This is a genomic window from Gemmobacter caeruleus, from assembly GCF_008271655.1.
GTDB classification, from domain to species: domain Bacteria; phylum Pseudomonadota; class Alphaproteobacteria; order Rhodobacterales; family Rhodobacteraceae; genus Gemmobacter; species Gemmobacter caeruleus.
Window position 1 is genome coordinate 1 of record NZ_VKKX01000055.1, and the last position, 53,632, is coordinate 53,632.

Below are 53,632 nucleotides of genomic sequence, written 5' to 3' on the forward strand. Positions count from 1 at the left end.
TGGAAAATGGCAGGTGCGGTCATGTTGCACGGCGAGCACCGTTATGTGTCCGACTTCGGTCCACAAGCCATTGAAAGACCAACCCATCTTGACGGTAGGAGACATAAGAAAACGGGGCACAAAAGGTCCATTATGTGGCGCGCCACATAATGGATCAGGATCAAGGCGCTGGCGTTCAGCATCAGCGCCCGCTTGATCACCTCACGCGGATAGACCGGGACATGGTCGACCGTGCCGGTCGAGAGAAGCTCATCGGAGATGATGCGGTTCTTGCGGTCGAGGTAGAGCACGTGGAATCGCTCGATCGGACCGCGGACGCTGAACGCGCAATAGTCCATCAGCGCCTGCCAGCTGCCGATGACCGGGTTCTGGCTGAGGTAGCGGCCGAGGATGTCGCGGGCCTCAAGGATGATGGTTTCTTCCTGGGGAGTCATAGGGGTCTCGCTGAATTGCACGCACCGGACCCCCCTGCCCTCTCGGGGCGGGGCGAGTGGGATGCATGTGGAAGGGGAGTGCGCGACCGCCGCGGATGCAGGCGGTCGCCGTGTCGGGGCCTGCGTCAGGCGACCCGGTCGAGGAGCTTCTTGGCGCGCCCCTCCATATCGAGGCGGGCATCTTGCTGGGTCTTGTCGCGCGCCAGCCGCGTGATGCCCTGCACGAAGTCGAAGATGCTTTCGGGCGGGCGGCCCTCTTCCATCAGCACCTTCTCGATGATCTTGCCGGATTCGGCTTTCGAGAAGCCGCGTTTGCGCAGGAAGTCATCCCTGTCCTCGTCCGACCTCGCGACGATCTGCTGCCGCGCCGCCTTGATGCCGTTCACGAAGCCCTGTGGCGAGGAATTGGCAAACCGCGTCAGCGCCGGGGCCGCCTCATGGGCGAAGCGCGACGCGGCGTACTTGGAATGACGGATCGTGATCTCCTGAAAATCCTCGACGCCCCAGAGGTTGCGGTTCTGGCACACCGCCCGCAGGTAGAAGCTCGCCATGCCGAGGGTTTTGGCGCCCACCTCGGAGTTCCAGCAGTAGAAACCCCGGAAGTAGAGATCGGGGGAGCCGTCGGGCAGACGGCCCGCCTCGATCGGGTTGTGATCGTCGACAAGGAACAGAAAGACATCGCGGTCAGAGGCATAGAGCGTGGTCGTGTCGCGGCTGATCTCGACATCGGGGTTGTAGACCCCGGTCGGCCAGTCGAGCACGCCCGGCACCTTCCAGCGCGTGTCGCCCGTGCCATTACCCGCGATGCGCTGCACCGCTTCGACGAGTTCATGGTCATGGATGCGGCCATAGTCGGGGCCGGTCACCGCACGCAGTTCGGTGCGACCGTCTTCCGTCTCGAAGGTCTTGACCTGCTCGGCGCGGTGATTGGTCAGGCCGTATTGCAGGTTGATCCCGGCCAGCGGCGCAGGCAGCTGCCTCAGGTAGGAGGCCGGGGCCCCAACGATGCTGGCAAGCTGGCCGAAGGCCCAATGCGTCGGCGCGACCGGCTCATGTGCCTTCGGCAGCATCAGGTGCAGCCGCTCGGGGTTGTTGCGCGCGGCTTCGACGCGGATGTCCGCCGTCTGCACGACCCGGCTGCGGCTGCGCTCGGAGCGGCCCTTCACATTGGCCCAGAGATCGTCGAGCGACAGATACCGCTCATCATCGGGCCGGTTGAACCATTCGGACGACACTCGCCCGTTCCGCTCACCCCGGCTCACATCCACTTTCCAGCCACCCGCCCGCGCCGGTGCGACTGGATCCAGAACTTCCACAACGCCCATCGGCTATCTCCCGTGACAGGCGCCGGGAGCCACTCTCCCAGCCATCAACCCGTCACCGGGAAACCGGCACAACTCAGACTCTTGGCAGTTTGGGCGGAACTCAGTCTGAGGTAGGGCACCGCGTCCGCCAACATGGATGCAAGCGGTCGTTCGCTCGTCGCGCAGGCATTGGTCCCGAAGTGACTTGTATGCGCATTGCAAAATGCTGATCGGTAACCAGCAGTTGTCCAGTCAGTATCCATACTTGTTTTGTCTGTCCTTGAATGCCCGCTCGCCGCCCTCCATGGTCCCAGTTATGACCTTGCGGATTTCCGGGTCATCAATCGCGCCGACACATTCGAACTGACGGGCTCCGGTGTCCGTGACTTCAAGATGCCCTACCAGCTCCGACGATCCATTGACGACGATGTTCGCGTTGTGGCTGGCGAAAATTATCTGGCGCTTGCCCTTCGCCGTGTGCAGCTTGTCTGTAAGCTCAGCAATGATGCGGTTGTCGAGGTCGCCCTCCGGCTGGTCGATGATAAGCGGACCGCCGGGCTGCTCAAGCAGCATAAACAAGAGGGCCGCAGCGCGCTGCCCTTCCGATGCTTTCTCGAACGATATCTTTCGGGTTTTGTCGATGTAGCTGAGGGTGATCGCGGGCACCGGTACCGCCGCAGAAATCGCGACCAGGCGCGCTGTGTCCATCCTTTCCGTGATCGCATCACGCAACTTGTCGCTCGCGCCCAGAACCTTCAGCAAATCCAAACAGGCCGGAGGCTCCGCCCCCGTCGCTGAGCCGAGGAGCCGCCAGTACAACAGAGAAAAACAGTCCGCCCGCAGGCGGTCGAGGAACGTCCAAAGCCCGTGCGCGCGGAGGCCTTCGTCCAGTTCGCGGATGCGCGTGGCCTCCTGTGATCCCGTCTTGGCGGCGACGATATCGATCGCCTCCCTGATGGCAGTGATGTCGCCTTGAGGATCGACGACAGCCTCTATCTTTCCGGCCGACAGGGTTTCGATTTCTTTGGCCCAAGCCTGCGTGCGGGTGGCCCGGGCAGCCACAGCCTCCTTCAATGCAATCAGCGCCGCCGTCAGCGCGGTGCCCGGATCGCCCTGCGCTAACAGGAGCGCTTCCAGGTCGTTGATCTCGTTTGTCAGCTGGGCGATCTGCTCTCTCAGCTTGACGATCTGCGCCGTTACGGTGGAATGTTCCCCCAACTTTTCAAGAACAGCGTCACGCGCAACGCGCGCCTTCTCGAAAAGGGTCTTCCACGCGGTTTCAGCTTCAGTCAGCACCGCCCGGTCAGTTTTCAGTGCTGCAACAAGAGCCGACAGGCCCGTTGCAAACTGTGTGTGGAGCGCGGCATAGCTTTCGGCGATGGCCTTCGTTTCGGATACAAGCGCGGACGAAAGGTCCCGCTTCTTATCCAGGGCGGCAGCGGTAGCGACAAGATCGCCGACAATCTGATCCGCGTGCTTGGACGCCTGAATGCGCTTTGCCTCAAACTCGGCGGCTTCATCAAAGAAGGCAACCGTCGCCTGATCTTCCGCCGACAGCTTCGGCAAAGTCTTTTCCAGGGCGGCGACCCGCTGCCGCAGTGAATCGCGTGAGGTCATCAGCCGGTGCAGGTTCGCCTGCTGACTCCAAAACTCCTCCTGCTTCTGGACAGCGCTGGTGACGCTGCCCTTCGTGGAAGCGATGGCGGCCAGAAGGCGGTCATCCTCGCGCTTATAGTCCGCATCAACAAACTGAAGGAGGTCGCTGAGTTCAGCCTTGGTCCCCGCCTGTTTGCCAATCTCCGCTAGCTCGCCCTGGCTGTAGACAACAGCCGGAAACAGAGCGCGCAACTCCTTTGTCGAGATAGTCTGGGACGTGCCGTTGGGGTAGGTGATCTTCGGCTGGTACGACGTGGCCGGGCTGCGCACAATCGTGAACACAGCCCCGTCCTGCAACAGGTCCATCGTAACGGTGGCTGACTTGGCGGTCAGTGTGTCGGTGATGAGGTCCCGCATGCGAGCGGTTTCAGAATAATGATCACGCTGCGCATCACTGCTGCTGCGTCCCAAAGCAAACGCAAGGTATTCCAGAAGCGAGCTCTTTCCGCTGCCGCGTCCGCCGATGAAGGAATTCAGTTCAGGGCTCAATGAAATTTCGGTGGGCGCAAGGATCGCAGAGCCCTCAATCTTGAGCTTTGCGACGGCCAGCGATGCCAGCCGGGGCGGACCAATCGAAATCCGGGACTGAAACCCGAGAAACGCCTGCCGTACCGCCTCAGCGGTGGGAGCCGCCACCTTGATCCAAGTGTTATTTGTCCCGAGATGCGCGCGGTCGGCAGAACGGCAATCAGAGGTCGGCAACGGGTAGATACGCCGCACAGACCACTGCTCCAGCTCACCGGACAGGCGCTGGCGATTCTTGGCCAGGAGGGTATCGAGGGTTTGGCCGCGATCCAAATAGCCGCCCACATAGGGCATCCGCCGGAAATCAGCATGGCTGCCCTCCGTCAGGACAGTGTGGCCACCGCCCTGCGAAACATTCGGCAGTATAATGTATCGTCCCTTCAACCCCGGAAGTGTGTCGAGCGCGGCGCCGATATCAGGGTAAACACTCTCCAGCTGCGTGAGCGGCGGTCCTTTGGCCTGGTTAGGATCAAGCACCGTGTAGTCGATACCGAGTTTGCCCTGAGCCAGCTGCCAACTGTTCTCTGGAAGGTCCGTGTCGAACAGGATGATGCACTGAACACCGCCACGACAGGTCAGCTCCATGCCGGGGAACAGCCACAGACTGAAGCCGGGGTCGGCCTTCATTCGGCTCGAGATGGCCCTCATAACATAAGGAATCATGATCATTTCATGGTGATCGGTCAGGGCGACGGCCTGCAGTCCGCGGTCAGCGCATTGCCCCACGAATTCATCCGCCCATTGCGCGCGGGCCGCTTCTATCTGTGCGGGCAGCACCGGCTGCCCTGTCGCGGGGTCAACCTCGCCTGAGCCGACAGGACGCGCGCCTACCCAGTTCGGGTCCCGCGGCGAGTGAACCTGGAAGTCGCATTTTTTCCAGCTGGCGTAGGTCATTCTGTTGCTCGGTAACTGTGGTCGGTTAATGGTCACTGCCGTTTTCGCCCATCCGCCAACATTGTAGGTATCTGGCCAATGCGAGAAGCAAATGTGCACTTGCTGCAGCATGCATGAACGGCCGCTGCAGACAAGTTTCGCTAGTGTCGATCCACAACCCTAGTGGCAGTTCCGGACTGGAACGTCCGAACCCGGCGGGTTTCCCCGCCGGGTCCTGTCGGGGGAGATCCCGTTCCTCAGAACGGGATCTCGTCGTCGCGATCGACCAGCTCGGGGTTTTCGTTCTCGGCCGATTTCGGGCGGCTCAGGAAGTCGACCCTCTCTGCGATGATCTCGCAGCCGTAGCGGTCAGTGCCGGTGGCGTCGGTCCACTTGGTGTAGTGGATGCGGCCGTGGACGAGGACCTTCATGCCCTTCTCGCAGTGCTCCGCGACCGTCTTGCCGAGACCGTTGAAGCAGGTGATGCGGTGCCATTCGGTGTCCATGACCCGGTAGCCGTTCTCGTCGCGCATCACGCGACCTTCCGAGAGGCGCGGCCGCGAGGTGGCCAGGGTAAAGTTGGTGATCTTCGTGCCGCTTTGGGTCGAGCGCACTTCGGGCTTTTGACCGATGTTGCCGGCGAGGATGACGATGTTCTGCATGCTAAGCTCCTGTGTTTCCTGTCCCTGGGACCGTCCCTTCGACAAGACCCGGAAAAAGCCTGTCGGCTGAGGCGTGCACGGGAGACGGAACGTCGACCGGAAACCTCCAGAGGGCCGGGGTGGAGCGGGCAGGTGACGCGATCCTTCAGGATCGCTAGCCAACACGGCCCGGACTGACGCGGGGTTGCGCGCCAGAGGCCGAACAGGCTTAGGGGATTGTCAGTCGAAGGGATGGCACCGGGGATAGGAGCGGCCTGGGGCTCTCGCAGAACTCGGCCTTCCTGGCCAAGGCAACGGGGTTGAAGCATCTTCGAGAGCATCGACCCGGCGGCTCAAGCCAACCTCATCCCCCTGCCCTATCGCGGCGTCCTCCGTGGGAGTTGCGATGTTGCAGCCTGACGGCTATCCCGGACGCATCATTCAGGACACGAGGGCCCAATGGCTGATTTCAATCTCGAGGCGATGTCGCTCAAGGAACTGCGTCAAATGCAGAAGGACCTCGCCAAGGCGATTTCCACGTACGAGGACCGGCACAAGGCCGAGGCCCGCGCCAAGCTGGAAGCCATCGCCAAGGAGATGGGCTATTCCCTCGCCGATCTGATCGGCGTCGAGGTGAAGAAGACCCGTGCGCCAGCCGTGGCGAAGTACCGGCACCCTGAGAACCCGGCACTCACCTGGTCGGGTCGTGGGCGCAAGCCGCAGTGGTTCGTGGAGGCGGTGGAGGCAGGGAAGACGGCAGGCGAGTTGGCGGTCGGTTGAGCGAAAGCGGCGACGCACCCGGCCCAAAGCCTCCTTTCCCATCGGGCAAGCCTACAGACTGCTATCGGTCAGGGATACTAGCGCCAGTCTAAATGTAGATTGGACGACAGGAGGAGGGGGAGGGAATGCGGTTCAACCTCCTCCACATGAAATCACTAAGTTGCAATGGCTTGTTGGTTGGGCTTGCCCATGCCTGCTCTTCGGCACTGAAAGTTCGCGACATCGCCGGTGAACGAAGGTGATCATTGCTCGCCGGAACCCGCTGCGTCGCATCAGTTTCCGGTTGCCCTCGGTGCAAAGAGGACGATTGCCGCTCCGAGCAAACAGAGCATGGCACCGCTCAGGTCCCACGCGTCCGGTCGTTGCTTCTCCACTGCCCACAGCCAGACCAGCGAGGCGGCGATGTAGATGCCACCGTAGGCCGCGTAGGCGCGCCCGGCGAAATCCGAAGGGGCAAGAGTCAGGAGCCACGCAAAGGCCGCAAGGCTCAGGATCCCCGGGACCAGCCAGAGCATGCTTGCCCCTTGCCGCATCCAGGCCCAGACCGCAAAACAGCCTGCGATTTCGGCGAGTGCGGCACAGATGTAGATGGCGAGTGTGCCAGGGGCGGTCACGAGGACAACTCGGGTTCCGGGTGGCTGTGATCGGTCGCGCAGAGGGAATGGTCGCCCAGAACCTCGATCACCCGACAGTCTGCGATCCGACCGCCCGCGCATTGCAGGACCATGCGTTCGAGTTCAGCTTTAAGCGCCGTGAGGCGGGCAAGGCGGCTCTCGACCTCGGCCAACTGCGCTTTGGCTATGGCATCGGCGGCGGCGCAGGACTGGTCGGGCCTGTCCGACAGGCTGAGGAGGTCGCGTATCGCCTCGAGTGTGAAGCCAAGGTCGCGCGCATGTCGGATGAAAGCCAGCCGTTCGAGCGACTTCCGGCTGTAGAGGCGTTGGTTTCCGGCACTGCGCTCGGCCTCCGGAAGAAGGCCGATCTGCTCGTAGTATCGGATTGTCGGCACCTTGACCCCGGCCTGCTGCCCGAGTTTCCCGATGGTCAGCACTAGATTCCCCTTGAAGCTATAGTTGCTAGAGACATTAGGTTCCTGATTCGATGAAGGCAACTGTCCGCATTCGGACAGAGGGGACGACGATGACAGACGCTACACGCGAAGCCACCTGCGACTGGACAGTTTCGGGCATGGACTGCGGATCTTGTGCCACCAAGATCAAAGATGCTGTGGCGCGGCTGCCAGGGGTCAGCGGCGTCGAGGTCGGCATCATGTCCGAACGCCTGCGCCTGACGCTGGACGAGGACCGGACCAGCCGCGAGAAGATTGAGTCCACGGTCAAGTCGCTAGGCTACGGGATCGCGCCGCGCGCGGCCGGGGCGAAGAAGGACTTCGTTCTGCCGGGGGCGCCCCCCGCGACCAACCCGCGCGGCGAGGATAGCGGAGACGACCACACAAGTCACGACTACGCCACGCAGGCGGAACGGATAGTAAGGTCTGACGACAGCGGCCACGACAGCCTCGGCCATGTGCATGACGAACCCGCCGATCGGGGCAAGCACTGGTATCAGACCGCCAAGGGGCGCTTGGTGATCGTGACCGGCCTGCTCCTTGGGGCAGCCTGGGTTGTGGAAACCCTCGCGCCCGAGATCGGTCGCTGGGCCTTCATTGCTGCCTGCCTGATCGGTGTCGCCCCCGTGGCGCATCGTGCCTTCGCCGCGCTACGGATGGGCCAACCCTTCACCATCGAAAGCCTGATGACCATCGCGGCCATCGGTGCCTTGATCATCGACGCGGCCGAGGAGGCAGCGCTGGTCGTGTTCCTGTTCGCCGTGGGCGAGGTGCTGGAAGGTGTGGCCGCGGGCAAGGCGCGGGACGGAATCCGGGCGCTGGCAAATCTCGTGCCCAAAACGGCCCTTCTGGAGGTTGGGGGCACGACCCGCGAGGTTCCGGCGTCCAGCCTTGCCATCGGCCAGATGATCCTCGTGCGCCCCGGTGACCGGATTCCTGCCGATGGCGAGATCACCGAGGGCACCTCGGGCATCGACGAAAGCCCGGTGACGGGGGAAAGCGTGCCGAAGTCGCGCGGACCGGGGGACTCGGTCTTTGCGGGGGCGATCAATACCGAGGCGGCCTTGCGCGTACGCGTCACCAAGGGTCCCGAGGACAACACCATCGCCCGCATCATCCGCCTGGTCGAAGAAGCTGAAGAGGCCCGCGCGCCAACCGAACGCTTCATCGACCGCTTCAGCCGCTGGTACATGCCCGCCATCGTGGCGGTGGCGGCACTGGTGATCGTGGTGCCGCCGCTGGTCTTTGGTCAGCCATGGGATACCTGGATCTATCGCGGGCTGGCTCTGCTCTTGATCGGTTGCCCCTGCGCGCTCGTCATCTCGGTCCCGGCCTCCATCGCCTCAGCCATGTCGACGGGTGCGAAACGCGGGCTGCTGATGAAGGGCGGCGCCGTGATCGAGGCTGCGGCCAAGGTTGGCTGGGTCGCCTTCGACAAGACCGGCACCCTGACACATGGTCGACCGCAGGTCACCGATGTCGTGCCCTTCGGCAGCATCACCGAGGCGGACCTGCTGGCGGTGGCGGCAGCGGTCGAGACGGGGTCGAGCCATCCACTGGCCATCGCCATCCTCAACAAGGCGAAAGAGGCCGGTGTTGCTGCTCTGCCGTCGCGGGATGCCAAGGCTCTGATGGGCAAAGGCGTGGTTGCTACCGTTGGCGAGGCCTCCGCGTGGGTTGCTTCGCCGCGCTATGCGATGGAGCACGATGGCCTCGATGGTCTTGGCCTGCGGCGGGCCACGGTGTTCGAGGATGCAGGTAAGACCGCTGTCGCTGTCTTCCGCAAAAAGACTCCGCTCGGCCTGATCGCCATGCGGGACGAGCCGCGCGCGGATGCAAAGGAAGCCGTGCGGCAGCTAACGGCGATGGGTGTCTCTTCTGTCATCCTGACCGGGGACAATCCGCGCACCGCAGCGGCCATTGCCGGGGATCTGGGCCTGAAGTTCGAGGCCGACATGATGCCGGAGGACAAACTCGCTTACATTCGCGAGATCGGCACGCGGGACGGCGTGATGATGATCGGCGACGGCATCAACGACGCGCCCGCGCTGAAACAGGCGAGTGTCGGCGTGGCTATGGGGTCGGGCACCGATGTGGCGCTGGAAACCGCGGATGCGGCGATCTTGCGCGACCGGGTGACGGACATTCCCGCCACGATCCGGCTGTCGCGGGCTGCGATGGCCAACATCCGCCAGAACGTGACCATCGCGCTTGGGCTGAAGGCAGTGTTTCTGGTGACCTCGGTTTTCGGTCTGACCGGCCTATGGATCGCGATCCTTGCCGATACCGGGGCAACTGTCCTGGTCACTCTGAACGCGCTGCGCCTGTTGCGGTTCAACCCGGAACGCGAGGCGTGATGCGATGATCTCCGGTTTTAGCTGGGCCGCGCTGGCTCTTCTCTTCGGCTATCTCGCGCTGTTCTTCTGGGGCAGCGCCATGGCGGCACAGGCTGCGGGTAAACCCGTCTGGCTTTTCTCTCGAGCCACGGGGCGCGACCGACTGGCCGCCATTGGGTTCCGTGCGGCCTATGCACTCGCCTTCTTCGGGCCACTCCTCTGGCTCGCCGTGCCCATGCTCCACAAGATCGATCCGCTCTGGACCGAGGGCCGTGCCGTCCTTATCGGCCTAATCGGGGTCTTTGTCGCAGGGCTCGGTGCGATGGTGGCCTTTGCCGCCCAGATGTCGATGGGGTCGTCTTGGCGCGTTGGAGTGGTCGGCGGCGAGACAGGTGAACTGGTTACGGGCGGGCTCTACCGATTTAGTCGCAATCCAACCTTTGTTGGGCAGGCGGCACTTTTGGCCGGGGTCGCTCTTGCTGTGCCATCCACTCCGAGCATCATTGCGCTGCTACTGTTTCTCTGGTCGGCCGTGACACAAGTCTGGTCGGAAGAGGCTGCCCTTCGGCGCTCAGTCGGGTTGGAGTATGACCGATATGCCGCGTTGGTCCCGCGCTGGATCGGCTTGAATTGGAGCAAAGCCGAATGACCGCATGACTGACTTGGATTCAAAACACCGCTATGGCCGACCGGGCTTTGCGCACTGATCGCAATCATGATCGTCGTGTTGAACTTGAGCCGTATGCGGGCAGTCCTGTTCGGCTGAGGCTTCACCGTTGCGTGACGTCGAGAATTGAGCCTTGAACCTCAAGTAGCTGGAGGGTCTAGCCATGATGCCGAATGAGGAGTTGGAGACGGATGCGACTGACAGGGATGCAGAAAGCCTTGTGGGCGGCGGCGGGGATCGCTGTCCTTGCCTACGCAACCCTGCTGCGTGATACGGACCCGTCACCCGGAATTGTGGCCGACGCCCCGTTCCGCCCGACCTTTTCCCTTCCGGACGAGACCGGTCGCCTGCTTTCGCCGTCAGACTTCGGAGGCAAGCACCTTCTAGTCTTCTTCGGCTTCACGAACTGTCCGGATGTCTGTCCGACCACGCTCGCCGAAGTCGCCCAGGTGATGGACGATCTCGGCCCGGACGCTGGCAACGTACAGCCTCTGTTCATCTCCATCGATCCGGAGCGCGACCGCCGGCTGGGATTGGCCGACTTCACCGCCGCCTTCCACCCGGCGATCATCGGATTGGCCGGAGACGCGGCGCAGACGCGCGCCGCAGCGGACAGTTTCCGCATCCACTTCGCGCGTGAGGACGATGCGGCCGCATCCGATGGCTACACGATGTCCCACAGCCCCGCGCTCTACCTCATCGGGCCCAAAGGCGATTGGCTGCGCCAATTCACCTACGGCACGCCTGCTTCCGAAATCCTTGCCGACCTTCGTTCCAGATTGTGAGATCCATGAAAGCCCTTGCCTTCTCCGCCATATTGACCCTGACCGCCTCTGCCTCCTTCGCCTGCGAGACGGTCACACTGGGTGATTTGACCATCCAGAACGCCTGGTCGCGCGCCACTATCGGTGCGGGTCGGCCTGGCGTGCTCTATCTCGAGATCACCAACAACGGTGGCACGGACGACGCTCTGGTAGGGATCGCCACCCCGGCGGCGGGGATGCCAATGCTGCATGAAACCGTGGTCAGCGATGGCGTCGCCTCGATGCCGCATGCCATGGCTGTGCCGGTCCCGGCAGGTCAGACAGTGGCACTGGCGCCCGGCGGATACCACGGGATGCTGATGGATCTGACCGCGGCCCTGAAGGAAGGCGAGACCTTCCCGGTCACGCTGATGTTCCAGGCGGCAGGTGAGGTGACCGTGACCGTCGATGTCCTTTCGATGCGCGCGGAGGGACCGGATTGCGCGGACGCCGGACAGTAATCCTCGGCCTCGGCGGAGTTGCGGGCGCCACGGCCTACATGCTCGGTCTCGGCTGGTGGCAAAGCCGTAGCCGCGAAGGGGCAGGCCCGGCGCTGCTGCCGTTGCCGGTCGCCGAGATGGCTTTCAGCCTCACCGACCACCGCGGTAACCGTGTGACGCCCGCTGACTGGGTCGGCCAACCGACGCTGGCCTTCTTCGGCTTCACCTGGTGCCCTGATGTCTGCCCGACCACTTTGAGCGACATCTCGCTTTGGTTGGACGAGCTTGGTGCCGACGCCGACCGATTGAACGTGGTGTTCATCACCGTGGATCCCGAACGCGACACTGGACCGGTCTTGTCTGACTATCTGGCGAGCTTTGATCCCCGCATCACAGGGATTGCAGGACCGGTGGCAGAAGTCGAACGCGCCGTCGCAGGATTTCGCGCGCGGTTCGAAAAGGTTCCTCGCGACGGTGGCGATTACACAATGAACCACACCGCCGGCGTGTTCCTGTTCGACGCGGACGGGCGATTTGCCAGCATCATCGACTATCACGAGGATCGACGCTTTGCCCTGCCCAAGATCCGGCGAGTCCTTGGGTAGAACAGGACGTCCATGGTCGACCCTGTTCACAATGAAACTCGGATCGGCGTCTGCCGATCAAGGTTTGCCATTGCACTCAGACACTCGCCGATTGCCCGCAAGTTGCTATCTTTCTCCCAAGACGAAAAGGATGACTGACATGCTGATCGACCGACGCACGCTTCTTCTCGCAATTCCCTCTCTTGCCGGTCTTGCTGCCGTGCCCCTGCATGCGGAAGGCGATCCGGGGATTCATGTCGTCAAGGACCCCGGTTGCCCGTGCTGCAACAGCTGGATCGGCCACCTGCGCGACAACGGTTTCTCGGTCAGCTTCGAGGAACGCAGCATCGGGGATCTGGCAGCGTTCAAGCGCGAACGTGGTATCTCGGACGCGCTTGCCTCCTGCCACACCGCAACGACGGCCGACTATACCCTCGAGGGCCACGTCCCGGCTGCCGACATCCGTAGACTGCTGTCCGAACGTCCTGATGCGGTCGGGCTGGCAGTCCCGGGCATGCCCTACGGCTCGCCCGGGATGGGACCGGAAAGCGAAAGGGACGCCTATGACGTGATCCTGATCCGCCGGGATGGGACGACCGAGGTCTTCACGAGCTATCCTGCTGCCTGATCACTGATGCGGCGCGGCCCCGGTTGCGATGGCCCAGTGATGGGCCTGGTGGTGCATGCCGACCGTCATGGCACCGATGAAGCCGAGCGCACGGATTTGCGCCGCGTCGCCCGTCACGGTCAGGTCCGCGCCTGTTGCCGTGGCGACCGCGCCGTAGCGCCACCCGGACGGATCGTCCATCGTAGCCGCGTGCGCTGTGACCATCCGCTGGATAGAGGCGACCACGTTGGCATCGTCCGAGGTGACCGAAAAGACGGCACCCTCCGGCACCTCCGCCGCCGCAACTTCGCTGCGTAGCGTCACGTTGTCCATGTCGATCAGGTGCTGACGCAGGGCCTCGATATCGACGCGGGTCCAGTCAGTCGCAGGGTCGGCGCGCAACAGGCCAACGATCTCGCCAATTGCGGCGAAGGTGCCCGCCGAAGCCTCTGCCTATGCCGCACGCACCCACTGCTGGGCCGTGGCCGTGGGCAGCACCGAGGCGCGAGCGCTGCCGCTGGTCTCTTTCCACGCCCGAATTCGGCAGGACTCCATTCTTGCGGCGGGATGGGCCGCGCATCTGGCGCGTGCCGTGCAGGAGGCCCGTTTCCGCGTCGAGGTGCGGTCCTTCCCGACCGTCAGCGCACGGCTCGACGCCTGGCTGAGCGACGGGAATGCCCTTCCCGGAAAGGGCCAACTGCAAGGCGTTGCTGCCGAGATCGGCGTGTCACGCGAGGCGCTTTACCGTGAACTGGCCCGCCGCCGGGCCGTGATGCCGCCGCAAAGCCGTGACATCACGCCGCCCTCGGCCAGCGGCGGTGCAGGTCGTCGATGACGATGGGATGGGCGTGATGCGGCGCGTGTTCGGCCAGATGCGGGTGATCGGGCGGAAGGTCCGGGTGATCGTGAGCCAAGACAGCCTGATCGTCGGAGGGCCAGAGGCGCAGCACGGCCGCCACCCCGACCGCGCCGATGATGGCGAGGACAATCGCCGCCACCGAAAGCCCCGCGCCGGCACCAATCCAGCCTGCAAGCGGGTAGGTCACCAGCCAGCAGGCGTGGGACAGGGCGAACTGCGCAGCAAACACGGCGCCGCGGTCGGCTTCGCGCGCAGAGCGGTTGACGATTCGACCGATGGGCGTCTGTGTCAGCGAGAAGCCAAAGCCGATTGCGGCCCAGAGCGCGATCAACGCTGAAAGGCTGGCAACGAATGGAACCAGGGCCACGCCTGCGACCATCAGGGTCGCACCGCCGATCATCACCGGCCTGTCGGTAAGCCGCTCGAGGATGCGCGGCAGAAGGAAGGCCGCCAGCATCGAGCCCGCGCCGAAGCCTGCGAATGCCAGCGCCACGGCCTCCTCGCCCAAGCCGAGGCGGGCTTGCACCAGCACCACGGTGTTCACATAGATCATTGCGCCTGCGGCGGCGACCGACGCCTCCATCACCATCAGTCCGCGCAGACGCGGGGTGCGGGTGTAGATTCGGATTCCCTTGGTCACATCGGCCCAGAAATGGCCGGGCTCCCTCGCCGCCCGACCGGGCAGCCGCGTAGTCACGACCAGCAGCGCCGAGCCAACAAAGCCGATAGTCGTGCCCGCAAAGAGCACCGGGAAGCTGACGACCGTCAACAGCAGCGCCGCCAGCATGGGCGAGGCCAACTGCTCCAGATCCTCGGCCAGCCTTAGGAGCGACAAAGCGTTGGTATAGTCATCCTCGTCTTTCAGCACGTCGGGGATCACGGCCTGGAAGGAAGGGGTGAAGCCGGCCGAGGCGGCCTGCAGGAAAAAGATCAGCACATAGACCTGCCAGACCTCGGTGACGAAGGGCAGAAAGGCGATCACGCCCGCCCGGATCAGGTCCAGCGCCACCAGAAACGCCCGGCGCGGCAGGCGTTCGGCAATCGCCGCCGCCACAGGGGCCAGCGTCACATAAGCCACCATCTTGATTGCCAGCGCCGTGCCCAGCACCGCACCCGCGTTGTCGCCCGCGAGCTGCCAGGCCAGAAGACCAAGCGCTACCGTGGCCAGTCCCGTGCCCAGCAGTGCCACGAGTTGCGCGGCAAAGAGGTGGCGGAAGGTCGGGTTGCGGAGGGTGGACAGCATCTCAGAGCAGCTTCGTCAGGGCCTTGATCTCGGCCAGGTCGTGATCGCCCCCTGCCGTGAGGCAATGGTCGATATGGTCATGGATCAGCGCCCGCTTCGCCTCGGCCACCGCGCGCTCGACAGCGTGAAGTTGTGTCGCAAGATCGACGCAGGGCCGCCCTTCCTCAATCATCCCGATCACGCGGCGCAGGTGCCCCTCGGCGCGCTTCAGCCGGGTGGCGATAGCAGTGTGGCTTGCGTGTGTATGATCTTCTGGCATATATCCAGCCTATCCCCCTAGGGGGGATGAGGCAAGAAGCTAAGCGGGGTCAACCCCGAAGGACAACGATGCAGGCACGGCAACCGACATGGCGGGGGATCAGGACGCTTTGGGCGGCCCTGTGTTTTGCCATTTCGCTGGCAGTCGCACCCGCCATCGAAGCGGTCAAGCATGGTCCCGGAGCCGTGTCTGCCGAAGCCGATCACCGGGCCTATCACGCCGAGCATGGCCATTCGCACGACATTGCCGGGTCGGATCATCACGACTCGAGCGACCACGATCATGTAGGCGCGGCGCTGCTCGCATCACCAGGGGCGGAAGTGCCGCCGCCACCCTTGCGGACGCTGCGCCCCGGTTCCCTTGCTGCGGATGGCACGATCCGCGACGGGCCGCGACGGCCACCCCGCCTGACGTTGATCTGAGCCGCCGCCCCAAGCGGGCGGTCCGACAGTTCCATCAGTCAGGATAATCCAAAGATGACATCCTCCCCACGGGCGCGATGGCGCCCCTTCACGCCATGGCAGGCACTTGTTGCGCTGGCCACGACCCTTGCCGCCTTTCTGCTTGCAGACGCGGCCTTTGCCCACAACGTCACCGAAGGCGACGCGGGCTATGTGCAGGAGGTTACTGGCTTCCGCCCGATCGCCTTCATCTACCTCGGTGCCAAGCACATGGTGACGGGCTACGACCACCTCCTGTTCCTCGCAGGGGTAATCTTCTTCCTCTACCGGTCGAAAGACATCGCGACCTACGTCAGCATCTTCGCCATCGGCCATTCAGTCACGATGATCGCGGGCGTCTGGTGGTCCATCTCGATCAACGCCTACATCATCGATGCGATCATCGCATTTTCGGTGGTCTATAAGGCACTCGACAACCTTGGCGCATTCCGCCTCTGGTTCGGGGTGCAGCCGAACACCAAGGCCGCGACACTGATCTTCGGCCTGCTGCACGGCTTTGGTCTGGCCACGAAGATCCAGAGCTATGAGATTTCGCCAGATGGCCTGCTGGGAAATCTTATTGCCTTCAACGTGGGTGTGGAGCTTGGCCAGCTGATGGCGCTCGCCCTGATCCTGACAGCGATGACCCAGTGGCGGGGGCGGCCTGCCTTCGCGCGGCAGGCCTATGCCGCGAATGTTCTGATGATGGTGGCCGGCTTTGCCCTGATGGGCCTGCAGATCACCGGCTATTTTGTCGCCTGAAAGGAGGGCTGACCCATGACCAACCGTTTTGAAGCACCCAAAGCCCCCCTGCGGGCAGAACCGCGGGTCTTCGCCGCCACACAGAACGTCCAACCCGTTCCTGCCACCTCCGGCGGCCTGATCCGTTCCACCCTTCTTGCGGCCGGGGCAGCCGGCGCGATCCTCGTCCTGTTCTGGCTACCTGCTGAATATGGGATCGACCCGACGGGTGTCGGAGCCCTGACCGGGCTGACCGAGATGGGCGAGATCAAGCAGCAACTTGCGGCTGAAGCGGAGGCTGATGCTCGTGCCGCCACGCCAGCTGCCGTAGCGCCCCAAACAGAAGTCGCCGCCCCGGAAATCCTCGCGCGGCTAGACCGGATCGACGCCCAGCTTGCCACCATCGCCGCCGTAATCGGCACGCCCCCCGGCCTGTCCGATCCTGGTGCCGCCGCACCAGCCGCCGCCGACCCGGCACCCGAGGGGGTCGCCGCAGTAGCGCCCGAACCCGTCGAGGTGGCTGTTGCCGAGGCCGACGCTTCGGAGTGGCGAGACGAGGTCAGCTATACGCTGCCCTCCGGCGAAGGCGTCGAGGTGAAGCTTGTCATGGAGCAAGGCCAGGTCGCGCGCTATGCGTGGACCGCGAATGGTGGCGTGGTGAACTTCGACCAGCACGGCGACGGTAGCGGTGAGGAAATCAGCTATGAACAGGGCCGCGCTGTGCCCGAAAAGACAGGCGAGCTCGTCGCAGCCTTCACCGGCAACCATGGCTGGTTCTGGCGCAACCGCACCGACGAGCCAGTAACCGTGACCCTGCGGACAGGCGGAGAGTACCAGGAACTCCGCGCACCCTGACGCAGCGATCTGTGCTTGAAAATGCCCGCGGCGGACAGTCAGAACACCAGAACCTTGTCCGCCGCGATCGTAGCCTGCGCGAGTCCGTCCATGGTGGAGCGGGTCGCCCCCTCCACCATGTCTTTTTCGTTCAGGCCACGCGCGTCCATGCAGGTGCCGCACATCAGGACGCGCCCTTTGGCAGACAGGACCAGACCGATCATGCGTTCGATATTGTAGTATCCATCGGGCGTCTTCTGGCCAGCCTTGGCGCAAAGTACGGCGTCCGCCATCAGGAAGACGGTGATCTCTGCATCGGGATCGTTCTTGGCGAGCGCGTGCGCCATCCGCAAACCGTTAAAGCTGCGCTCGGTGCCATATGGCGGATCATTCAGGAGGATAAGGTATTTCAAAGCTGGCCTCCTTTGCGGGCCGGATTAAGCCGCGGATGGGTTTCCTCGCCGAGCCAGAAGAGAACGGCGCCAGAGACGAACATGGAAATCGCGACGAACCAGAAGGCAGATTCAGCCGCGCCTGTCAGGCTGGCAGCAAGACCGAGGCCGAGCGCACCAATGGCGTAGCCGAGGTCGCGCCAGAAGCGGTAGATGCCGATGGCCGACCCACGCCAAGCGGGCGGTGTGATGTCCGCAACCGCCGCCGAAAGGTTCGGATAAAGGAGCGCCATTCCAAAGCCCGCCACACCTGCCGAGACCGACCACCAGAGCGCGCCGCTGCCCATGACCACCATCGCAACACCTGCACCGCAGATCCACATGCCCAGCACGTTCGGCCAGAACCGGCCCACATGGTCCGACAGCCGCCCGGTGATAAGCTGCGAGCCGCCCCAGACAAAGCCGTACGTGCCGACGATCCAGCCGACCTCTGTCAGGCTTGCACCTCGGCTAACCAGGAAAACAGGGAACAGCGCCCAGACCAGGGCGTCGACAAACTTCTCGACAAGCCCAGCCTGGGAGATCGCGAAGAGGCGTCGGTCGCGCCAGCTCATCAGGGCGAAGACCTCGCCCGTTGTGGGGTGATCAGAGACGCCTTCGGGATAGCGCGGCAAGGATTTCGGCGGTGCTGCCTTGTGCGCGGCGGTCTCTGCCCTGGCCCAGGGGAGCGTGTCCTTGACCCAGACCACCGAGAGCAGCAGTGCCAGCAGAACCACGGCCATGCCAAAGACCAGAAGTCCGGTCCGTGCGCCCAAGGCTTCGGCGATGTAGGCGGTCAAGATGCCCGCGGACGCCACGCCGACATAGCCCGAAAACTCATTGAGCCCCATGACGAGGCCACGTTCTTCGGCGTTGGTGATGTCAAGCTTCGCGGTCTGCGTCATCGACCAGCAGAGACCCTGGTTGACCCCAAGCAGCAGGGTCGCGGCCACGATCCAGTTCCAGTCGGGCGCATACCAGATCATCACCGGGATCGGCAGCGCTGCAACCCAGCCCCAGAATTGCACGCGCTTGCGGCCGATCCGTTCCGACCAGCGGCCGGCGACAAAGTTCATCACCGCCTTCACCGTGCCAAAGGCCACGACGAAAGAGGTGAGCAGAAGGAAAGCGCCACGTTCCAGCCCGAACTCGCTTTCGGCCAAAGCCGGGACTACCGTGCGCGTCATCCCGATGGCGAAACCCACCAGCATCACCTGGATCAGCTGATGGGCGACCTGAACCTGGTTTTCCCGGATGCCTCGCGTGAAGTCGCTTGCGGTCATTTGGCGGGCTCCTTTTTCGTGTTACGGGGATCGAGCGCATGGCCCGATGCCGGGCCGCGGACGGGCTGGATCAACATCCGGTCAAGCCACAGGTCGCGACGTGTGCGGAATTGCTCGATCCCGATCTCCATCCCTTGGTGCCCCTTAGCGGGCTGCGCGATGTAAGTGCCGAGCAGCCAGTCCCACCACGGCAGATTGAAGCCGTAGTTCGAGTTGGTCTCGCGCGGATCGATCGAATGATGGACACGGTGCATGTCGGGGGTAACGACGAACAGCCGCAGCACACGGTCCACCGGGCGCGGAAGGTCTATGTTGGCGTGGTTGAAGATCGCGGTGGCGTTCAGGATCACCTCGAACAGCAGCACCGCGATGGCGGGCGGTCCGAGCGCCGCGACCACCGCTAGCTTGATCCCCATGGAGATCAGGATCTCGACGGGATGAAAGCGCAGGCCGGTCGTGGCGTCAAAATCAAGATCGGCGTGGTGCATCCGGTGCAACCGCCACAAGCCCGGGATCGCGTGGAACATCACGTGCTGGAGATAGATCGCCAGATCGAGCAGAAGCATCGAGACGACGATGGCCACCCACACGGGCGCGTCGATATTGTTGAACAGCCCCCAGCCACGGTCCTCAGCCATGACAGAAAGCCCGACCGCAAGGATCGGGAACGACAGCCGCAGGATGATCGTATCGACAACGACAAGAGCGAGATTGTTGGTCCAGCGGATGACGCGCGGGATCTCCAGCCTGCGCCGGGGGGCTGCCACTTCCCAAAGCGCCATCGCCGCCAGAACACCCAGAAAGATGGAAAGTCGGATGGACGCCTCAGTCGCAAGGATGGTCTCGGACATGGGTGCTGGCCTTGGGGCTTGTGGAGCGCGATGGAATCGCTATTATTCAAGTCATCGCTTGAATGATGTAGCGTCAGGAGACACGCCTTGTCAATCAGCCCGAAGCTCGCCCTGCTGGAGGAATACGCCCTCGTCGCGCGCGCCTTGTCGGCACCGGCGCGTCTGATGCTGCTGGAACAACTGGCGCAAGGCGAACGCGGCGTAGAGGCGCTGGCCGACAAGACAGGCCTCACCATCGCCAACTGCTCGCAGCACCTGCAACAGTTGCGCCGGGCCGCTCTCGTCACCAGCCGCCGCGACGGCAAGGCGGTGATCTACCGGCTGACCGACGCAAAAACGCTCGCGCTGATGGACCTTCTGCGCATCGTTGCGGAGCGGAATCTCGCGCAGGTCGAGCGTATCTTGCGAGGGCTTTCAAGCGGCAAGGATGCCCCCGAGCCGGTGAGCAGGGAAGACCTGGCAGTCCGGATCGCCGAGGGTTCTGTGACCGTGCTCGATGTCCGCCCCGCAGACGAATACGCTGCAGGTCACATTTCGGGCGCGCTCAACATGCCGCTGATTGAGATCGAGCGGATCATTCCGACGCTCGATCTGGCCGCCGAAATCGTAGCATATTGCAGAGGCCCCTATTGCATCTACGCCCATCAGGCTGTGGCCGCCCTGCGCAAACACGGCATCAATGCGCGCCGCCTTGACGGCGGTTTGCCGGAATGGCGCGAGGATGGCCTGCCAGTGATGTCAGGCGCGCAATAGTCCGATGACCGTGCATTTCATCGGCGCACGGCCACTCGGTCGGCGATAGGCCCGGAGGCGCTCCAGCGCCGTGCCCGAGCCCATGAAAAGTGAGGCCGAAGCCTCACCCGAAGGGATCGTATTCCGAGACGATCACGACCTCGTCGCCGTCGATTTCATCGGCGGGGACGGCGCCGAAGGTTCCATCCCCTGCCTGGAAGACGACGATCGAGACCATGAGCGTGGCGGCGAGGGAGGCTGCGAAGGCGTGAGCATCTTTGCGGGACATCTGTTTGGCTCCTGTCTTGGAGGCGGGGGACCATCCCCCGCGCGACAGGACCCCGCAGGCCCGAAGACTGGCTGACATCACCGGGTGCGTTCGGCTCGCCCGAATCCACCCGGCGGCACGGGCTCGCCCGTAGTCCGACCCCTCGCGGGTTGATCTCGAAGAAGGGATTCGGGGCAAGGAAGGGAATGGCGAGCGGGGGATGGTCCCCTGACGACTGGAGCCGGTTGTCTCGCTGATGCCTGGAACGCCGCCAGCCTCCCGGGAAGCCTCTTGGTTGATAGCCTTTGTACTGGGGGATGGATCCTTTGGTGCCCCGCGGCATCGCGGGACGAGATTGATGTGGTCGGTGAAGGGCCCGCCCATGGGTAGGCCCCTCACGCATTGTCAGGGCTCAGGCGGCTAGGTCTGCGCCCCCTGCCCCATCGCCGCCCTCGGCATCGACGATCTCGAGCCGCGCGTTACGATAGCCTTCCCGTGCGATCCAAAGCTCGGCCGCGGTGACGGACTCTGCCAGATGCAGCAGTTCGGTGTTGCCACCGAAATCCAGCAGCACGCGCACCTGCCCGGGCTTCGGTTCCTCGGCGACTTCGAAGATCAGTCGGCTATCCGCCGAATGGCTGCGCATGATGGTGACGAGAATGACCCCGTCGGAGGAGAAGTTCCCTTCATGCAGCGTGAAGGCGGCCGGTGCGGTCCAGGTCGGATAGGCTCGGGGCGGTTCCTTCTTCACAAGACGGCCGACCCCGTTCGAGCGCTCCCAGGTTGCCAGCTTCTTGGTAAACCGTGCCGGCGGCTTGGGACTGCCGTCGGTGTAGCGGATCAGTGCCCCCAGAGGGGCTGTGTCGATGATGGTTGTTGCAGACATGATTCCTCATCCCGAATGCGAGCGTTCGCATTCATCATATTGAAATTGCTGTGTTTTGTGAGATAGGGGCGGGTTTTCCCGCCCCCGGATGGCTCAGATCACTCTGCCGCCATCATCGACGCATCGCTGTCCGGCAGATCGGCCGTCAGGAAGGCCGGGAGATCGACTTCCTCGGGCTGACCCGCGTGCTCCCCCTGCCCTTCTGCAATCTCCTCGCCGTCGTCCACCGCCAGATCAGCGCGGCGCAGGACCTCGGGCAACCAGCCGCTGCCCTTGAGGAGCCGTTCGGCCTCAGTCGCCATCTCGCCCTTCTTCAGGTGATCGAGAAGCTGCGCAGTCCCCTCCCCCTTCGCCTCACGAACGGCTTCGAGGATCCGGGCCTTGGGCACACGGTTAAGATAGGCATCAACCGTGGGCTCCCAGCCCGCCTCGACCATGTCGAGATCGACAGCGCGAGCCAAGAGGTCGGCATGCGCCATGCGACGAGTCAGACCGCTGGCGGAGATGCCCGACCCATAGGGGTTCACCTTCTCATGGAGCGCGTTGATGCCGAAGCTGAGGCAATGCGCCAGGAGCGCCAAACGGCTGCCCTGGTCGAGGACCGTCAAATAGTCCCAGAGCGCCCCATCATCGCCGAGGGGCAGATCGGTCTCCCAAGCGGCGTGACGCTCGTCGACCAGCTTGGCCGCGATGCTGTCTTTGAGATCGGGCGCCTGCGCGGACATGTAGACGTGACGCACCGAGGCCTCGAGACAGCTCCCCGAGGCAGAGGAGGTGCGGAAGGTGTCCGTCACCAACTTCAGGAGCAGGAGCGTCAGCGCCACGTCGGGCGACCGCCCGATGGCCTCGCGCAGCGCGAGGGTCCGGTGGGCCGTCAGTTCCATGACCAGCCGCTCGGGCAACGGCTTCAGCCCACCGTCATCTTCCTCATCGGATGCATCCGCGCCGACCGCCTGACCGCCCGAAGTGATGACGGTGCCGCCGACAGAGGTCCCCGAGGGTTTCCAGCTGGAAACACCGACATCACCCCCCTGCCCCATGACATCCGCGCCATCGGCATCCTTAACCGCGGTCTCCTCGCGCGGCTCGTCCTCGGGCCGGACATAGCCGCGATAGACCGCGAGACTGCCGTCCCGATCAAGCGTGACGAAGACGCCCGCGCGCCCGACCTCGGCCGGATCGTAGATCAGCGGCCGCTGCTCGAGCGCTTCCATCGCCATTTCCAGCTGACCGAGCCGAGCGTCGATCTCCTCGGGGTATTCGTCCTGGCCGGAGTATTCCTCCTCCAGCGCACGATACTCGGCGAGGAGCGTCGCGTGGGCCGCGCTTTCCTCTTCGGTCATCGGGGCGGGATCACCGGCCAGACGCCGCAGGCCATGGCTGTAGCCATAGGGCAGGTCGGTCGCCACCTCGATCCACTTCCAGCTCTCGGCCGCAAGTGCTTCAGCCTCAGTCTGAAGCCTCTCGCTGACGAGCCGGTCGAGCAGGGCAGGGTCCTCAAGCCAACCGCCGTCATCGCCCTGAAAGAGATCGCGCAGCACGACACCGCCCGCCGCCTCATAGGCATCAACACCCACGAAGACGGCGCGACGATCCGAGGCCCGGACCGAGGTCTCGGTCAGCATGCGCCGGATGGCATAGGGCTCCTTGTTCCAAGAGTTCTTGATCGCCTCCCAGACCTGGACCTGACGCGCATGATCCGGGTTCACCGTGAAGGCCATGAGCTGTTCCAGCGTCATGCCATCCTCGGCATAGACTTCGAGAAGGGCAGGGGCCACAGAGGCGAGCTTAAGGCGCTGCTTTACGATCTGCGGCGTGACGAAGAAGGCTGCCGCAATCGCTTCCTCCCCCTGACCCTTTTCGCGCAGAGCCTGGAATGCGCGGAACTGGTCGAGCGGGTGCAGGGCAACGCGCTGCATGTTTTCCGCGAGCGAGTCGTCCTCGGCGAGGATCTCCGACGCCGCATCCCGCACGATGCAGGGAATCGGCGCGGTCTTCGCCAGCCGCTTCTGCTTCACCAGCAACGACAGCGCCTGGAAGCGACGACCACCGGCCGGAATCTCGAACATCCCGGTCTCGACACCACCGGCATCGAACATGGGCCGGACGTTCAAGCCCTGCAGCAGTCCGCGGCGCGCGATGTCCTCTGCCAGTTCCTCGACGGAGACGCCCGCCTTGATGCGCCGGACGTTGGACTGGCTCAGCACGAGCTTGTCGAAGGGGATGTCTCGCGAGGAGGACAGGGTGATTTTCTGGGCAAGTTTCGCCATCAGTTCTTCTCCACGACGGGCGCCGGAAGCCACTCTCCCGATCTCACTTCCCGTCACCCTTCAAACGCCCAACCTTTCCCTCTCTTCGGCTACCGACCCATTGCCGCGTGACTTAACAGCTGTAAAGTCGCGCCGAACTTGATGATCGCTCCAAGAGACTTAACAGCTGTTATGCAGCATTTCGCCGGGACATCAGTGCCATGACCATCGGCCCGCAGGAGAACTCGCCCGCCGCAGCCTTCGATGTCAGCGCACGGAGGTAGCCACCGGGCGATCGGATGTCGGCAAAGCGTTCCAGCATGGCGACAACAACGATCGACGCCTGCTCGGGCCCCATGAACCGTTGCGCTTCTTCCCAAGCGGAAGCACTGATCCCCATGGCCGGCCGTACATGGCAAGCCGCGTCAAAAAGCTGATGCCAGTGGCGGATATCGCCCTGGTAGAAGGTTTTAAGCGACGGGCAGCCCGCGATCACCAGATGGAGCGGGATCTTTGGCACGCGTCTTGTGTCTGCTTCTTCCACGTCAGCACCAGGTGCATCCGTTTCAACATCTGGCGCGCCGGCCGCCGCCCCGCCTTCCTCTAAGGCAGGTTCAAGTTCTATAGATTCTTTATTTGAATTATGGTGGTGGCGCTCAGTATTGGCACCATTGGTGTTCATTTCTTCTGTTTCAGAACCATCAATGACATTGCGTGCGTGGTCGAGAAGGGCTTCAAGGTCGGCGCGAAATGCTGAGAGCTCCTCGAGCGTGAGTTTGCGGCGAAGGGCGCGCGCTGTGAGAACAGCCTTGTCGCGAAACTGATCCCAGAGGCCGAGGCCTGGCTGGACCTCTTCTCCGAACTCCGCCAGGGCAGCAAGATCGCGCCGCATGAGGCTCACGACCTCCCGCAGTCTCCGGACACGGTCCTCGGCCTCACGCACAGCCTCTGCGGCCCGTGCAACCTCTTCGGATTGGCCGTAGAGTGGCGAGAGGTCGAAGCCAAAAGCCACACGCTCTTCGCCGTGCTTGCGAACATACCTCTTGCCGTTGGGACTATCGCGGCGCATGAGCAAGCCAGCATCCACCAGACGGGCAATGTGCCTGCGCATCGTGGAGCAGGGCATGCCGTTCAGCCGCTCGCAGATTGCCTTGTTCGACGGGAAGACGACCATCTCGGTATTCCCGCCAAGTGCATCATCCGGAAAGAAGCTGAGAAGCCCCTGCAGAACGGTCAGATCGCGTTCGGAAACCCCAAAGGCCGCCTGCGCCTTGGACAGCTCGCGAAGGAGCTCCCACTTGTTGACGGGCTTGCCCGGAACAGACGCCTCAGGACGCTCGACCACGCGCAGATGGGCGTGCGAGATCGGCCGCATAAACGGCGAAATCGGTGTGTACTCCATGATGTCATTCACGAAGGCAAAATTTCCCTGGCCCGCGAATCGCTTTGCGCTTGCGGGAAAGGGGCCAGATCGCTACATTCAGAGGTGCGAAAACTGAGTTTTGTAGCGGGCTGGTCCCGTGCGAAACCTAAGAAAGGTCTCGTGAAGCTTGCTTCTCGGGGCCTTTTTCTTTTCTGCCTGTCTCGTGCCTCCTTTTTGCTTGTTGCTCTTCCTCAGTCTTCCTTGCGCTTCCAGCGCTCGTGAAGCTCGGCGATCAGCTGCGGGGCCTTACCCTGAAGCCAGCTGACAAAATCTCTGTCCTCGGCCTTCAGCTCGAGCTTGAACTGTTGGCCGCGGCGCCCTGTCGCGATGGTTGCAGCCCCGACACCCGGAATGGTCACACTGGGTGCCCCTCGGGGACTTGATGGGCGGGTCGGTCGCACTGCCTGCACTACTGCTGCAAGGACGGCAAGAAACGCGGCGTCCGACTTTTCGTCAGGGCCACCTGAGTGAGAAGACCTGGCCTCTGCCGCCACTACAGCGAGACTCTCGCGGTCCACAGATGCATCGCCCAATGACTTCTTGAGCTCCTCCCAACGAGGCCGGCCGATACCTGGCGCAGCACCGATCGCCAGGACGAGGCTCTCGCCAACCGCGCGGACGACGCTTAACAGCTGCGACACACCAGCTTCGGTGAGGCCCAGAACCTCCGCCACGCCCTTGTTGGTACGTTCCGCCTCTCCCAGATGATCGCCATTGAGCAAGGCCGCCGCGACCAACGCGCGTTCGATGAAGCTAAGGTCACGTCGTTCTTGGTTCTCGAGCAGCTGATCCCGAAGCGCCTGATCCCCGTCCATTTCAGTTACGATCGCACGGACCTTGATCCCGAGTTCCCGGCAGGCTTCAAGTCGACGCCGTCCGTAGATCAGGCTGTAGCGCTCCCCTTCGAGAGGTCGTACGAGGATCGGCACCCGTTGGCCGCTTCTGGAGATCGATGCCTTCAGCCCAGCAATCTCGATTTGGAGACGGTCATCCAGCCTGCCCACGGTCTCGACATGGTCAGGCTCGATCTCGAACACGCCGCCCCGCAGCCTGCGCCCTTCAAGAGCGTCGGGGGCATTACGCAAGGTCTGCAAGGGCAGTCCCAGTTTAGGCTTTCTTGCCATTGCGTCCCCACGTGCTCTGGATGATCGCTGCGATCTCATCGTTGACGGCATTCATGGACTCGATGGCGCGGTCGAAGGTCTGACGCGTAAAGTCCTTCTTGTCCGCCTCATACAAGGTCTGCTTGGTCAGCCCGGCATCCGATATCGCCGTCGACTCGACCATGTGGTTGGTCAGCACCGAACGCCCGAAGAGTCCGCGGATGAAGGCGATCACCTCGGTCTGTGGGGCGTCGCCCACCTTGTAGCGGGTCGGCAGGAACCGGAGCCAATCGAACCGAAGGTTGGCACCTGCATCGCGGATCACACCCAGCAGGTCAGCCGTCATCCGCAGGAACTGCGACATGGACATGAGGTCAAGCATCTGCGGGTGGACGGTCACCAGGACCCCGGAGGACGCGGATAGGGCGGACATGGTCAGGAAGCCCAGTTGCGGAGGGCAGTCGATCACGACGACATCATAGTCGCTTTCGACGCTGTCGAGTGCATCACGGACCCTTGCGAAGAATGCGCGGGCACCGCCACGCTGGATCGCGGCCGGGGTCTCATGCTCGAACTCCATGAGCTCAAGATTGCCCGGAATGAGATCCAGGCCACGGATGTAGGTCTTCCTGATCACCTCGGAAACAGGGACAGGGTCGTCATAACGGACCGCGTCGTACAACGTCCCGCCTTCCATGAGATCCAGTTCAGGCTGAATTCCATGCAAGGCGGACAAGGACGCCTGCGGATCTAGATCGATTGCCAGCACCCGATAGCCCTTGAACGCAAGTCTCTGTGCAAGGTGCGCTGATGTTGTTGTCTTGCCCGACCCACCCTTGAAGTTCACAACCGAAACAACCTGTAACTCATCGCCGCTCCGACGACCCGGCACATAGGTGCCTGGCTTTTTGGCATTTGCCTCGAGGCTTTGTCTGATCTCCCAGACATCGTCGAGGGTATAGCGTCGATGGCTGCCGGCCGTCGTCTCGACGTCTGTGATCTTGCCTTCCCGATGAAGTTTGCGAAGGTAGGTGTGATCGACACCGAGCAGCTCGGCCGCCTCACCGCTCGTCAAGCTGCGCATCACCTTCTTCGCGTCGGGTGGAAAGTGCGCGGCGCGTTGTGCGTGCAGGTTCGACGCCAAGAGTTCGGCGTAGTGGCCAATGGCGATGTCTAGATCTTTGTCTATTTCGGTCATGCCCTGCTCGATCCGTGGGCGCGATTTTTATGTGACCGCGCGGTATTTTTCGAGACTATTGCCTGCCCGACCAGATTCGCGCAAGCCTTTTCCACATCTAGTGTCTGAGCGTACAGCAAGCACAAGCACAGTGAGACTCGCTGGCCAAGCTTTCTCTGGCGTTCATGGGGATGTAGCCTTCTCGACGTTAGTGGTCGCGGGAGGTCAGGATGAAGGTCGAGAGATAGGGCAACTCCCTGGCGGTGCGCCTGCCTGTAAAGCTGGTCAGAGAGCTCGGGCTGGTGGAAGGTGACCGGATAGGCTTGATCCGTGAGCATGATGTTCTGCGGGTTCATCGCTTGCCGCGCACCCACGAGGTGCTGGACAGTTTGCGAGAGTTCCGCGGCCGACTGCCCGCCAACCAGCGCCTTGACCGCGATGATGCTCAAAGCCGGTAAGGGCCACTGTCTGAGAGGGGAGGGTGGGCTGTCCTTTGCTGAGGGAGACGTGGCGCAGCGTTGTGACGGGTCTTCGACGCACGTTGAGAACTCTACAGATTGCGCAACTGCTCCACGGCGGTGGCCAAAGGCATTGCTCTTAGCCCGTCACCTGCCGGCACATCCTGTTCACCGGCATAGACCAAGATCTTCCGGTCGGCCTTAATGTCATCGACTGACAGGTGGAAACCACGCGACACCTTGGGTGTTGTGGTGCGCTTGATCTCAATGGCCCAGATCGCATTCCCGGGAAGCCGCAGAACAAGGTCAAGCTCGGCTCCCGCTGCAGTCCGGTAGAAGAAGTGTTCGGTCCCTACTGGCGCGGCGGCGATCAGGGTTTCGATGGAGAACCCTTCCCAGCTTCCACCGACCACCGGGTGCCCCAGCACGCTTTCCAGCGAACCAAGGCCAAGCAAGGCATGGACGAGGCCGCTATCCCTGACAAAGACCTTTGGCGACTTGACGACGCGCTTGCCCGCATTCTCATGCCAAGGCTGCAGGCGCCGGACCAACATAAGGTCGACGAGCAGATCAAGGTATCGTCCCACCGTCTGGCCTGAGACGCCCAAGCCCTCGGCAAGCGCGCTCGCATTCAGCAGTCCACCCTGCGCATGCGCCAGCATCGTCCAGAAGCGGCGCAGCGTAGCAGCCGGAATGCGCGGCCCAAGGGCAGGGATATCGCGTTCGAGGTAGGTGCGCAGGAAATCCTCGCGCCAGGTCAGGCTGTTCTGGTCACTATCTGCTTGGAAGCTGTCCGGGAAACCGCCTCTCAGCCACAGGTCGTTCATTCTATCCTCGCCGACTTCGTCCAGCAGGAGTGGCGACATTTCGATATAGCGAACACGCCCGGCAAGGGACTCGGCCGATTGGTGCAGAAGCACATTCGATGCAGATCCAAGCAGGAGGAACTGCCCTGTACGGGCCCCCTTGCGGCGTCGCATGTCGATCTGTCCGCGGAGGGTCTTGAACAGGTCCGGCATCTGCTGGACTTCATCAAGGATGACGAGTTTGCCGACCTGTTCGTCCAGATACAGATCGGGCTCTGTCAGGACCCGTCGATCTGCGTCGCGTTCCAGATCAAGGTACACGGATGGGCGTTGTCCAGCTATCTCGAGGGCGAGGGTGGTCTTACCAACCTGCCGAGGCCCCAAGAGGACAACAGCCGCTTGAGCGTCGAGGGCGGATTGAACGGTCTGAGTAGCATGGCGATGATACATACCTTGCAATTACTCCACGTCATGGAAGATTTGCAAGGTTATTTCGCTCAACCCAGCAAGCCAAGCCTCTCGGCGCGCTCCAGCAGCATCTTCACCGAGGAGGGTTGCCAGCTTGTCCGCCCGCGGGGCGTGCGCTCGCGCATCGCCTCCAGCCGGGTGCAAATCGCCTGAAGCGTGATGTCGGGGGCCGCGCCCTTGATGGCGGCGACGATGGCGGGCAGGCGGTCGTCGGTCTCGCGGCGGTCGGCGCGGGCGAGCACACTCTCGGGCAGAAAGCCGTCGCGGACGTAGGCGCTAACGGCGCGCAAAAGCCGGCTTTGCGTCCATTGGCGCTCGCGGGGCAGGGGGCCGTTGACGATGCGCACCACGTCTTCCCAGGCCAAGTTGGGGCGCAGGCGACGGACATGGGGAACCCAGTCCTGCGCCGTCTCATTCAGCCGCTCCATGTAGCCGTCCTGCCGCGCCAGCCGCACCTTGCGCAGCGCGGCCGGATCACGGGCGCGCAGGCCCGGATTGCCGCCGACCCGGCCTTTGGTTCGTGCGCTGGCCAACCCCGCCTTGGTTCGTTCGCGGATCAGGGCGCGCTCAAACTCAGCTGCGGCGCCGAGGACCTGGAGGGTGAACTTGCCCTGCGGCGAGGACGTGTCGATCGGGTCCATGAGCGATCGGAAGAAGGCGTTCTTGGTCTCCAACCGCTCGATCACCTCGAGGAGATGCGAGAGGGACCGCGCCAGACGGTCGATGCGCACGACGACCAGCGTGTCGCCCTTGCCGATCCGCTCCAGCACCCGCGCCAGCACGGGCCGCGCGCGGTTCCCGCCCGAGGCCTGCTCCTCGTGGATCTCGACGCAGCCTGCGGATTTCAGGGCCTGCGACTGGGGCAGGGGGGTCTGATCCTCGGTTGAGACGCGCGCATAGCCGATCAGGGGCATCAAAACAGGCCGTTTGCAGTTTCATATACTACTAATAAACGACCGTTTGTAAACGGATGCAAGGGCGCTCTCTACGGCCGAGGTCCGCGAAATGCCCTTGGTTTCCTCAGGCTGTGCGCGATCAGAGTGGTCTCGCAGGCAGTCGCGCGCGCGTGCTATGTAAGGAGCGCAGACGCAGTTCGAGAAAACCATTGAGTAAAGTGCAAAATGTACGTATTTTGCACATATGAAGCCGCAAGCATCTGCTCCACATGATAGTTTTGACGAGCCCCTGACCTGGGTAGAAGAGGTCGAGGAGAGATCCGAAGATGATCTGTGGTTCCTGCCCGGTCCGATCGAAGACGAGCCCGACGATCTGCCGCCTAACCCAAGGGGCGAACCCCGCGAGACTGCGATCCTCGACGACTGGCGCAAAGCCGAGGCGGACAATGCCGCGCGGCTCGCCCATGTCGCAGGTCGGCTCGGTGGGCTGGACGAGCGGTTGCGGAGGGGGCCTGAGGGCTGGCGCCACAGGCTCGCCCTGATCGAAGCGGCCGACCTAAGCTGGTTCGCAGGCGACCGCATCGGGCCGGATCGACTGGCGCTCTGGATCGCCCTGCGCCTGTCTGGCGTGCAGGACGACAGTGTCGCCCTGGCGCGGGTCGGATGGGCGGTTCGGCGCCTGATAGGGGGGCCAAGGCCGGAGGTGGACCTGGCCGCTTTTGTGGATCGTCGTGACCCCGAGAACTTGGCGGATGAGGCGGAGCCCTTTGCGGATCGCGCGGGCGGTTGGCTGGACCTGATGGCGCAAGCTGCCGACCTGCACCCGATCAGCCGTGCCTGCATGGGCTTTCACATTTGGAGTTTGGCGGGTCTCGGGCAGCACGGAGACCGGATGGAAGCGGCTGTCACGGCCGCGCGGATTGCGACCGGAGAGGGCAGGGGAGCGATATTTGCCCCTCTCGCCATGGGCGGGGCAGGCGGGCTGCGCGCCGGTGGCACTGCTGCTGACCGACTGGTGCGATGGCTCGACGGGATGGAGACAGCAAGCCGGACCGCGATGCGGCACCTTGACGACATCGAGGCTTGGTCAGCGCGGTCCGAAACCGAGATGGTCACGCTCTCGGGCAAAACGCCCCCAGCCTTGCGCGCAGTTCTGACCGAATGGCCCCTTGTCTCCGCCCCAATGGCCGAGGCAATCACCGGCGCCAGTCGCGCGGCCGTTCAGCGGAACATGGCCTGGATGCAGGCGCGAGGTTTGATTCGAGAAGTGACCGGGCAGGGAAGATTTCGCATGTGGTGTGCACGCGCAGCCTAGGTTGCCTTCTCTCACCCCGGCTCCGTCAAACCGTCAGCATCGGCCTTCGCGCCTGCTTCCGGCAAAAGCCGCAAGAGTGCGATGGCCAGCACCAGCCAACCGATCAGGTTCACGCTTAGCACGCGCGCCGCATAGAGCGCCGCAAGGTCGGGCGGCACTGCCGGGGCAGAAACGGGTGGCAAGGGCGCTCCGAAAAGGTGGGGTGCCAGGATCAGGGCAAGGCCCGCGAGCCGCCCGGGCCAGGACCGCAACCCCGCAGCAAAGAAAATGCCGGCAGCCGTCATCGCGACAGTCGCAACCCACCAGAGTTGCCGGTCCGCCAGTTCCGCTGCCTCCATTCCGGGCAGTTCGGGCGGAAGGTCGATTGCAGGCGCAAGGGACAGGACGGCAAAGCCGATAAGGCCGAGGGCTGTGGCCGGGATCCTCCCGCCGCCGGGCAGAGCCCGGAACGCGGTCAGGCCGGCTCCGGCCAGCAGGCCAAAGCCCGCCCAGGTGAGGATCAGGGTCAGGACCGTCAAGCCATTGCGCACAAGCAAGTTGTCCGTATTTTCCGCGCCCTGCGCATCATGGCCGGGCGTTTCTAGCGGGTTAGGTGCAGGGTCGGGCTTGTTGCTCTCGATCCCGATCAGAACGAGTTCGCCCGTCTCATACCGTTCAGCCTCGACGATCAGGGGTTGGATGAGAAAGAACTGAAAAACGGCAGCCACGAGGCCCGCGATGGCACCCGCGATTACCCCGCCGGACAGCAAGGTCTTTGTCATGTCGATTATACAGAAACGTCAGTGGCAGGGAAAACCGGTCGCATGACGTGTGTCATGCGTTGCAGCGTGCAATGCGTCAGGCGAAGCAAAACCAGCGGCAAAGATCAGCACTGCGCCAATAAGCGCGCTGGTCAGGATTGGTCCGAACTGGCTCTTCGATTGCTCCGCTGTGGCGGACAGGATTCTGGTGGACATGAAGGTTCTCCGCCCGTCACACCCGACGGGATTAGGGTTGCGCCATCGCTTGGCCGGTCTCCTGGCTCGCGGATTAACACAGTCCTTCGCCTTCCCGGGCATTGGCCCAGTGGCACGATGAAGGACCGCTACCGCATACAGTCGCGGGGGCGGCTGAGGCCTTGGGCGCCGCAATTGGGTCCGCCCTTCCTCATTCCCGATTGAGTTCCAGGACTCTGCGCCCCTTGAACACCAAACAATGAGAGCTTTGCGCCGAACCCCCGCGAAGTCAACTGACTACCGGGAGTGAAAATGCTGCACCGGTACTGCTTTGCCGCTCTGCTGTGTCGTGCAATCAGATCCATGCTCCACCCCGTGCCCGAGGTCAGCCAGGATTGGGCAGTCGGGCCGGTGATCGCCGCAGCATGCGTCGGCTAGGTGGCGCAGTGTGTCGATCATGGCCTGCATCTCGCGCACCTTCCGTTCGAGGCCGTCGATCTGGTCCGTCGCAAGGCGTTTCACATCCGCGCTTTGACGGGTCCGGTCGCGCCAGAGTGCCAGAAGCTCTTCGATCTTCTCGACCGAAAAGCCAAGGTCGCGGGACCGACGAATGAACCGCAGCATCTGCACTTCAGTCGGAGAGTAGACGCGGTAGCCTGATCCGGTCCGCCCTGCGGTGGGAATAAGGCGAATAGATTCGTAGTAGCGGATCATTTTGGCCGACACGCCCGAGGCCTTTGCCGCTTCACCAATGTTCATGATCATGCCTCCTTCAATGCACAACTGCGGCCTGGAACCGCCGCAGCCGGAGGGCGTTTCCAAGAACAAAGACCGACGACAAGGCCATCGCGGCGGCAGCGAAGATCGGTGACAGAAGAACGCCGAAGCTCGGCCACAGCACGCCCGCGGCAACAGGGATCAAGGCAGCGTTATAGGCAAAGGCCCAGAAGAGGTTCTGCCGGATGTTGCGCATCACGGCCTTGGACAGCGCGATGGCGTCCGATACCGCCGTCAGGCGACCGGTCATGAGCACGACGTCCGCCGCCTCGATTGCTACGTCGGTCCCCGTTCCGACAGCAAGGCCAACGTCAGCCTCGGCCAGGGCCGGGGCATCATTGATGCCGTCGCCGACATAGGCGAGCTGTCCCAACGCCTTCAGTCGCTTGACTGCGGCGACCTTGCCGTCCGGCAGCACTTCGGCCACGATCTCGTCGATGCCGAGTTGGCGGGCGATGGCGCCTGCGGTGCGGGCGTTGTCGCCAGTGATCATCGCAACTTTCAGCCCCATAGTGTGCAGGGCGCGGATTGCCGTTGGCGTGGTCTCCTTGATCGGGTCCGCGACAGCAAGGATGGCAGCGAGTTTGCCGTCGATGGCGGCATAGAGCGGCGACTTGCCTTCGTCTCCCAATCGAGCGGCAGTATTCCCAAAGGGCGATACGTCAATCCCCAGTCGGGCCATGTAGCGATCAGCGCCGATCTCGATCCGCTGCCCGCCCGCCTGTGCAGTGACGCCGAAGCCGGTAACGGAGTCGAAGGCTGTGACGGCGGGCAGGGACAAACCTTCGTCTTCTGCGGCCTTTACGATGGCGCGGGCGATCGGGTGCTCGGACTTCGCTTCGACGGCTGCCAAGAGTGACAGAACGGCGGCGCGATCGAAACCTGGTGCAAGATCGAGGTCGGTGAGGCTCGGCCTGCCCTCGGTTAGCGTGCCGGTCTTGTCGAGTGCCACGACCTTCACTCCCTGAAGAGACTGGAGCGCCTCGCCCTTGCGGAACAGCACCCCCATTTCGGCCCCGCGCCCGGTGCCCACCATGATCGAGGTCGGCGTGGCGAGGCCCATGGCGCAGGGGCAAGCGATGATCAGCACGGCTACGGCATTGACAAGACCGAAGGTCAACGCGGGGTCGGGGCCGAAGATCAGCCAAACGGCAAAGGTCAGTGCTGCAAGCGCCATCACTACCGGGACGAACCACATCGTGACCTTGTCGACGAGTGCCTGGATCGGCAGCTTGCCGCCCTGTGCCGCCTCGACCATGCGAATGATTTGAGCGAGCATCGTCGCCTCGCCCACCGCGGTGGCGCGGAACGTGAAGGCACCTGTCTGGTTTACAGTCCCGCCGGTTACCCCATTCCCAGCGGTCTTCTCCACCGGCAGCGGCTCGCCCGAAATCATGCTCTCGTCGATCCAGCTTGCGCCAGTCATTACCTCGCCATCGACTGGCACCCGCTCACCGGGACGGACCTCGACGACATCTCCCGGGCGCACCTCGGAAACAGGCACCTCGACCACCCCGCCGCTGCGGATCACCCGGGCTGTCTTGGCCTGTAGGCCGACCAGCCGCTTGATCGCCTCGGACGTGCGTCCTTTGGCGCGCGCTTCGAGGTAGCGACCGAGCAGGATCAGCGTGACGATCACCGCCGCCGCCTCGTAGTAGACATATGTTGTCCCGGCAGGCAGGAGCCCTGGAGCGAAGGTGGCGACCAGCGAATAGCCGTAGGCGGCCGAGGTGCCGACGGCGACCAGGCTGTTCATGTCGGGGGTGAGGCGGGCAAGCGCAGGCAGGCCCTTGCGGAAAAAGCGCAAGCCGGGGCCGAAGAGGACTGCCGAGGTCAGGGCGAACTGCAAATACCAACTGTTCTGCATCCCGATCGTGTTCATTACGGCCATGTGGACCGACATGAACAGGTGCGACCCCATTTCCAGAACGAAGACCGGTAACGAAAGGGCGGCAGCGATTACAACATCTCGCTTCAGCAACGCTTCTTCTGCGGCCTTTTTCGCTGTCGCGCCATCATGCGCAGCCATAGCTGGGGCTGCGGGGCGGGCGTCATATCCCGCGTCTGCTACCGCTCGGGTCAGCGCCGCCACATCGGCCGATCCTCGCACTGTTGCCCGCTCGGTAGCCAGATTGACGGTGGCAGACGCTACCCCCGGCACTGATGCCAACGCCCGTTCGACCCTCGCCACGCAAGAGGCACAGGTCATGCCTTCGATAGCGAGATCGATGGGCTTTGCTGGCACATCGTAGCCCGCATCTTCGACGGCCCTCACCAACGCACCGCGATCGAGCGCCACGCCCGTAACCTCGGCTCGCTCGGTGGCAAGGTTAACTGATGCCGTCGTCACCCCCGGCACAGCTTTCAAAGCCCGTTCGACATGTGCGACGCAGGACGCGCAAGTCATCCCGTCGACGTCGATCGTCATAAGATCGGTATCAATTCGAGACGATTGCTTTGCGAGCATGTTCATCACGGAATTCCTTTCAGGGATGCCTCCGCCGTATGAGATACGGCTTCCCATTATGGTAAGGTCAAGGGGCAACCTGAGATTCGTCATCACGGCTTTGTGGGCTTGACCTTACAACCGTGGGAAGCCCTATCTGATGACGCATGAGGCAAAACCCTGAAGGAGGCACTCATGAAGTTCCATATCGAGAACATGACCTGTGGCGGTTGCGCCAACAGTGTGACGAGGGCGATCCAGTCGGTGGATCCGGCCGCCGACGTCAAGGCGGACCCCAGCACGCAGAAGGTCGAAGTCACGTCCGCAGTTGCGCGTGATCGGCTGGTCGCGGCCCTGACCAAGGTTGGCTACGCCCCTGCCTGAAGCATCCAAAACAATACAGGACATCCGAAAATGAAAAAACGCACAGTAGTGCTCTCCGCAGCAGCCATTGCCGTTGTTGGCGGCCTTGCCATCGCCCAGACCATGGAAGGGATGGACCATTCTAACATGGGCGGAATGGGAGACATGGGCATGATGAGCCACACGTCGCTGATCCCGCCGGAACTCGCCGACAATCCGGCCGCACAGGCCTATGCCGCCGCCATGGATAAGATGATGGCCGACATGATGGTCCCATATACAGGCGATGCGGACGTCGACTTTGTGCGAGGCATGATCCCGCACCACGAAGCCGCAGTCGCCATGGCGCAGATCCAGCTGGAACATGGAACCGACCCTGAAATCCGCAAGCTCGCGGAAGAGGTGATCGCGGCTCAGGAAGCCGAGATTGCCGAGATGAAGGCCTGGCTCGCCGCACGCGGCCTGTAAGGCTCTTCAGTGGCGTGCGGGGTGGCTTGCTCCCGGCCATCCCGCCGCCCGACTGGCAGGGGCTCTTGATCCACCCTGGCAACGTGAAAGGAGCGCAGCTATGTCGGATGCACACCGGAACAAGCATCATCAGCATGGACATGGGATCGCAGCGGGCTCTGGGCCCGCCGACGTTCAGTCGGGCGCTTCGGCAGCCACTGATGAGAGACCTGCAACTGCACATGCAGGACACCATGCCGGGCATGGCGACATGGTCGCCGACTATCAGCGCAGGTTCTGGGTCTCGCTGGTACTCACGATCCCTGTTCTGATCCTTTCGCCCATGGTGCGCGACTTTGCGGCGCAGGGGATGACGCCGCTGTTTACCGCCGAGGAGTGGGTCGCACTTGCCCTGTCCTCCATCATCTACTTCTGGGGCGGTTGGCCTTTCCTGACTGGCGCGCTTCCGGAGATCCGGACGGGCCGTCCTGGGATGATGACGCTGGTCGCACTGGCGATCTCGACCGCGTATTTCTATTCCGCCGCCGTCACGCTGGGCCTGCCTGGTGGTGAGCCGTTCTATTGGGAACTGGCCACGCTGGTGACCATCATGCTGCTGGGTCACTGGCTGGAAATGCGGTCGGTTCTCGGTGCATCGCGGGCGCTGGAGGAACTGGTGCGCCTCTTGCCCGACACCGCGCTGCGGGTGACGGCCGATGGCGGCACCGAGGAGGTGGCGGTGGCGGCGCTGATCGCCGGCGACCGGGTGGTGATCCGCCCGGGCGCGAAGGTGCCAGTGGACGGCGTGATCACCGACGGCGTCTCGTCGTTCAATGAGGCGATGCTGACGGGCGAGTCGAAGCCCGTGACGCGCACGGCCGGCGAGACCGTTATCGGCGGGGCGGTCAACGGCGAGGGCGCGGTCACCATCGAGGTCAAGGCAACTGGGGAGGCGACCTACCTTTCGCAGGTCATCGCCATGGTAAAGGCCGCGCAGAACAGCCGGTCGCGCACCCAGGACCTTGCCACCCGCGCGGCCGCAGTTCTGACCTGGGTCGCCATCACCGTCGGCCTGGGTTCGTTCGTCTGGTGGATCTGGGCGGGCGAAAGCGTCACCTTCGCACTGGAGCGGATGGTGACGGTGATGGTCATTGCCTGCCCCCACGCGCTTGGCCTTGCCGTGCCGCTGGTGGTGGCAGTCTCGACGTCGCTGGCGGCCAAAAACGGCCTCCTGATCCGCGACCGCGCAGCCTTTGAGCGGGCGCGCGACCTGAACGCTGTGGTGTTCGACAAGACAGGTACACTGACCGAGGGGCGGTTCGGGGTCAGCGATATCGTCATGCTCGACGGTGGCGATGCAGCAGTGGCGCTGCGCATGGCAGCTTCGGTCGAAAGCCAGTCGCAGCACCCGATCGCGCAAGGCATCGTGGCCGATGCCAAGGCCAGGGGGATCGACTTTCCCGCCCCGGAGGGGCTGCACAGCATTACTGGCGCCGGCGTCACCGCTCGGGTGGACGGAGAGGACGTGGCCATCGTCAGCCCCGGCCACCTGCGTCGGCAGAACACCCCTGTGACAGATCCGCGCCTTGCGGCACTGGAGGAGGCGGGCAAGACAGTTGTTGTCCTTGTGAGGGGCGGCAAGCCGCAAGCACTCTTCGCGTTGGCCGACATCGTGCGGTCGGAATCTCGCGATGTTGTGGCGCGCCTCAAAGCCAGGGGTGTGCAGTCGATCATGATGACGGGTGATGCGGAAGGCGTAGCCCGGTCGGTCGCAACCGAGCTGGGGCTGGACGAATACTTCGCTCAGGTCCTGCCCGATCAGAAGGCGGCCCGGGTCAAGGAATTGCGTGCCCGGGGACTGAAGGTTGCTATGGTCGGTGACGGTGTCAACGACGCCCCGGCGTTGGTCGAGGCCGATCTTGGCATCGCCATCGGCGCGGGCACGGATGTGGCGGTAGAATCAGCCGATGTCGTACTCGTCCGCTCCGACCCGCGTGATGTCGAGGCCATTCTCGGCCTGTCGCGGGCCACCTACAACAAGATGGTGCAGAACCTGATCTGGGCCACAGGATACAATGCGTTTGCAATTCCGATGGCCGCGGGGATCACATTCGGCACAGGATTCCTGATGACGCCGGCCGTCGGGGCCGTGTTCATGTCGGCGTCCACCATAATCGTCGCCATCAACGCCCAGCTTTTGCGGCGCTATCGGGGCTGACGCTCCGGTCACATGCCATGCAGCCCGTGCAGGCTGCCGGTGAGCAGGACCGGCGCCAGCAGGGGCGCCGCAACGGCAAGGACCAGTGCACGGTCGCGCCATCTTTCCAGACGCCAGCAAAGAAAGCTGGTCAGCCCCACGACCAGCGCAACTTCGAACATCCCGAAGGCCTCGCCGTAGAACTGCGGATTCCAATAGCTGACCGGACTGCGGAAAACCCAGTCCGAGACAGGCCAGAGCTGGCGGCGGGCATCATCGTGATGTGTCAGAAAGTCCGCAAGGGCATGCAGAAGACCGGCGCCCGCGAAGGCGCGCAGGATCAGACGTCTGCGCCAGAGTGCCAACCCGAGCAGACTTCCCCAGACGAAAAAGCTGTGGTCCACGGCGAAGACAGCCTGCCAGCTCTCCGAAAAGAACAGTGTGCTGAAGACCTCATGTTCCGGAATGCCTGAAACGCGGGTTGACCAAAGGACCATTGCAAACATCGGAAGGTCCGGAGCGAGCCCACCTGCGAGCGCGGCCCCCAGGGTTGCGATGCAGAGGGGTCGTGCGAAGATTGCAGCCCCGATCAGCATGTGGGACGGCGTGTTCATCGGGTCAGCAAACTGGCGCTGCCTGGGCAGCCTCGTCTTCCACAATCCGGCGAAGGAGCGCGTAAGGGATTGCGCCGTTCAGGACGGTCCGCCCGATTACAAGACCTGGCGTTCCGATGAAGCCAAAGACATCGGCGAGCGCTCGTGTTCGGTCCAACTCTTCCTGCACCTCTGCAGAAGCCATGTCTTTGGCCAGCCGATCGACGTCGAGGCCGATATCCGCCGCCACCCTGAGGACGGAGGCTTCTTCGGCGACCAGAGGTGTTCGCATGAATCGACGCCGAAGTTCTGGTTGTTTGCCTTGCTTCGCGGCAGCGACCGACGCCCGCGCGGCAAGCTCGGAAGCGGGCCCGAAGATCGGAAGTTCATGCTGAACCAGCCGGAAGGATGCAGGATAATCGGCCATCAGCGTGTCGAGGTCTCGCTCCAGTGCCCGGCAGTAGGGACAGCGGAACTCGCTGAAATAGGCAATGGGAACGACCCCCTCAGAACCGCTGTTGCCAAAGAGGGCAGGGCAGGGGTCAGCACGTACCGCTTCGGCACGCGCGCGGCGCTGGTCTGCATCCTGAGGCGGCGCATCGAGTCCGACAAGGGCCAGCGGTGTTCCGGAGGTCTGGCCAACCCCGTCAAGTCGGCGAAACGGCGGCAGATCCGCAATGTCTGCAAAGCGCGGCCCGCGGCCCGGGAGCCGGTCCCAGGGAAGAGCCCGCAGACCATAGATCACGGCAACGATCCCTCCGAAGACCAGAAGGTCGCGGCGTCTCACGGTCACACCACGGTTACAGGTGTTCCGACCGGCACCTGCTCGTAGAGCTGGATCACATGGTCGTTCAACATCCGGATGCAACCGTTCGACACGGACTGGCCGATGGACCACGGCTCGGTCGTACCATGGATTCGGTAGTAGGTATCGCGCCCTTCCCGGTAAAGGTAGAGTGCCCGCGCACCCAAGGGATTGTTTGGTCCCCCGGGCACGCCATCGGCGAATTGGGCGTAGCGGTCAGGATTGCGGCGGATCATGTCGTTCGTCGGGCGCCAGGACGGCCATTCGGCCTTGCGCTCGATGACTGCCGATCCCTTGAATGCGAGGCCTGCCTTGCCCACGCCAACGCCGTAACGGATTGCACGCTCGGAGTCGAAGACATGGTAAAGAAAGAAGCTTCGCGGAAACACAAGGATCTGACCGGGTGCGTGCTGCTCGCGGACACGCACCTCACGCGGCTGGAACTCGTCGGCCAGCACGAACGGTTCTTGGGTATGGGCCCGCAGTATGCCGGGCGAGGACAGCGCCGCGACTGCGACTCCGCCGATAAGGGTGCGTCGGGTAATCATGCTTTCTCCTGAGGGGAACGGAAAGAAGAGGTTCGCTCAGAGGATGTGTCGCGGGGGCGGCGTTCGGGGGGAAAGGCTGTGGCTGGGGGCCGCGAACGGCGTGATCTCGAAGCGAGATGAACCGGCACTTGCCATCAGGCTGAAGAGCTGGGGCTGGTCGGCAATAATAAGCTGACATACCCCGTGCCCAGACCCTTCACCACACAGGCCGTCCGGTATCAGGGGAGCCGCGTGAAGCGCATCCGCATGGGCGCTGTGCGATGACCTGTCTGGGTGCGCCAACCCCATCAGGGAGGCGACCAGAAGGAAACTGCACAACAGGGCCATCATCGTCCGCATGGATCGATATTAGCCTTTTGCACCTCGATAGCGGGTGATCACATGAGAGTGAGCAGCAGATTTCCCTGCATAATTGGCGAAAACGCAACGCATTCACCTGTTTGTGACCCGGCCGCGATGCAAAGCCGTTTGACCTTCCCACGTTGGAAGGAAGCAAACCTTGCCCAAAAAGGAGCAGAACATGCGATTCACTCGACGGCTTTTTGTTGCCGGAGCACTTGCCGCGCCTTTCGTGACCGGTCGCGCCGCCAGCGCGTCGGAAGACACGCCGGGCCCGGTCCGTAACAACATCTCGGCTTTTCGCACCCACGAGTGGCAGGATCACTTCGATGCTCTGGGCGTCGGGATCATCATCTCTGACACGACGGCCAAGGTCCTCCAGCACTGGACGAGCGACGGTCAAATGTACCTCTACCCGACCTCGGTCCCGCTGTCGGACGAGCTGACCCGCCGGGGCTATACCGAGGTCGTCGAGAAACGGGTGAACCCGAGTTGGGCCCCGACACCGTCGATGCGGGAAAGGAACCCGGAATGGCCGGCCTTCGTGCCTGGCGGCGACCTGACCAACCCGCTCGGCACCCGCGCCCTTTACCTGTCGTGGCAATACTACCGCATCCATGGTACACACGACACGCGCAAGATCGGTCGCCGCTCGTCGAACGGCTGCATCGGGCTCTACAACGAACATATCGAGGAAGTTTTCGACCGGACGCCGGTCGGGACGCAAGTGAAGCTGATCTAGCAAGATGAAACCTTCGTCGACCTCACCGAACCCACTCAAGAACCTGTTTTCGCGCGGGTCGTTTCGGTTCGTGTCGATGTGGCTTCTGTCCGTGGTGCTGACGCTTGGCTTGGTCCTCGGACAGACCGCAGAGGCGGGCCCGGTCGAGGATCATCATCCCGGCACGTCGGTCGAGATCGCGGGCAACGCCGGGCAAGAGACCGCGCCGGCACCTGCTTGCCACCCGGGCCTCGCCTGTTCTGTTTTCGTGCTGCCCGAGGGGCCGGTCACAGCACTGTCGTTGTCAATCGTGATCACTCTGCGACCGGACCTGACACAGTCGCAACGCCGCTTTGGCGGCCCGTCCGTCACCCTGCCTCCCCCCCGAACCCGGATCTGACAGTCAGGCCGGACGTGCGTCTGACGGTTCGATAGGCTCTCCGCAGCTCTGTCGACAGTTCAATCTCTGTCAGCCTGACACCAGACAGTTGTGCAAGCCGCACGATCCGCCGGAAGGGCGGGTCGCGGGATCGGTCAACAACAAGAAACCAAGGGCAGTCAGGCAGATGAAACCACAATGGACAGGCGCTTTGGCGCTTGCCGCTTCCGCAGTTGCGGCAGTGGCGCTGGCACATAACGGGGCGACGGGTGTCGTCCTGGAACGGATGAACGGTATGACGGCGATGCGGGACACGGTGGCGGAGCTGGCGCCGATGATGCAAGGCACGATCCCCTACGACACATTTATCGTGTCGGAGGGTGCGAGCGTCATTGCCGGTCACGCGGGCGAAACAATGCTGTCGTTGTTCCCGGAAGGCAGCCTCGAGGGGGTGACCTATGCCAGGCCAGAGATCTGGTCCGACTGGCAGGACTTCGCAGCACTTGCCGAGGAATTGAAGACCTACGCTGACGCGCTCGCCGTGGCAGCTCCGAACGGTCTTGAGCCGGCGCTGCCGCCGCCCAGAGATATGGCCGGGATGGATCACTCGGCGATGGCCATGACCCCGGCACCACAGGGAGATGAGGGCTTCACGATAGCGGAGTTGATGGGCTACGGCGAAAGGACCCAAGAGGTCCAGGTTGCGCGTGGCACGTCGGACCCGGCGACGCTGGCGTCTGATCTGACGACGCTGGCGGCAGACGACCTCTTCACCCGGATCAGCGCTACCTGTTCGTCCTGCCATTCGCAATTTCGCGCCGGTCGGAACTGACGATGCGGGGCTTGATCCGCTTTTCGGTCATTGTCCCGGTCGTTGTCGCCGGGTTCGGTGCCGGGGTACTGGCGCTATGGCCTGTAGGCGCGCCCGAGCCCGCCGCGTTCCCGCCCGGGGATGCAGAACGCGGCGCCTATCTGGCCCGCGCCAGCGGCTGCGTGTCCTGTCACACCAACGCGGCTGCCAAGGGACTGGCGCTCGCCGGAGGAGCGCCGCTCGACACGCCCTTCGGCATCTTCGTGCCCCCGAACATCACTCCGCATCCTACTGCCGGGATCGGCGGCTGGACCATTCAGGATTTCGCCAAGGCTGTCCGCCAGGGAGTCTCGCCGGAGGGTGACCCCTACTATCCGGTCTTCACCTATTCCTTCTACGCAGGCTTCACCGATCAAGAGATCGCCGACCTGTGGGAGGCGTTCCGCACCGTTCCGCCGGTTGCGGATGCTGCCCCGGCGCATGATGTCGGGTTTCCGTTCAGCTTTCGCTCGGGGCTGAAGCTCTGGCGCGCTGCCTACCTCGACGCGCCGGAGACGGATGCGCTGATGGGCACATCATCGCCCTGGAACCGCGGGCGTTTGCTCGTCGAAGGGGCGGCGCATTGTGCGGCATGTCATACCGGCCGAACGCTTGCGGGCGGCCTGGACGCTTCCGCCCGGTTCGCCGGAAACGACAGCCTTCCCGGCGGCAGCAAGGCACCGTCGATCCTAACAGCCGACCTTCTGGAAGGCGGCTGGACGGTCGCGAACCTCGCCTATGCGCTCCAGTCGGGGCTGCTGCCCAATGGGGATGCTTTCGGCGGCAGCATGGCCGAGGTCGTGGCTGAGGGCACCTCGTACCTCACCGACGCCGACCGTGCGGCCATCGCAACCTACCTGCTCGACGCCGATGGAACAGGCACGATCCCCACGCCTCCTCCTCCCGCGACCGAGACGCCGATGGCGGGGATGGATCATTCGCAGATGGATATGACAAATGAGAACTAGAGTTGTTGCCGCTATTTTGGCTGTGGGGGTTGTTGCCTTCGTAGGCATCTTTGTCTGGACGGTCGTATGGACCCTCGAACCGCAAGCGACCGGCGCTCAAGGCGACGCACCGACGGCTGAAACGTCCGAACAACTTTCCGACGGCCGCCTCGATGTCCAGGTATATGCGCTTGGTGACCGCAATGTACGGCTCGAGATCCAGTTCATGCCGGACGCAGACGCGATCGAGCTTGCAGTCCAGCGCCCAGACGTAAATTTCGCGATGGTCGATATGCACATGGATGGGATCGATTCACCGCTTGAGTTGGTTGAAGCCGGCGTGTGGCGGGCAAACCTCAAACTGCCGATGGCCGGTCGCTGGGTTGTCAATGTGGGTTTCGGCGACGAATTCATGGAGATCGAATTCGATGCCAAGTGATGCAGCGAGAGTTCACGCACGGCATCTAGATGCTATGCGCAGGGGGCTTCGCGGCACTGCCGTTGGCCTTGCGCTCTTTGTGGTCGTGGGCACAGTGACGGCGGTCTGGGCGAACCCGCTGTTCGTCCGCATGACTCCGGTCGGACCTTGGGAGTTTGGGGCGACGGTCCTGACGGCGTTCCTAGCCGGAGTGACGACTGCGCTATGGGTTCCCCGATGCAGTCTGCGTACATCCGGGACGGGTGGCCTTGCGAGCTTCCTCGGGATCGCCTGTCCGACCTGCAACAAGGTCCTGATGCTGATCTTCGGCGGGCCGGCGCTGCTCGCATGGTTCGATCCGGTCCGGCCCTGGCTCGCGGCAGCCGGGGTCATCACCATGGGCTTTGCTGCCTTTCGCACATGGCGCGCGTTTCGCGAGTCCCGATCCGACCTTCAGATTGTCGGCGGCGTTGAAACTCCCATGACGGGAGGCCCGCTGTGACAGCGTCAACTGGTTTGCGGTCAGCGATGCGTGGGCTGGCCCGGAAGACGCTGGTTCGGCACACGCTCGTGGCCATCCTTGCGACGGGGCTCGTGCTGGGCTTTGCGGCGGTTCACGCGCAGTTCAGCCCGATGCATCGATGGAACCGCGCCTTCGGGGATGCCTCGCTGGTGCTGATCGCGCTGTCGATGGCCTTCGGGCCGCTGACACGCTTCCTGCGCGCGGCGGTTCCGCTGCTGCCGTTCCGGCGTGAGATGGGTATCCATGCTTGCCTTCTGGTGATCGTCCACGCGGCGATCATTCTCGTTGGCTGGGTCGAATGGGATCTGATGCGGCTGTTCGGGTTCGAATGGCATCCCGACCTCTTGGCCTATGTCATGTTCCAGCATGGTTTCGGACTTGCCAATGCCATCGGGATCGCGGCCCTCGTCCTCGCGGTGCTGCTTGCCGCCACGTCGAGCGATTTTGCGATGCGGCGTCTGGGACTGTCAGGCTGGAAGTTCTTGCAGATGGGCGTCCTGCCGATGTGGTGGCTGACCGTCGCCCATGTCGCCTACTTCCTCTTCATGCATTTCCTGAGCTTCCACCGGGCAACGCCACCGCCGAACCCGCTTCAGCCCTGGTTCGTCGCGCTGGTGGTCGTCGTCTTTGGTCTGCGCGCGGCGGCCTACCTAAAGACCATCCGCGCCAAGGCCCTGTCCGAACTGCCGGGAGAGGAGGCAAGCCATGCGTAGATCGGAACGTGACCTCGTGCAGGCGGCGAAAAAGACAACCCGCCGGGCACTGATCGTTGGTGGTGCGATGACGTCAGTGGTGGGCGTCCTTGGTGTCCGGATGTGGCAACTGAGCGTCCGTGATGCCGAGCAATACTACCTGCTGGCCGAGGAAAACCGGATCAGCCTGCGGCTGGTGCGACCGGACAGGGGGCGCATCCTTGATCGGGCTGGAAAAATCGTTGCGGACAATGAGCAGGCATTTCGCATCACGCTGGTGAAGGAAGAAGCCCGCGATGTCGACGACGTTCTGGAAAAGCTGCAGGTGCTGCTCGGCCTGGACGCAGAGACTGTCTCCAAGGTCAAGGAGCAGATCGACCGTGTTCGAGCCTTCGTGCCGGTAACGGTGAAAGACCGCGTCACGTGGGAAGAATTGTCGATCGTGGCACTGAACTCACCTGTCCTTCCCGGTGTGCAGCCCGAGATGGTCCTGTCGCGCGTCTATCCTTTCGGGCCGGATTTCGCGCATCAGGTCGGTTATGTCGGGCCAGTCAGCGACAGCGATCTGGAAAACGAAGCGGCTGACAATGAGCCGTTGCTCCGCCTGCCCGATTTTGAAGTCGGCAAGACAGGAGTTGAACGAAGCCACGAACGCACCTTGCGCGGCTTGCCAGGCACGCGCCGCGTCGAGGTCAACGTGTCCGGCCGCACAATGCGCGAACTCGCTCTCGATCCGGCCACCCCGGGCCCGGACATGCAGATCACGCTCGACCACCACTTGCAGAACTTCATGCGCGTCCGGCTGGAAGGCCAAAGCGCGGCCGCGATCGTGATGGACGTGACGAACGGCGATTTGCTTGGCTGCACCTCTGCGCCCTCCTTCGATCCGAACCTCTTCGTCCGCGGGATTTCCAGCCGCGACTACGGCGCGCTCCGTGATAGTGAGTTCCGCCCGCTTGCCGACAAGACGGTGCAGGGGGCCTATCCGCCAGGATCGACGATCAAGATGTCGAATGCATTGGCCGCGCTGGAAACCGGGCTGATGGACCCCGAAGAGACTGTCGCCTGCAATGGCTATGTAGAGATCTCCGGCCGAAGGTTCCACTGCTGGAAGCGCGGCGGTCATGGCCGGGTGAACATGGTCGGCGCCCTGCGAGAGTCCTGCGACGTCTATTTTTATGAGGTCGCTCAACGTATCGGCATCGATGGCATCTTCGCGATGAATGACCGGCTTGGACTGGGTCAGAGGTACGATCTGCCGCTGTCCGGAATGGCGCATGGCAACAACCCGTCCCGCGCTTGGAAGCAGGAACGGTACGGGCAGGACTGGCTGATCGGTGACACCATCAATGCCTCGATTGGCCAAGGCTTCACGCTCACCTCGCCGATCCAACTTGCAACCATGACTGCACGACTGGCATCGGGGACCGCCGTGCTTCCCCGGCTGGTGCGGCCGCTTGCCGGGCCGGACCAGGTAATGGTTGCTCCCGCACCGCTTGGTCTCTCTGCCGAAGCACTGGCCATCGTGCAACAGGGCATGTTCGAGGTCTCAAACCATGAGCGCGGGACGGCCTATTCCTCGCGGATCGCCGATCCGACATTGGCGATGGCCGGCAAGACGGGAACGAGCCAGGTCTTCTCGATCACCGCTGCCGAGCGGGCGGCAGGCGTCCGCTCGCAGGACGAGCTGCCGTGGAACCGGCGCGATCACGCGCTGTTCGTGGCCTTTGCACCCTTTGACGCGCCCCGCTTTGCTGTCACGGTCGTGGTGGAACACGGCGGCGGCGGGTCAACGGCAGCGGCGCCAATTGCGCGCGACATCATGCTGTTTGCGCAGCATGGCGGCCTGCCGCCTGAGGACGCCTATCCGACATCGCAGAGGGCGCGCATACGGGAGGACCTGGCCCTGCTGTCCGAACGCATCCTGCCGCCGGACGGCACGACCGCCACGGTGAGCCGGACATGATGCACCGTCTCAGAAGGGTGTCCTGCCGAAGCTTTCTTGGGGTCGCCATGACCGCAGTCGCCCTAGTTCTTCCGCCGGTTCCCGCGCGAGCGTTCTTCCATGATGCGCCCGACATCGAAGACGGGCGAGTCATTTACGCGGCCAAGTGCGCGTCCTGTCACGGTGCCAACCTGGAAGGGCAGCCGGACTGGCAGTCGGCGAGGGAGGACGGCACCTATCCCGCGCCGCCCCACGACGAGACCGGCCACACCTGGCACCACGGGGATGCGATGTTGCGGGACTACATCCGTCGCGGCGGACAAGCGGTGCTGGACGATATGGGGGTCGACTTCACCTCCGGCATGCCCGGGTTTGGCGGTGAGCTGACCGAGGACGACATCGAGGCCGTCCTCGCTTATATCCGGTCGAACTGGCCCGACCGCATTCGTGCCGCACAGGCTGAACGCAGCCAGATGGAAGCAGGTTCGCCTTGAAGCCGCAAGTAAGGCCACCGACCTCCCAATTCCCGCTTGCCTCTCCAGGGACTAGAGGGTGCAGACCGCCTGAAACTCAAAATCTTCATCCGTCACACAAGGCTCTTCCCATGCGCGTCACGTCAATCCTGTTTGCTATCACGCTCGTTTTCGCTCCCGGCCTCACCCTGGCGCAGGAGATTACGGAAGATCGGATCAAGGAACTGGTCGCCGAAACCTTGCGCGAGAACCCGGAGCTTGTGCTCGAGGCTCTCCAGACGCTGGAGGCGCGCCAGGCAGAGGCCCAAGCTGCCGCCGTTGCCGCGACCCTGGCCGACGAGCGCGCCCTGCTGGAGCGCGACCCCAACGCTCCGGTCCTCGGCAACCCGGAAGGCGACGTGACGGTGGTGGAGTTCTTCGATTACAACTGTCCCTATTGCAAACGCGCGATGCCTGAAATCGACGCCCTGCTGGCCGAGGACGGAAACATCCGTCTTGTTCTGAGGGAATGGCCAATCCTTAGCGAAGGATCAGCGATCGCGGCGCGGGCCGCTTTGGCTGCACGGAAGCAGAACAAGTATGCTGAACTGCACAATGCGCTGATGGGTGCACGGGCGAAGTTGGACGAGCAGTCGGTGCTGCGGATCGCGGGCGAGGTCGGACTCGATGTCGAGCAGCTCAAGGTCGACATGCAATCGCCCGAAGTCGAGGAACATATCGCCACGTCGCTACGTCTGGCCGAGGCTCTCGGCTTCAACGGCACACCGTCATTCGTGGTGGGTGATCAACTGATTCCGGGCTTTGTCGAGAAGGCTCAGCTTGCCGAGGTGGTGGCCGCCGCGCGGGCCGCCGAATGAGTATCCGTCTTACGCGTCCTTTCGGTTTCCGACTTCAGCGGCCTTTCACGATCACCGAGACGGTCTTGGGCCGGATCAGGCATTCCGTCGTGGCAGCCACTTTGTGGATCGCCTTGACAGGGATTGCTTCGGCGCATTCATTCACCGTCGGCCTTCTGGTCGTCGGCGAGGACGTTGACGCAAGTCTGGCAGAAGCGGTGCGCGGTTTCCTCCTAGCGGCCGACGAACGGGACGGGCACGCCAACGAAACATCGGACGGACATCTCGGTGGGGTTGATGTGCAACTGCTGCCGCTGCCACGAGATGCGGCGGGGCTGGTCGAAGGACTGTTCGGTACGCCCGACGAGCCGACCGATGTAGTCATTGTCATTGGCGCCGAACCCGCGGCCAGCGACGCCGCGCGCGCGTATGCCTCGGCAAGCACGGTCTTGCGGCAGTTCGTACTGCCGGATGGGTGGGACAGCGCAGACGGAACCGACGGTTTTGTGTCGCGTTACCGGCTCGCCTATGGCGCAGCGCCCGGCGTAATGGCGGGGACGGCCTATCATTCGGCTCGCAGGCTCGACGCCGCAGTCAGACCGTTGGACGGTGTGGTACCCAAGGAAGCACTGCTAAACGCCTGGAGGTCCACCGAATCCGGTCTGTCCTGGTGACCCGGGAACCAATGGCGCAAGGCGTCATTGGTTCTGGGCAGTCCTTGCACGACTGAGCGGGATCAGGCTGCAGGGTAGCTCGTGAAGACGCTACTGCTGCCGTCCAACCCGACAAGGATGACGTCATAGGCTTCGCGCTCGGTCTCGGGTCCCATGCCGGGTGACCCGTAGGGCATGCCAGGCACGGAGAGACCGACGGCGACGGGTCGTTCAGCCAAAAGACGGCGGATGTCGGCGGCGGGAACGTGCCCCTCGACAGTATAGTCGCCGATGGTGGCGGTGTGGCAGGACGCGAGGTCTTCCGGAATGCCACGCTCGCGCTTGAACGCCGCAAGCTCTTCGATGCTGCGTTCCTCGAAGGATACCCGAAAGCCGCTGTCGCGCAGATGTCCGATCCACCCGTTGCAGCAGGGGCAGCCGGGGTCCTTGACGACGTGGATGGCTTCGTCGCCCTCGGCAAGTGCTGGGGTAGCCGCAATGGCGGCCAGCCAAGGAACGGCGGCGAGAACCTTGCGCCGGGACAGTGTCATGATGTCGGCCTTTCGTTGGAACTTTACGGGAAACATAGCTGCAAGTGCGGGGATCGGCGAGCAAAGTCTGATGAACCCGGCGACAGATCACCGAAATGCTACTCCAGCCTTGGGTCCCCGGCTTGAACCAGCAGAACCCCGTGGTTCTCGTCGGCGTCGTCGTCGGTGATCGTCCGTGTGGAGACGCCCGGCAAGTCGGCAAACCCCTCCATCATCCGTTTCGGAAACCAGGTCATCGGCAGGCTTTCAAATCCGGGCACCCCTTCCAGCACCCGCGACAGCGCGATGGTGCAGTTTGCTTTCGGCACCGCGCCATAGGCCATTGCCCGCTGCATGATCAGTGCCGCAACCTCGGGCGATACCTCGATAGTCTGTTCAACCACGTCGTAGGTCTCGCGGGCATGGTAGTCGATGTAGAAATCCACCATCTTCGGGGTGACCCCGAAGTGCACGTCGTTGCGCTCGGGCAGCCGGGGATGCCGCCAGGTGCCAGCCGGATCGAACAGCACGCGCTGCGATCCGTTGATGAGCAGGCCCGCATGCGCTCCCGCTCCGCTGCGTGTCGAGAGGACCGTAAAGAGCGTGACCGAGGTCGGGCCGGGATGCTCGTAGCGGGCGGCGGCCACGGCCTCCTCGGGTGCCCAGATCGGTTCGGCACCGCAGGATGCCAGGCCAAGGATTGCCGCCATGGCGAACAGAAGTTTCCACATCGATTCACTGTCCCGCGTTTTGCGCAGGTTCGGCGCAATCGCGACGGATTCCAGTAAACTCTGCGATAGTGGGGCAGGGAATTCGGAAACTCGGCATGGATGCCGCAGCTTTAGAGGTCAGAGTGCCCCTCAGGGACACCAAACTGTCAGGTGACGGAAGCAGGTTATCCTGATAATTGTCCCAAGCATGGCGTTCCTCACATTTCGCATGCATGTCCTGATCCTCGCCGCCTACGTCTTTGCGGCGATCATTCCCGTATTGGCTCTCGGCGAACGGCAGCAAGCTCAGGCTGACCATGCACAGATGATGGCGATGGCCGGCCATCTGGCGCACATGCCCGCGACTGACGGCCCGAAGGACCTGACACAGCAGCTGATCTGCCAACAGCACTGCCTTTTCGCAGCGGCGACCTTTCCTGCGCCGGACCGGGTTGCGGAAACTGTCGCGCGGTCCTCCGATGTGGAGGCTAGTGTCGACATCCTTGCCGCCTCGCTGGCCATTCCGCCCCCAGGTCCGCCTCCGAAGATCGCCGTGATCTGAGCCTGCGGCTGCGGCATTCGCCGGGGACCGCTTGTCCAATTCACGACGCGATACAGGAGAATTCGCATGTCGCCCTTTTCTCGCCGCGGCTTTCTGGCCGCTTCTGCGGCCACGGCCGCTTCACTGATGCTTCCCGCACGGGTCCGGGCCCAGTCCGGCCGAATGTCGCTGACCGCCGCCACCCGCACCATTGACGTGCGGGGCAAAGCCGCAACCGTCTGGGGGCTTCTGGACGGCGCCGGCCGGTCCGGCCTTGTCCTCGATCCGGGCCAGGCGTTCGCGGTCGATCTGGCAAACACTTTGGCCGAGCCGACGATCATTCATTGGCACGGGCAGATTCCGCCCAATGCGCAGGACGGCGTGCCCGACCTGCCGATGCAGGTCCTCCAACCCGGCGAAAACCGCGCCTACGATTTCGCCGCGCGACCGGGTACGCACTGGATGCACGCCCACATCCCGGCGCACGAGATGATGCTGCTTGCAGCACCCCTGGTCGTGCGGCGGCCCGAGGACGTTGCTGCCGACCGGCAGGAAGTGACGCTGTTCCTGCACGACTTTTCCTTCAAGCCACCTGCCGAGGTGCTGGCCGAGATCACCGGCGGCGCTTCGATGGCCGGGATGGATCATGGCCAGATGGGGCAGGGCGGCATGGACCATTCCGGAATGGACATGGGTGGCATGGGTCAGGGGGACATGATGGCGATGCCGGGGATGGATGGCATGGCGATGGACCTGAACGACTACAACTTCGACGCCTATCTCGCCAATGATCGCACGCTGGACGACCCCGAAGTGGTTCCGATCGACAAGGGCGGCCGCGTTCTCGTCCGCGTCATCAACGCTGCGGCCGCCACCGTGTTTTGGATCGACACTGGCGCGCTGCCGGGACGGCTGGTCGCGGTGGACGGCGAGCCGGTGCGGCCTTTGCCCGGCAGCCGCTTTGGCGTCGCAATGGGCCAGCGGCTGGATATCGAACTGGATGTGCCGGGCGAGGGCGGGGCCTTCCCGATCCTTGCCCTGCGCGAAGGTGCCAAGGAAAGGACGGGTGTCATCCTTGCCACGCCGGGCGCGGCGGTGACCAGGATCGCCGAGATGTCGGAGGCCGACCATCCGGCCTTCAGCGGTGATCTGGCGCAGGAGGGTGCTCTGCGCGCCGTCACCCCGCTGCCCGAACGCGCGCCAGCCTCGCAGCCGATGCTGATGCTGGGCGGCACCATGATGCCCTATGTCTGGACGATCAACGGCCAGACTTGGGGGTCCCATGTGCCGGTGACTGCGAAATCCGGCGACCGAGTCGAGATCATGTTCCACAACATGTCGATGATGGCGCATCCGATGCACCTGCACGGCCACGCCTTCCAGGTAGTGGGTGTCGGCATGGACCGGATCGCAGGCGCGGTCCGCGACACCGTGCATGTGCCGCCGATGGGCATGGTGACGGTCGCGGTGGACGCGGGCGAGGCGGCGCGGTGGATGCTGCATTGCCACCACATGCCGCACCTTTCGACCGGCATGATGACCGAGTTCGCGGTGTCGGCCTGACGCACGGCCGGACCCGCAGCCTGCCTGCGGGTCCGGGCCCTTTCCCGGAGAGAGCGGACCCATGCCAACACTCATCGGACGCCGTGCCGTCCTTGGTGCCCTCGCCGCGCCCTTCCTTGCAGGGTCCGCCGAGGCGCGCCCGCCCTTCCGGCTGCGCGAAGACCCGCAACCGCTGCTGTCCCCGCCGATCCTCGACGAAGCAGGCACAACGCGGAAACTCGACGATTTCGCCGGCCGGGTGATCCTCTTGAACATCTGGGCGACCTGGTGCCCGCCCTGCAGGGAAGAAATGCCGACACTTGACCGGCTCCAGTCCCGGCTGGGCGGCGCGGATTTCGCGGTGCTTCCGCTCTGCATCGACGACGCGGGGATCGGAAGGGGGCGGCGCTTCTACGACGAGATCGGCCTCGTCGATCTGCCGCTCTATTGGGCCGAGCAGCTGCGGGTTCAGCTTGCCCTTGCCTTCATCGGCCTGCCGACAACTCTTCTGATCGACCGGCAGAGCCGGGAGATCGGACGTCTTCAAGGCCCGTTTGCGTGGGACAGCGAGGACGCCGTTGCCCAGATCGTTGGTTCCTTCTGAGGGATAAGTCGGTGTTGGCCGAAGACCATCAGCCAAAGATCGGACCCCGGGCGGATGTGATTTCAGGCCGCCGGATAGTTGGTATAGACCTCAAGCTCGCCATCGCGCCGGATCAGTACCATGTCATCGGCATCGCAGTTTTCTTCTGACCCAATGGGTCTCGGGTCGCGTTTGAACGCGACGCTGGCAACTCGAAAGGATCAACGGTCAAGCGTCGCTCAGTTGCAACATTCTACCTTAGTGCAGCATTCTCTCCTCTATACGTGAGACGAGGTCACAGGGCTGATCAGTCAATGATGAAGCTAAGCAATAACGAAAAAGATGAGAATCCCGTCGCGGAGAGTCCGCGACGGGCATCGATCTTGCGCCGACTGGTC

61 protein-coding genes and 1 riboswitch are annotated in these 53,632 nt (G+C 63.4%); of the genes, 32 read left to right on the top strand and 29 right to left on the bottom strand.

The features are described from left to right. Positions 1-41: 41 nt before the first annotated feature. The 4 genes from FOA17_RS19095 to FOA17_RS19110 form a co-directional block, all read right to left on the bottom strand. The gene (locus FOA17_RS19095) at positions 42-434 is read right to left on the bottom strand and encodes a JAB domain-containing protein (protein WP_338029128.1); all 393 of its coding nucleotides are present in this window, start codon (positions 432-434) and stop codon (positions 42-44) included. Between the two features lie 125 nt (positions 435-559). Next, positions 560-1,759 (bottom strand): DUF932 domain-containing protein, encoded by a 1,200-nt coding sequence (locus FOA17_RS19100; RefSeq protein WP_149143115.1) that lies wholly within the window; start codon positions 1,757-1,759, stop codon positions 560-562. Positions 1,760-1,990: 231 nt separating this feature from the next. Continuing rightward, a complete protein-coding gene (locus tag FOA17_RS19105; protein ID WP_238991898.1) occupies positions 1,991-4,813 on the bottom strand; it encodes a TrlF family AAA-like ATPase in 2,823 nt (940 codons plus the stop codon). A gap of 236 nt (positions 4,814-5,049) precedes the next feature. Then, positions 5,050-5,454 (bottom strand): single-stranded DNA-binding protein, encoded by a 405-nt coding sequence (locus FOA17_RS19110; RefSeq protein ID WP_149143116.1) that lies wholly within the window; start codon positions 5,452-5,454, stop codon positions 5,050-5,052. Positions 5,455-5,892: 438 nt separating this feature from the next. Between FOA17_RS19110 and FOA17_RS19115 the strand changes: the two genes are divergently transcribed. Beyond that, the gene (locus tag FOA17_RS19115) at positions 5,893-6,213 is read left to right on the top strand and encodes an H-NS histone family protein (RefSeq protein ID WP_149143117.1); all 321 of its coding nucleotides are present in this window, start codon (positions 5,893-5,895) and stop codon (positions 6,211-6,213) included. A gap of 272 nt (positions 6,214-6,485) precedes the next feature. Here FOA17_RS19115 and FOA17_RS19120 read toward each other — a convergent pair whose 3' ends face one another. Together FOA17_RS19120 and FOA17_RS19125 are read right to left on the bottom strand one after the other, a co-directional pair. After that, complete coding sequence (locus FOA17_RS19120; protein ID WP_238991899.1) at positions 6,486-6,827, bottom strand: YnfA family protein; 342 nt, start codon at positions 6,825-6,827, stop codon at positions 6,486-6,488. Then, on the bottom strand, positions 6,824-7,264 hold the full coding sequence (locus tag FOA17_RS19125; protein ID WP_149143192.1) for a MerR family transcriptional regulator: 441 nt from the start codon (positions 7,262-7,264) through the stop codon (positions 6,824-6,826). The genes FOA17_RS19120 and FOA17_RS19125 overlap by 4 nt, the downstream gene beginning before the upstream one ends. A gap of 89 nt (positions 7,265-7,353) precedes the next feature. On the opposite strand from FOA17_RS19125, the gene FOA17_RS19130 reads away from it, so the two are divergent. The 6 genes from FOA17_RS19130 to FOA17_RS19155 all read left to right on the top strand — a co-directional run bounded on the left by FOA17_RS19130 (position 7,354) and on the right by FOA17_RS19155 (position 12,740). Further along, on the top strand, positions 7,354-9,639 hold the full coding sequence (locus tag FOA17_RS19130) for a heavy metal translocating P-type ATPase (protein WP_149143119.1): 2,286 nt from the start codon (positions 7,354-7,356) through the stop codon (positions 9,637-9,639). Between the two features lie 4 nt (positions 9,640-9,643). Then, complete coding sequence (locus tag FOA17_RS19135) at positions 9,644-10,267, top strand: methyltransferase family protein (RefSeq protein WP_149143120.1); 624 nt, start codon at positions 9,644-9,646, stop codon at positions 10,265-10,267. 209 nt (positions 10,268-10,476) lie between these two features. Then, positions 10,477-11,070: an SCO family protein gene (locus FOA17_RS19140; RefSeq protein WP_149143121.1), complete on the top strand. Its 594-nt coding sequence runs from the start codon at positions 10,477-10,479 to the stop codon at positions 11,068-11,070. Between the two features lie 5 nt (positions 11,071-11,075). After that, a complete protein-coding gene (locus tag FOA17_RS19145; RefSeq protein ID WP_149143122.1) occupies positions 11,076-11,549 on the top strand; it encodes a copper chaperone PCu(A)C in 474 nt (157 codons plus the stop codon). Between the two features lie 38 nt (positions 11,550-11,587). Then, on the top strand, positions 11,588-12,133 hold the full coding sequence (locus FOA17_RS19150; RefSeq protein ID WP_149143193.1) for an SCO family protein: 546 nt from the start codon (positions 11,588-11,590) through the stop codon (positions 12,131-12,133). Between the two features lie 139 nt (positions 12,134-12,272). Beyond that, entirely contained in the window at positions 12,273-12,740 is a 468-nt protein-coding gene (locus FOA17_RS19155; protein ID WP_420841726.1) for a DUF411 domain-containing protein, read from the top strand. Here the strand turns inward: FOA17_RS19155 and FOA17_RS19160 are convergent, their stop codons facing one another. Beyond that, positions 12,741-13,121 carry a hypothetical protein gene (locus tag FOA17_RS19160; RefSeq protein ID WP_149143124.1) on the bottom strand — a complete coding sequence of 127 codons (381 nt, stop codon included), beginning with the start codon at positions 13,119-13,121 and terminating at the stop codon, positions 12,741-12,743. An 85-nt stretch (positions 13,122-13,206) separates the two neighbouring features. Between FOA17_RS19160 and FOA17_RS19165 the strand changes: the two genes are divergently transcribed. Next, the gene (locus tag FOA17_RS19165; protein WP_203232358.1) at positions 13,207-13,554 is read left to right on the top strand and encodes a Crp/Fnr family transcriptional regulator; all 348 of its coding nucleotides are present in this window, start codon (positions 13,207-13,209) and stop codon (positions 13,552-13,554) included. Here FOA17_RS19165 and FOA17_RS19170 read toward each other — a convergent pair. Both FOA17_RS19170 and FOA17_RS19175 read right to left on the bottom strand, forming a co-directional pair. Beyond that, positions 13,514-14,821 carry an MFS transporter gene (locus FOA17_RS19170; protein ID WP_149143126.1) on the bottom strand — a complete coding sequence of 436 codons (1,308 nt, stop codon included), beginning with the start codon at positions 14,819-14,821 and terminating at the stop codon, positions 13,514-13,516. The genes FOA17_RS19165 and FOA17_RS19170 overlap by 41 nt on opposite strands. Position 14,822: 1 nt before the next feature. Next, complete coding sequence (locus FOA17_RS19175) at positions 14,823-15,080, bottom strand: metal-sensing transcriptional repressor (protein WP_149143127.1); 258 nt, start codon at positions 15,078-15,080, stop codon at positions 14,823-14,825. A 68-nt stretch (positions 15,081-15,148) separates the two neighbouring features. Between FOA17_RS19175 and FOA17_RS19180 the strand changes: the two genes are divergently transcribed. From FOA17_RS19180 to FOA17_RS19190, 3 genes are read left to right on the top strand one after another with little or no spacing between them, the layout of a single operon-like run. Beyond that, positions 15,149-15,502, top strand: coding sequence for a hypothetical protein (locus FOA17_RS19180; RefSeq protein WP_149143128.1), 354 nt, complete (start codon positions 15,149-15,151; stop codon positions 15,500-15,502). 54 nt (positions 15,503-15,556) lie between these two features. Then, positions 15,557-16,282, top strand: coding sequence for a HupE/UreJ family protein (locus tag FOA17_RS19185; RefSeq protein ID WP_149143129.1), 726 nt, complete (start codon positions 15,557-15,559; stop codon positions 16,280-16,282). Between the two features lie 15 nt (positions 16,283-16,297). Continuing rightward, positions 16,298-17,116: a hypothetical protein gene (locus FOA17_RS19190; RefSeq protein ID WP_203232359.1), complete on the top strand. Its 819-nt coding sequence runs from the start codon at positions 16,298-16,300 to the stop codon at positions 17,114-17,116. 38 nt (positions 17,117-17,154) lie between these two features. On the opposite strand, the gene FOA17_RS19195 is transcribed toward FOA17_RS19190, so the two are convergent. From FOA17_RS19195 to FOA17_RS19205, 3 genes are read right to left on the bottom strand one after another with little or no spacing between them, the layout of a single operon-like run. Continuing rightward, positions 17,155-17,508, bottom strand: a complete 354-nt coding sequence (locus FOA17_RS19195) for a DsrE/DsrF/TusD sulfur relay family protein (protein WP_149143130.1) — start codon at positions 17,506-17,508, stop codon at positions 17,155-17,157. Further along, positions 17,505-18,809 (bottom strand): MFS transporter, encoded by a 1,305-nt coding sequence (locus FOA17_RS19200; protein ID WP_149143131.1) that lies wholly within the window; start codon positions 18,807-18,809, stop codon positions 17,505-17,507. Before FOA17_RS19200 ends, FOA17_RS19195 begins: the two co-directional genes overlap by 4 nt. Next, the gene (locus FOA17_RS19205) at positions 18,806-19,660 is read right to left on the bottom strand and encodes a sterol desaturase family protein (protein WP_149143132.1); all 855 of its coding nucleotides are present in this window, start codon (positions 19,658-19,660) and stop codon (positions 18,806-18,808) included. The genes FOA17_RS19200 and FOA17_RS19205 overlap by 4 nt, the downstream gene beginning before the upstream one ends. A gap of 87 nt (positions 19,661-19,747) precedes the next feature. On the opposite strand from FOA17_RS19205, the gene FOA17_RS19210 reads away from it, so the two are divergent. Continuing rightward, the gene (locus tag FOA17_RS19210; protein ID WP_140848781.1) at positions 19,748-20,413 is read left to right on the top strand and encodes an ArsR/SmtB family transcription factor; all 666 of its coding nucleotides are present in this window, start codon (positions 19,748-19,750) and stop codon (positions 20,411-20,413) included. A gap of 103 nt (positions 20,414-20,516) precedes the next feature. Here FOA17_RS19210 and FOA17_RS19975 read toward each other — a convergent pair whose 3' ends face one another. The 6 genes from FOA17_RS19975 to repA all read right to left on the bottom strand — a co-directional run bounded on the left by FOA17_RS19975 (position 20,517) and on the right by repA (position 27,519). Continuing rightward, positions 20,517-20,681 carry a hypothetical protein gene (locus FOA17_RS19975; RefSeq protein ID WP_007803240.1) on the bottom strand — a complete coding sequence of 55 codons (165 nt, stop codon included), beginning with the start codon at positions 20,679-20,681 and terminating at the stop codon, positions 20,517-20,519. Positions 20,682-21,072: 391 nt separating this feature from the next. After that, positions 21,073-21,546 carry a hypothetical protein gene (locus FOA17_RS19215; RefSeq protein WP_149143133.1) on the bottom strand — a complete coding sequence of 158 codons (474 nt, stop codon included), beginning with the start codon at positions 21,544-21,546 and terminating at the stop codon, positions 21,073-21,075. Positions 21,547-21,644: 98 nt separating this feature from the next. Next, positions 21,645-23,816 carry a ParB/RepB/Spo0J family partition protein gene (locus FOA17_RS19220; protein WP_149143134.1) on the bottom strand — a complete coding sequence of 724 codons (2,172 nt, stop codon included), beginning with the start codon at positions 23,814-23,816 and terminating at the stop codon, positions 21,645-21,647. A 169-nt stretch (positions 23,817-23,985) separates the two neighbouring features. Next, the gene (gene repC, locus FOA17_RS19225; protein WP_149143195.1) at positions 23,986-25,197 is read right to left on the bottom strand and encodes a plasmid replication protein RepC; all 1,212 of its coding nucleotides are present in this window, start codon (positions 25,195-25,197) and stop codon (positions 23,986-23,988) included. Between the two features lie 212 nt (positions 25,198-25,409). Then, positions 25,410-26,342: a plasmid partitioning protein RepB gene (gene repB / locus FOA17_RS19230; protein ID WP_149143135.1), complete on the bottom strand. Its 933-nt coding sequence runs from the start codon at positions 26,340-26,342 to the stop codon at positions 25,410-25,412. Further along, the gene (gene repA, locus FOA17_RS19235) at positions 26,326-27,519 is read right to left on the bottom strand and encodes a plasmid partitioning protein RepA (protein WP_149143136.1); all 1,194 of its coding nucleotides are present in this window, start codon (positions 27,517-27,519) and stop codon (positions 26,326-26,328) included. The genes repB and repA overlap by 17 nt, the downstream gene beginning before the upstream one ends. Before the next feature lie 236 nt (positions 27,520-27,755). Between repA and FOA17_RS19240 the strand changes: the two genes are divergently transcribed. Then, entirely contained in the window at positions 27,756-27,956 is a 201-nt protein-coding gene (locus tag FOA17_RS19240) for an AbrB/MazE/SpoVT family DNA-binding domain-containing protein (RefSeq protein ID WP_338029129.1), read from the top strand. Positions 27,957-28,048: 92 nt separating this feature from the next. Here the strand turns inward: FOA17_RS19240 and FOA17_RS19245 are convergent, their stop codons facing one another. Both FOA17_RS19245 and FOA17_RS19250 read right to left on the bottom strand, forming a co-directional pair. Then, the gene (locus tag FOA17_RS19245) at positions 28,049-29,212 is read right to left on the bottom strand and encodes an ATP-binding protein (RefSeq protein WP_149143137.1); all 1,164 of its coding nucleotides are present in this window, start codon (positions 29,210-29,212) and stop codon (positions 28,049-28,051) included. 47 nt (positions 29,213-29,259) lie between these two features. Continuing rightward, on the bottom strand, positions 29,260-30,144 hold the full coding sequence (locus tag FOA17_RS19250) for a recombinase family protein (RefSeq protein WP_149143138.1): 885 nt from the start codon (positions 30,142-30,144) through the stop codon (positions 29,260-29,262). Positions 30,145-30,370: 226 nt separating this feature from the next. Here FOA17_RS19250 and FOA17_RS19255 point away from each other — a divergent pair, with 226 nt between their 5' ends. After that, the gene (locus FOA17_RS19255) at positions 30,371-31,441 is read left to right on the top strand and encodes a hypothetical protein (RefSeq protein ID WP_149143139.1); all 1,071 of its coding nucleotides are present in this window, start codon (positions 30,371-30,373) and stop codon (positions 31,439-31,441) included. A gap of 11 nt (positions 31,442-31,452) precedes the next feature. On the opposite strand, the gene FOA17_RS19260 is transcribed toward FOA17_RS19255, so the two are convergent. The 4 genes from FOA17_RS19260 to FOA17_RS19275 all read right to left on the bottom strand — a co-directional run bounded on the left by FOA17_RS19260 (position 31,453) and on the right by FOA17_RS19275 (position 35,620). After that, the gene (locus tag FOA17_RS19260; RefSeq protein ID WP_161630530.1) at positions 31,453-32,190 is read right to left on the bottom strand and encodes a CbtA family protein; all 738 of its coding nucleotides are present in this window, start codon (positions 32,188-32,190) and stop codon (positions 31,453-31,455) included. A gap of 30 nt (positions 32,191-32,220) precedes the next feature. Beyond that, positions 32,221-32,397, bottom strand: a complete 177-nt coding sequence (locus FOA17_RS19265) for a CbtB domain-containing protein (protein ID WP_084450957.1) — start codon at positions 32,395-32,397, stop codon at positions 32,221-32,223. A 34-nt stretch (positions 32,398-32,431) separates the two neighbouring features. Further along, a riboswitch (cobalamin riboswitch) is annotated at positions 32,432-32,648 on the bottom strand. Positions 32,649-32,673: 25 nt separating this feature from the next. After that, positions 32,674-33,135: a Cu(I)-responsive transcriptional regulator gene (gene cueR, locus FOA17_RS19270; RefSeq protein ID WP_051294570.1), complete on the bottom strand. Its 462-nt coding sequence runs from the start codon at positions 33,133-33,135 to the stop codon at positions 32,674-32,676. Between the two features lie 13 nt (positions 33,136-33,148). Then, positions 33,149-35,620: a heavy metal translocating P-type ATPase gene (locus FOA17_RS19275; protein ID WP_375155719.1), complete on the bottom strand. Its 2,472-nt coding sequence runs from the start codon at positions 35,618-35,620 to the stop codon at positions 33,149-33,151. A gap of 174 nt (positions 35,621-35,794) precedes the next feature. On the opposite strand from FOA17_RS19275, the gene FOA17_RS19280 reads away from it, so the two are divergent. The 3 genes from FOA17_RS19280 (at position 35,795) to FOA17_RS19290 (ending at position 38,627) form a co-directional block, all read left to right on the top strand. Continuing rightward, complete coding sequence (locus tag FOA17_RS19280; RefSeq protein ID WP_149143140.1) at positions 35,795-35,983, top strand: heavy-metal-associated domain-containing protein; 189 nt, start codon at positions 35,795-35,797, stop codon at positions 35,981-35,983. A 30-nt stretch (positions 35,984-36,013) separates the two neighbouring features. Then, on the top strand, positions 36,014-36,430 hold the full coding sequence (gene copM, locus FOA17_RS19285; protein WP_028030798.1) for a CopM family metallochaperone: 417 nt from the start codon (positions 36,014-36,016) through the stop codon (positions 36,428-36,430). Between the two features lie 250 nt (positions 36,431-36,680). Next, positions 36,681-38,627, top strand: coding sequence for a copper-translocating P-type ATPase (locus FOA17_RS19290; RefSeq protein WP_203232360.1), 1,947 nt, complete (start codon positions 36,681-36,683; stop codon positions 38,625-38,627). Positions 38,628-38,635: 8 nt separating this feature from the next. On the opposite strand, the gene FOA17_RS19295 is transcribed toward FOA17_RS19290, so the two are convergent. The 3 genes from FOA17_RS19295 to FOA17_RS19305 are packed head-to-tail and all read right to left on the bottom strand — an operon-like array spanning position 38,636 to position 40,552. After that, positions 38,636-39,220: a cobalamin biosynthesis protein CobQ gene (locus tag FOA17_RS19295; protein ID WP_149143142.1), complete on the bottom strand. Its 585-nt coding sequence runs from the start codon at positions 39,218-39,220 to the stop codon at positions 38,636-38,638. A 4-nt stretch (positions 39,221-39,224) separates the two neighbouring features. After that, complete coding sequence (locus FOA17_RS20415) at positions 39,225-40,097, bottom strand: DsbA family protein (RefSeq protein WP_149143143.1); 873 nt, start codon at positions 40,095-40,097, stop codon at positions 39,225-39,227. Next, positions 39,989-40,552 carry a L,D-transpeptidase gene (locus FOA17_RS19305; protein WP_149143144.1) on the bottom strand — a complete coding sequence of 188 codons (564 nt, stop codon included), beginning with the start codon at positions 40,550-40,552 and terminating at the stop codon, positions 39,989-39,991. The genes FOA17_RS20415 and FOA17_RS19305 overlap by 109 nt, the downstream gene beginning before the upstream one ends. Positions 40,553-41,072: 520 nt before the next feature. On the opposite strand from FOA17_RS19305, the gene FOA17_RS19310 reads away from it, so the two are divergent. From FOA17_RS19310 to FOA17_RS19360, 11 genes are all read left to right on the top strand, one after another. Beyond that, entirely contained in the window at positions 41,073-41,633 is a 561-nt protein-coding gene (locus FOA17_RS19310) for a L,D-transpeptidase (protein WP_149143196.1), read from the top strand. A 4-nt stretch (positions 41,634-41,637) separates the two neighbouring features. Further along, a complete protein-coding gene (locus FOA17_RS19315; RefSeq protein ID WP_149143145.1) occupies positions 41,638-42,012 on the top strand; it encodes a hypothetical protein in 375 nt (124 codons plus the stop codon). A gap of 166 nt (positions 42,013-42,178) precedes the next feature. Further along, on the top strand, positions 42,179-42,823 hold the full coding sequence (locus tag FOA17_RS19320) for a c-type cytochrome (protein ID WP_162528326.1): 645 nt from the start codon (positions 42,179-42,181) through the stop codon (positions 42,821-42,823). A 2-nt stretch (positions 42,824-42,825) separates the two neighbouring features. Next, the gene (locus FOA17_RS19325; RefSeq protein ID WP_238991903.1) at positions 42,826-43,809 is read left to right on the top strand and encodes a c-type cytochrome; all 984 of its coding nucleotides are present in this window, start codon (positions 42,826-42,828) and stop codon (positions 43,807-43,809) included. Then, a complete protein-coding gene (locus FOA17_RS19330; protein ID WP_149143147.1) occupies positions 43,799-44,227 on the top strand; it encodes a hypothetical protein in 429 nt (142 codons plus the stop codon). Before FOA17_RS19325 ends, FOA17_RS19330 begins: the two co-directional genes overlap by 11 nt. A 295-nt stretch (positions 44,228-44,522) precedes the next feature. Next, positions 44,523-44,708 carry a hypothetical protein gene (locus tag FOA17_RS19335; protein WP_149143148.1) on the top strand — a complete coding sequence of 62 codons (186 nt, stop codon included), beginning with the start codon at positions 44,523-44,525 and terminating at the stop codon, positions 44,706-44,708. A 26-nt stretch (positions 44,709-44,734) separates the two neighbouring features. Next, positions 44,735-45,442 carry a ferric reductase-like transmembrane domain-containing protein gene (locus tag FOA17_RS19340; RefSeq protein ID WP_149143149.1) on the top strand — a complete coding sequence of 236 codons (708 nt, stop codon included), beginning with the start codon at positions 44,735-44,737 and terminating at the stop codon, positions 45,440-45,442. Continuing rightward, positions 45,435-47,387 carry a penicillin-binding protein 2 gene (gene mrdA, locus FOA17_RS19345; RefSeq protein ID WP_149143150.1) on the top strand — a complete coding sequence of 651 codons (1,953 nt, stop codon included), beginning with the start codon at positions 45,435-45,437 and terminating at the stop codon, positions 47,385-47,387. The genes FOA17_RS19340 and mrdA overlap by 8 nt, the downstream gene beginning before the upstream one ends. Positions 47,388-47,434: 47 nt before the next feature. After that, a complete protein-coding gene (locus tag FOA17_RS19350; protein ID WP_238991904.1) occupies positions 47,435-47,860 on the top strand; it encodes a c-type cytochrome in 426 nt (141 codons plus the stop codon). A 110-nt stretch (positions 47,861-47,970) separates the two neighbouring features. After that, entirely contained in the window at positions 47,971-48,696 is a 726-nt protein-coding gene (locus FOA17_RS19355) for a DsbA family protein (protein ID WP_100196062.1), read from the top strand. After that, a complete protein-coding gene (locus tag FOA17_RS19360; protein ID WP_149143151.1) occupies positions 48,693-49,349 on the top strand; it encodes a hypothetical protein in 657 nt (218 codons plus the stop codon). Before FOA17_RS19355 ends, FOA17_RS19360 begins: the two co-directional genes overlap by 4 nt. Before the next feature lie 62 nt (positions 49,350-49,411). Here the strand turns inward: FOA17_RS19360 and FOA17_RS19365 are convergent, their stop codons facing one another. Both FOA17_RS19365 and FOA17_RS19370 read right to left on the bottom strand, forming a co-directional pair. After that, the gene (locus FOA17_RS19365; protein ID WP_149143152.1) at positions 49,412-49,879 is read right to left on the bottom strand and encodes a DUF411 domain-containing protein; all 468 of its coding nucleotides are present in this window, start codon (positions 49,877-49,879) and stop codon (positions 49,412-49,414) included. A 98-nt stretch (positions 49,880-49,977) separates the two neighbouring features. Then, positions 49,978-50,589 (bottom strand): hypothetical protein, encoded by a 612-nt coding sequence (locus tag FOA17_RS19370; protein WP_149143153.1) that lies wholly within the window; start codon positions 50,587-50,589, stop codon positions 49,978-49,980. Between the two features lie 187 nt (positions 50,590-50,776). Between FOA17_RS19370 and FOA17_RS19375 the strand changes: the two genes are divergently transcribed. From FOA17_RS19375 to FOA17_RS20360, 4 genes are all read left to right on the top strand, one after another. Further along, complete coding sequence (locus FOA17_RS19375) at positions 50,777-51,130, top strand: hypothetical protein (protein WP_149143154.1); 354 nt, start codon at positions 50,777-50,779, stop codon at positions 51,128-51,130. 66 nt (positions 51,131-51,196) lie between these two features. Then, positions 51,197-52,672, top strand: a complete 1,476-nt coding sequence (locus tag FOA17_RS19380; RefSeq protein ID WP_149143155.1) for a multicopper oxidase family protein — start codon at positions 51,197-51,199, stop codon at positions 52,670-52,672. Between the two features lie 61 nt (positions 52,673-52,733). After that, the gene (locus FOA17_RS19385; RefSeq protein ID WP_100196068.1) at positions 52,734-53,255 is read left to right on the top strand and encodes a TlpA family protein disulfide reductase; all 522 of its coding nucleotides are present in this window, start codon (positions 52,734-52,736) and stop codon (positions 53,253-53,255) included. A 14-nt stretch (positions 53,256-53,269) separates the two neighbouring features. Next, entirely contained in the window at positions 53,270-53,404 is a 135-nt protein-coding gene (locus FOA17_RS20360; RefSeq protein WP_275260242.1) for a hypothetical protein, read from the top strand. Positions 53,405-53,632 lie beyond the last annotated feature (228 nt).

What these genes read in the sequence shown, in the direction of transcription:
- FOA17_RS19130 (WP_149143119.1), top strand. Translation starts at nt 7,354, where the DNA reads ATGACAGACGCTACACGCGAAGCCACCTGCGACTGGACAGTTTCGGGC.
- FOA17_RS19365 (WP_149143152.1), bottom strand. Translation starts at nt 49,879, where the DNA reads ATGACACTGTCCCGGCGCAAGGTTCTCGCCGCCGTTCCTTGGCTGGCC.
- FOA17_RS19280 (WP_149143140.1), top strand. Translation starts at nt 35,795, where the DNA reads ATGAAGTTCCATATCGAGAACATGACCTGTGGCGGTTGCGCCAACAGT.
- FOA17_RS19275 (WP_375155719.1), bottom strand. Translation starts at nt 35,620, where the DNA reads ATGCTCGCAAAGCAATCGTCTCGAATTGATACCGATCTTATGACGATC.
- mrdA (WP_149143150.1), top strand. Translation starts at nt 45,435, where the DNA reads ATGCGTAGATCGGAACGTGACCTCGTGCAGGCGGCGAAAAAGACAACC.
- FOA17_RS19355 (WP_100196062.1), top strand. Translation starts at nt 47,971, where the DNA reads ATGCGCGTCACGTCAATCCTGTTTGCTATCACGCTCGTTTTCGCTCCC.
- FOA17_RS19375 (WP_149143154.1), top strand. Translation starts at nt 50,777, where the DNA reads ATGGCGTTCCTCACATTTCGCATGCATGTCCTGATCCTCGCCGCCTAC.
- FOA17_RS19315 (WP_149143145.1), top strand. Translation starts at nt 41,638, where the DNA reads ATGAAACCTTCGTCGACCTCACCGAACCCACTCAAGAACCTGTTTTCG.
- FOA17_RS19105 (WP_238991898.1), bottom strand. Translation starts at nt 4,813, where the DNA reads ATGACCTACGCCAGCTGGAAAAAATGCGACTTCCAGGTTCACTCGCCG.
- FOA17_RS19335 (WP_149143148.1), top strand. Translation starts at nt 44,523, where the DNA reads ATGCTGATCTTCGGCGGGCCGGCGCTGCTCGCATGGTTCGATCCGGTC.
- FOA17_RS19350 (WP_238991904.1), top strand. Translation starts at nt 47,435, where the DNA reads ATGACCGCAGTCGCCCTAGTTCTTCCGCCGGTTCCCGCGCGAGCGTTC.
- FOA17_RS19295 (WP_149143142.1), bottom strand. Translation starts at nt 39,220, where the DNA reads ATGAACACGCCGTCCCACATGCTGATCGGGGCTGCAATCTTCGCACGA.
- FOA17_RS19360 (WP_149143151.1), top strand. Translation starts at nt 48,693, where the DNA reads ATGAGTATCCGTCTTACGCGTCCTTTCGGTTTCCGACTTCAGCGGCCT.
- FOA17_RS19200 (WP_149143131.1), bottom strand. Translation starts at nt 18,809, where the DNA reads ATGACCGCAAGCGACTTCACGCGAGGCATCCGGGAAAACCAGGTTCAG.
- FOA17_RS19250 (WP_149143138.1), bottom strand. Translation starts at nt 30,144, where the DNA reads ATGCCCCTGATCGGCTATGCGCGCGTCTCAACCGAGGATCAGACCCCC.
- FOA17_RS19185 (WP_149143129.1), top strand. Translation starts at nt 15,557, where the DNA reads ATGACATCCTCCCCACGGGCGCGATGGCGCCCCTTCACGCCATGGCAG.
- FOA17_RS19145 (WP_149143122.1), top strand. Translation starts at nt 11,076, where the DNA reads ATGAAAGCCCTTGCCTTCTCCGCCATATTGACCCTGACCGCCTCTGCC.
- FOA17_RS19340 (WP_149143149.1), top strand. Translation starts at nt 44,735, where the DNA reads ATGCGTGGGCTGGCCCGGAAGACGCTGGTTCGGCACACGCTCGTGGCC.
- cueR (WP_051294570.1), bottom strand. Translation starts at nt 33,135, where the DNA reads ATGAACATTGGTGAAGCGGCAAAGGCCTCGGGCGTGTCGGCCAAAATG.
- FOA17_RS19975 (WP_007803240.1), bottom strand. Translation starts at nt 20,681, where the DNA reads ATGTCCCGCAAAGATGCTCACGCCTTCGCAGCCTCCCTCGCCGCCACG.
- FOA17_RS19220 (WP_149143134.1), bottom strand. Translation starts at nt 23,816, where the DNA reads ATGGCGAAACTTGCCCAGAAAATCACCCTGTCCTCCTCGCGAGACATC.
- FOA17_RS19150 (WP_149143193.1), top strand. Translation starts at nt 11,588, where the DNA reads ATGCTCGGTCTCGGCTGGTGGCAAAGCCGTAGCCGCGAAGGGGCAGGC.
- FOA17_RS19175 (WP_149143127.1), bottom strand. Translation starts at nt 15,080, where the DNA reads ATGCCAGAAGATCATACACACGCAAGCCACACTGCTATCGCCACCCGG.
- FOA17_RS19180 (WP_149143128.1), top strand. Translation starts at nt 15,149, where the DNA reads ATGCAGGCACGGCAACCGACATGGCGGGGGATCAGGACGCTTTGGGCG.
- FOA17_RS19385 (WP_100196068.1), top strand. Translation starts at nt 52,734, where the DNA reads ATGCCAACACTCATCGGACGCCGTGCCGTCCTTGGTGCCCTCGCCGCG.
- FOA17_RS19325 (WP_238991903.1), top strand. Translation starts at nt 42,826, where the DNA reads ATGCGGGGCTTGATCCGCTTTTCGGTCATTGTCCCGGTCGTTGTCGCC.
- FOA17_RS19380 (WP_149143155.1), top strand. Translation starts at nt 51,197, where the DNA reads ATGTCGCCCTTTTCTCGCCGCGGCTTTCTGGCCGCTTCTGCGGCCACG.
- FOA17_RS19115 (WP_149143117.1), top strand. Translation starts at nt 5,893, where the DNA reads ATGGCTGATTTCAATCTCGAGGCGATGTCGCTCAAGGAACTGCGTCAA.
- FOA17_RS19205 (WP_149143132.1), bottom strand. Translation starts at nt 19,660, where the DNA reads ATGTCCGAGACCATCCTTGCGACTGAGGCGTCCATCCGACTTTCCATC.
- FOA17_RS19190 (WP_203232359.1), top strand. Translation starts at nt 16,298, where the DNA reads ATGACCAACCGTTTTGAAGCACCCAAAGCCCCCCTGCGGGCAGAACCG.
- FOA17_RS19215 (WP_149143133.1), bottom strand. Translation starts at nt 21,546, where the DNA reads ATGTCTGCAACAACCATCATCGACACAGCCCCTCTGGGGGCACTGATC.
- FOA17_RS19265 (WP_084450957.1), bottom strand. Translation starts at nt 32,397, where the DNA reads ATGTCCACCAGAATCCTGTCCGCCACAGCGGAGCAATCGAAGAGCCAG.
- repB (WP_149143135.1), bottom strand. Translation starts at nt 26,342, where the DNA reads ATGGCAAGAAAGCCTAAACTGGGACTGCCCTTGCAGACCTTGCGTAAT.
- FOA17_RS19320 (WP_162528326.1), top strand. Translation starts at nt 42,179, where the DNA reads ATGAAACCACAATGGACAGGCGCTTTGGCGCTTGCCGCTTCCGCAGTT.
- copM (WP_028030798.1), top strand. Translation starts at nt 36,014, where the DNA reads ATGAAAAAACGCACAGTAGTGCTCTCCGCAGCAGCCATTGCCGTTGTT.
- FOA17_RS19310 (WP_149143196.1), top strand. Translation starts at nt 41,073, where the DNA reads ATGCGATTCACTCGACGGCTTTTTGTTGCCGGAGCACTTGCCGCGCCT.
- FOA17_RS19255 (WP_149143139.1), top strand. Translation starts at nt 30,371, where the DNA reads ATGAAGCCGCAAGCATCTGCTCCACATGATAGTTTTGACGAGCCCCTG.
- FOA17_RS19290 (WP_203232360.1), top strand. Translation starts at nt 36,681, where the DNA reads ATGGTCGCCGACTATCAGCGCAGGTTCTGGGTCTCGCTGGTACTCACG.
- FOA17_RS19110 (WP_149143116.1), bottom strand. Translation starts at nt 5,454, where the DNA reads ATGCAGAACATCGTCATCCTCGCCGGCAACATCGGTCAAAAGCCCGAA.
- FOA17_RS19330 (WP_149143147.1), top strand. Translation starts at nt 43,799, where the DNA reads ATGAGAACTAGAGTTGTTGCCGCTATTTTGGCTGTGGGGGTTGTTGCC.
- FOA17_RS19305 (WP_149143144.1), bottom strand. Translation starts at nt 40,552, where the DNA reads ATGATTACCCGACGCACCCTTATCGGCGGAGTCGCAGTCGCGGCGCTG.
- FOA17_RS19155 (WP_420841726.1), top strand. Translation starts at nt 12,273, where the DNA reads ATGCTGATCGACCGACGCACGCTTCTTCTCGCAATTCCCTCTCTTGCC.
- FOA17_RS19140 (WP_149143121.1), top strand. Translation starts at nt 10,477, where the DNA reads ATGCGACTGACAGGGATGCAGAAAGCCTTGTGGGCGGCGGCGGGGATC.
- FOA17_RS19100 (WP_149143115.1), bottom strand. Translation starts at nt 1,759, where the DNA reads ATGGGCGTTGTGGAAGTTCTGGATCCAGTCGCACCGGCGCGGGCGGGT.
- FOA17_RS19170 (WP_149143126.1), bottom strand. Translation starts at nt 14,821, where the DNA reads ATGCTGTCCACCCTCCGCAACCCGACCTTCCGCCACCTCTTTGCCGCG.
- FOA17_RS19095 (WP_338029128.1), bottom strand. Translation starts at nt 434, where the DNA reads ATGACTCCCCAGGAAGAAACCATCATCCTTGAGGCCCGCGACATCCTC.
- repC (WP_149143195.1), bottom strand. Translation starts at nt 25,197, where the DNA reads ATGGAGTACACACCGATTTCGCCGTTTATGCGGCCGATCTCGCACGCC.
- FOA17_RS19135 (WP_149143120.1), top strand. Translation starts at nt 9,644, where the DNA reads ATGATCTCCGGTTTTAGCTGGGCCGCGCTGGCTCTTCTCTTCGGCTAT.
- FOA17_RS19370 (WP_149143153.1), bottom strand. Translation starts at nt 50,589, where the DNA reads ATGTGGAAACTTCTGTTCGCCATGGCGGCAATCCTTGGCCTGGCATCC.
- FOA17_RS19245 (WP_149143137.1), bottom strand. Translation starts at nt 29,212, where the DNA reads ATGTATCATCGCCATGCTACTCAGACCGTTCAATCCGCCCTCGACGCT.
- repA (WP_149143136.1), bottom strand. Translation starts at nt 27,519, where the DNA reads ATGACCGAAATAGACAAAGATCTAGACATCGCCATTGGCCACTACGCC.